Here is a 57,671-nt window from a genome sequence, read left to right as displayed (position 1 = left end):
AATCTCCAAACCGATTATGATCTGCTCACCTTCGACCCGGCCAGCCTAGGCGACATCCAACCGCTTGTCACCACATGACCGCGCCTTGAACCGTACCTCGTAGACGGTGGCGGACACGAGCATGAGGCATGAGCATGAGGCCGAACCGTTGTGAGTGTCCCGTCTGAGCATGCGGCCACTCCCTGACCTGCTGATCCACTCGTCCCCATCCACACGAACCGCCAGGGCTAGTGGAGGAGTGCGGAGGCGTGGGCGGACACCCATAGGCCGCGTCGCTGCACGCACCACATGCGCCGATCATACGAGAACACCCAATCCGATTGGGCGGCGTTCAACCGCGTCGCATATGCGCGCAGCGACTTGGCCGTCACACTCGACTTCGACGTGGCCGGAAGCACGTTGCGAAGATCATCCACCGTGGTCACGAGACGACGATCCTCGGGACAGTAGACCGCCGCCAACACCAGCAGGTCCATGAGAATCGCGCCATGCAATACGGTCAGCGCGTCGCACGGCAACGGCTTCGGGTCAAGAGACAATAGGCGCGCGAACCCGTCCGTGAACACGATACGACAGTCGGACAACGGGCGGGCGGCGTCCACATCCAACCGTGCGAACGGGGCGACCTGCCCGCCCTCACCGTCATCGAACCGTGCCGACTCATACTCGCGCAGCGCGTCGCGCAAGCCCGTCAGACCGTTGCCGCCCGAACCCAAGTGGAGCCGGGCGCGGAGCCGCGCGAACCCCCTCCCCAACGTGAGCGTGCGCGCTCCGGCATCATAGTCGTCGCTTGGCGTGTTGGCGAGCGTCATAAAGATAAGACTCAACGAGCGGGGTATCCGACCGTACATGCCGCCGCCGATGGGCCGACGATACGGGGCGGTCAACGGATAGGTGGCCGCATTCGCATAGCAGACGCGAAGATCAGGATACGACTGACCCGCATCCATGCGCGTGACCTGCAATCCCAGCATTCCGACCATGATCGCCCCCTGCGGTTGAGAAACGCCTGAAACGTCCTGGAACGCCTCGCGTGAACTCGAAACGAATGGCACCACTGTATCAACAATGCCGACATGTGCCCATGGTGCGGGGAATCCAGTGCGGGGAATCCGGCATGATGCGGCAAATCCCCCATGATGTAGTCAATTGCCCATGGTGTAGGGATCACCCATGACACGGCATCAGAAAAAACGGCTATTTTGAGCGGTTTTCACCACATCAAGGCATTGGCGATCCCTACACCATGGGCAATTGACTGCATCATGGGCCGTAGGGGCAGCCGAAGGGAAGGCCGAGGGGAAAGCCACAACTGCGACACGCCCGGATTCATGCACCCGCATACCCCCGTTGTGGACAATTTCGAGGTTCCGTCCACAGCACCCGTTTCGGCTGGACATCCGCCGCGCAGACCTGTTCAATGGCCGCATGACGATCAACACCTATAACGCGGCGACCAGGTCGCCCTACACCACCAACACCATGAACACCAGCTATGCCGCCGGCAGCTACGCCACCGGTTTCGGCAACGCCACCGGTGCCACCGGCACCACCGACGCCGGCGACTTCACCGGCCCCGCCATGGACCTCAATCTGTGCGGCGGCATGCTCGGCATGCTGGGTGCCCCCGCGCGCATATGCCAATGCCATACGGCCACCTCGAAAAGCCGCGACCTCATCCTCACCCTGCAGCGGGCGACCCAGGAGGGAGCCGCGCAGACGCTGGATGCGACCCATCGGGCGAACGCGATCGACTGGCAGGGGGCGGCGGCGGACCTGTTCCGCCAGCGCATGCGCGAATGCGTGGGCACGGCCCAATATGTGGCTCATCTCGCGGATCAGTGCACCTCGCAGGCCATCAACGGAGGTGCATGATGAGCGACAACACTACATGGCAGATCGAATCCACGATTCTCGGCGGCGTGCAACGAACCGCCGAAGCGAGCCAGATCGCGACCGTCGCCCGCGCACTGGAGGAATGCGCGGACGGCATGACCTCCGCCGCCTCCGGCTGGGCGTCGGCGTCCCTTGCGATGCAATGGCATCGATCCGGCACGTTCATGTGTCCGACGATGGCAGGCGTACCGTATGCCCCCGGCCACGCCTCATTCCCCTACCGGGCGTTGGACGAGTCCACGGCGCGAACGGCGGCGCAGGCGCAGGAACTCGGCGGCAAACTGGCGCGCATGGCATCGCTGCTGCGCAGAGCCCACTCGATCTATGACGACGCCGAATCGAGCGCACGCCGCTCCATGAACGAGTCGTTGCAGATGATGACCGGCATCATGCCGGAATACGCGGGATTGGGAGGATTGACGTTCGCGTTCGGTTCGTTCGTCGTCGGTTCGATTCGCGAGGGAAACATCAATCCGATTCACGCGATTGACGGACTGTCATGGGCGCATGAGGGTCTGATGAGCGGATTGGGGATGCTGGTCGGCGGCATCAATCCGATCGACGGTCTGCGCCGAACCGACGAGGTGAACGTCGCCGCCGGGCGTCTTGCCACGTTGAGCGCGCCGATCAAGGGGCTGGTGCAGGGCGACATACTGACCGTCACCGAGGTCAGATCGAACACCGAGGTGGTACGCGCCTCGTCCTCGGTCGCCGACTCGCTGGAGAACCTGCGCAGACTGGGCGAGAAGCGACTCGGCAAGATCGAGCTCAACAGCGGACTCGACTACGCGACGATCGCCATCCAGCGATATCGCAAGGAGGACGGGTCGTCGGCATGGCTGGTGACGATACCCGGCACCGACGGCAAATTCGATTCACCGTTCGGCTGGGCGCAGAACATCGAACTGATGAGCACGAATCCCAGTCAGCGCATGAGGGCGGACAGCGCCCGCATGGTGCTTGAGGCCATGGAGCAGGCCGGAATCCCCTCCGATGAGCCGGTCGTATTGGTGGGGCATTCGCAGGGAGGCATCGTGGCGGCAGCCATCGCATCCGACATGTCGAATCAGTATGACATCCAGCATGTGGTGACAGCCGGCTCTCCGGTGGCCAACCATCCGATTCCCGCGAAGACCTGGGTGACCAGCATCGAGATCGAGGATGAACTGGTCGCCGCTCTTGACGGCGCGCCGAATCCGACCACCGAAAACTGGCTGACCATTCGCGGGAAGGCGACTTCCATACCGGGCACCGGGCCGACGAGCGAGTCCAGCGCGTCCGCGGATGGCCAGTGCATGCCCAGCGGCACGCCATCCGACCGCAGCAGGGACTTCTCCGGCGCCGCGGTCCGGGACGCGCCCCAACGCAAGGAGATCACCCACTGGCTCAAGTATCATCAGGCCGCCTATCAGAACGCCACGGATCTGGGTTCGCCCGCAGTCGATACCCACGCCCGCCATTTCGAGGAGATCATCGACGGAGAGCTGGAACAGACCCGCTATTTTCAAGGCCGCATGAGTCATCTGCCGACCAGCACGAAGGCCACGGCACCGGCCCAACGCCATGCCATGCGCACGTTCGGCGGCTGACCGCCGGCACACCACGCCTTGCAGAGCGAGCCATGCCATGCAGACCACACCGCGCCATGCAGACCAAACCGCACAGTCAAACCGCACGGCTCCGGAAGACGTTGCAAGACCACGCCACCCGGTTCACGGCAGGAAGTACCCTTGACTACTATGAAGCTTACTGACATTTCCCCAGCAATCGCATTGACCCCGCTCGACGGCCGCTATCATGCCGCCACCGCACCGCTTGTCGAGTATCTGAGCGAACCGGCGCTCAACCGCGAGCGCATGCGCGTCGAGGTCGAGTGGATGATTCTTCTGGCCAATGGCTTCGACGGCAACGGCAACAAGCCGATCGTGGATGGCGTCAAGCCGTTCACCGAGGCCGAGAAGGCGTTCCTGCGCGCCATCCCCGAGGATTTCGGTGCCGAGGGCATCCGGCAGCACGCCGCGCACGAGGCCATCACCCATCACGACGTGAAGGCCGTGGAGTACTACATCGACGACCAGATCGACAAGGCCTCGGCCGAGCTCGGCCCCGACACCGCCATCAATGATCGGCTCAAGACGCTTGTGCATTTCGCCTGCACGTCGGAGGACATCAACAACCTGTCCATCGCCCGTTGTGTGAAGAACGCGATGAACAACGTCTGGGAGCCGGCGTTCCGCGAGATCATCGATCATCTGGCAGCCAAGGCCGATCAGTTCCGCGACCTGCCGCTGCTGAGCCTGACCCACGGCCAGCCGGCCACGCCGACCACGCTCGGCAAGGAGCTGGCCGTGTACGTCTACCGCCTCAACCGTCAGCTGAAGCGCATCGAGAATCAGGAGTATCTGGGCAAGATCAACGGTGCGACCGGCACGTTCGGCGCGCATCTGGCCGCCTGCCCCGACGTCGACTGGATCGCGGTCTCCCGTGAGTTCGTCACCAACCGCATGGGTCTGACCTGGAACCCGCTGACCACGCAGATCGAATCCCACGACTGGCAGGCCGAGCTCTACGGCACCATCGCCCATGCGAACCGCATCATGCACAACCTGTGCGTGGACGTGTGGATGTACATCTCCCGCGGCGTGTTCGCGCAGGAACCGGTCAAGGGCGCAACCGGCTCGTCCACGATGCCGCACAAGGTCAACCCGATCCGCTTCGAGAACGCGGAGGCGAACTTCGAGCTGTCCTGCTCGCTGCTCGACACGCTTTCGGCCACGCTGGTGGAGTCGCGTTGGCAGCGTGATCTGACCGATTCGACCACGCAGCGCAACATCGGCTCGGCGCTTGGATACTCCCAGCTGGCGCTGTACAACCTGATGGGCGGTCTCAAGTCCATTCATCCGAACCAGCATGTGATCGAGCGCGAGCTCGACGAGAACTGGGAGGTGCTGGGCGAGCCGATTCAGACCGCCATGCGTGCCTGCGAGCTGCGCGGTCTGCCCGACATGGACAAACCGTACGAGAAGGTCAAGGAGCTGATGCGCGGCCACACGATCGACAAGGCGCAGGTGGAGGCGTTCATCGATCAGCAGTCCTTCGACGCCGAGACCGCGGCGCGTCTCAAGGCGCTCACGCCGGCCACCTATACCGGTGTCGCAAGCCGACTGGTGGACTTCGACCGCTGAGCGGGCGAGCCGTCATCCGGCCTGGTGCCGCGCCCGGAGCATACGCGCGTCCCGGCTCGGCACCGTCAGCACGGCCGGACTGACGGCGATCTCGTCGACCACTCACGTCCGCTCAAGGCCAGCGGATCAGGAGCATCACCCGTCACCCATCCACCACTGTGCCCGTCCAATCGAGTGCGAGAGGACACGATGAACGATCATATGCATGACAGCGAAGCCGATGTCGCCGCGGCCACAGCCGACAAGGCAACGCCAACCGGCGCCGCAGCGTATGTCGACGCTGCGCCCAACGCTGCGCCCAACGCTGCGCCCAACGATGCGCCCGGCGCCCCTTCTGGCGCCGCACCAGCCAACGCCGCACCAGCCAACGCCGCGTCCGACGCAACCGCAGCCGCGGAATCGCACGGCAGCCCGATCATCGACGACGTCGCGCCACGCCGCATCCACGACGTCGGCGACCTGTTCCACGCGGCCGCAGCCATACTGCTCGCCGCCGTGGCTATGCTGTCCGCAACCTATCTCAGCGGCATAGTGATGGGCGTCGAATCCGATGCCCATACCGCGGGCCGCGCGCTTAACTGGATGGTCGACCTGCCGACCACGCTGCTTCAGCAGCTGGCATTGGTGGCCATCACGATCATGGCCATCGCACAGCTGCTCATCGGACGGGAATGGATGCAGACCGCATTCGCCGTTCTGGCGATGCTCGGCGGCTTCGCTCTGGCATGGGGGCTGTCGCTCGCGGTCGGTGCAATCGACAATGCGACGTTGACCTCCGCACTGAGCGCGCTGGGCTCCGCCCCCGGCATGAAGCTGCTCCCCGATTTCTATGCCGGTGCCGGCGCCCTGCTGACCGTGGCGGGACCGCGCCGCATTCGCTCGGCGGTCAAGTGGGGATGGCACATCCTGTACGTGGTCGCGGCGCTGCTGATCCTGCTGTCCGTCAACTCGGTGGCGGGCGTGCTCGTCTCCGCCGCCGCCGGACGTCTCGTGGGCATGCTGATCAGATTCGCCATCGGCACGAAGAATCAGGGCGCCTGGGGCGAGGCCATCATTCAGGCGGCGAACGGCATCGGACTGAACATCGTCACATTGCACCGTCGCGTCGATCCCGGTCTCGCCCACAGCACGCTGGAGGCGTCACTGGACGACGATCTGGTGGAGGGCTCCCGCCTCTACGACGCCGAGGACGACCAAGGCCGTCGCTTCGTGATCTCCGCGCTCGACAGCCAGGCGCACACCGCCGGATACTTCCGTCAGATATGGCAGTGGATACGCCTCACCGGCGTGTCGATGCGACGCGATCGCAGCCCCCGCGAAGCCACCCAGCACCATATGGCCATGATTCTGGGATTGCGCAACGCGGGTCTGCCCACACCGCAGGTCTACGGCGTCGCCGACACGGGCGAGACCTCCATACTGGTGCTGCAGGGCGCCGACTCCATGCGCGAGTGCAATCTCAACACGCTTGGCGACGATGACGCCACGGCACTCATGCGATACCTGTCCGTGGCGAATCGCCGCGGCTACACGCACCGGCGCATCACGCCGGACACTTTGGCACGACTGGAATCAGGCACGCCGATCATCGCCGGATGGCACAACGGCGACGATGCCAGCTCCGCCGCCAACACCGCCCTCGACCAGGTGCAGCTGCTCGCACTGCTGTCCGCGCTCATCGGCGTCGAAAGAACGATCGCCGCGGGCCGCAAGGTCTGGGGCGACGACAGACTCATCAGTCTTGCACCGTTCGCGCAGAAAGCCGCCATCCCCTCACGCACGCGCGCGTTGGAATCATGGGACAAGCACACGCTCGACGATCTGCGCACCGCATTGCGCGCACTCGCGCCTCAGGAGGTCGCCGAGTCGATGGCGCCGGTGACGCTGTCGCGATTCTCCCTGCGCTCCTTCATCGGCATCGCGTTGCTCATCATCGCCGTGGCGGTCGTGTTCACCCAGCTCAAGCCCGACGAGGTGTTCGCCGCGCTGCGCAACGCCAATCCGTGGATGGCACTCGCCTGTCTCGTTTTCGAGCTCATCGCCCTTGTGGGGTCGGCGATCGAACTGGGCGCGTTCATCAGCCGCGATCGACGTCACTGGTTTGGCATCTTCATGTCTCAGGTGGCGCAGGGCTTTGCGGTGGTGTCGATGCCCGCCGGCGTGGGGCCGGCCGTCATCAATCTGCAGTATCTGCGCAAAAACGGGTACAAAAACACCGCCGCGACCGCGATCATGAGCGCCGTGCTCGCCGTCTACTATGGCGGCACGGTCATCATGCTGGTCATCATCGGCCTGTTCACCGGCAGCGATGCGCTCAGCAGCATGGTACCCACGAACACGCTGGTCATCATCATCGGCATTGTGGTCATGATCGGCGCGATCGCCATGATGATCCCTCCCGTGCGCCGCTTCGCAGCGGATCGCATCATGCCGCTGATCAGACCGTTCCTGCACCAGTTGGCGAATGTGTTGACGAGTCCCAAGGAGCTGACCGGCAGCATGATCGGCATGCTGATCCTCAACGTGGCGACTGGCCTCGAATTCTGGGCGGCGCTGCTGGCCTTCGGACAGATGACCAATCCGTTCGAGACGCTGTTCATCTTCCTGCTGGCCAATGCGATCGGCTCGGCGGCGCCGACTCCCGGTGGCCTGGGCGGCGTGGAGGCCGCATTGACGGTGTCGTTCGGCGCCGCCGGCGTTCCGGCGGGCGTGGCGCTGTCGGCCACGCTGCTGTATCGCGCACTGTTCTATTGGCTGCGCATTCCGCTGGGCGCGTGGGCGATGCACTGGCTGGACAAGCGCAATCTGATCTGAGCAAGCCGGCTGAATCAGCCGAATCAACTGAACCAGCCGAACCAGCCGAACCAAGCAAACCAAGCAAACCAACTGAACCAGCCGAACCAGCTCGGGCGTTTGCCGAACCGGAGTTTTTCCCTCCATCAGATGTCTGGCAGCGGAGCGCATCGATCTCTGATGCTCGTGGCAGCATATGTCAGGGGCCGATGCAGAGCGGATGCCGGGACGGTGCGGGGGCGTATGCGGCACCTATGGGGGACTTTTCATCGAAAAAACCGCCGCAACCCTTGGAATATGCGCCAAATTGGCACCATCGTGCGCTATTATTCAGTATGAACATACGGAAGGTTCGTTTTCAAGAGCCTTCCCCCGACATAAGAAGGAATGCTTTATGACTGTCAACAAGTCCGACCTCGTCTCGAAGATCGCACAGCGCTCCAACCTGACCAAGGCTCAGGCCGAGGCCGCCGTCAACGCCTTCCAGGATGTTTTCGTCGATGCCATGCGCTCCGGCGAGGGCCTGAAGCTGACCGGCCTGTTCTCCGCCGAGCGCGTCAAGCGTGCCGCCCGTACCGGCCGCAACCCTCGTACCGGTGAGACCATCGAGATCCCGGCAACCTACGGCGTGCGTATCTCCGCCGGCTCCCTGCTGAAGAAGGCCGTCACCGAGTGACGTTCGGAGCCAAATCGTAGCCGATTAATTGGCGACTGTGTGGGGAGGACGATGACCATCGACGGTCATTGTCCTCCCCACACTGCGTTTGTACCCCATCGCGGTTGTATAGTGCACCCCGTGCACTCCTTGCCACGGAGGCCATGTCACAAAGACCCGTCACAGAAGGGGTCCGATCGATTACCGTTTGAGACCTGACAGCGTCGCGCGACTGTCACGCGGTGCGATATTCGACGATTTTGTCGTCGCGTGACAGACTGATTTGTCACGCGACGACGTTTTGCCCGTTTTTCGCGCCTCGTGACAATCGGCCTCAGCCAGCCTTATTCAGAAGCATTGAAATTCCGCCGTTTTGTGACCATACGGCATAATGACGGATAGTCGCGGATTGTCACGATCTGTCACACGGCGATGAAATCATCGTTTTTCGCGCCTCGTGACAATCCACAGGCAATCCACAGACAATCCGCATGCTAATCCGCTGGTCTTCTGCATCAGAATTTCATATACACATTAGCCGCCCCTCAGGCGACTTTACTGATGTTGGAAGCCGGGTGAATGATCCACGAACAACTGATACAGAGCGCTAGTGTGCCGCGTCAGAAATTCATTGACGAATTCACTACCCCTCAGTCCCGCTTCACGGGCCAGCTCGATCCGCAATCATAGTCGCGCTGCGCGCGCGGTCTGTTGGCTCGACTGTCGTCGAGCAACGTTGCCTACAAACAGCTCCGCTGTTTGCTTCACGGTGCTGTCCTGACAAGGGGAGCCAACAATATGATCAACGAACTTCTGACGCAGGATACTAGTGGTCTGTTACTCAAATAATTGAGGGGTGCAGCTTCTGTCTCTCCCCCAGTCAGCTTCGCTGACAGCCCCCTCATCAGAGGGGGCCAGCACCCCTCAATCAATCACGAGACAGACCGCTAGGCAAAGTCATCCCCCAAACAAGGTGATCAGCCAAACGAGTCAGCGACATCATCACCCCAGCGCCGCCATCAGCCGAGCGACATCATCGGTGGGCGTGGAACGGAACGGGTCGATCAGCACGGCGGAGGCGTGCACCGGCTCCGATACGCTCAACGTGGTCCAATCACACGAGAATCGGACTCCACGATCCAATGCGCGCGACACGAACGCGCCACGCAACGCGGCCCTCGTGTCCGCAGGCGCCGTGCGCGACGCCGCATCGATATCGCCGTCCTCGGCAAGACGCCGCATCGCTCCCCTGTCAAGCAGCGAGGCATAGACCCTGCCGGCCGCCACATCGTGATAGTCCATATCCAACTGTTCAAGACGCTGTCGCGACAACGCCACCCCACGCGCGTGCAGAGCCGCGAACAGGCGCAGCTTCGCCGCCCAGTCGACCCGATCCGCCAGCGTGGCGCATGCGCGTCTGACGGCATCATGCTCGCTCAGCGCCGCGATAGCCGCCGCACCAGCCGCACCGACCTGAACATCCGAACCAGCCGTCTCAGCCAGATCATCCGAGCCAGCCGCACCGACCAACTCACCCAGATCAGCGAGCACACCGCGCCACTGACGCAGCGTCTCATCGACCATGCCGGCCGGCAGCGACGCGCGTACCGCCTCGCCTCGCGGCGAAGCGACGAAATGCTCCACAGAATCCAGATATCGCCGCTGCATGCCCAACGCCGTGATCTCGCTGCCATCGGCGAGCGCCAGACGCGCGCGCGAACAGGTCACGTCCCTGCTGACCGCGCGGTTCGCGGCACCCGGATCGGCGAATGCGAGCCGTTCAAAGCCGGATGGCTCGCCGCGCCGCACCGCATCCTCGATGACGCACAGCACCAGATGCGTGACGGCGAGCTTCATCCATGTGGCCCACTGCGAACGGTTCGAGTCGCCGATGATGACGTGAAGCCGCCGGAATTCGTCAGGGTCCGCATGCGGCTCGTCGCGGGTGTTGACCATCGGGCGGGAGCGCGTCGTGGCCGACGAGATCGCCTCATCGAGGTAATCGGCCCGTTGCGTCAGCTCAAAGCCCTGGTCGGTGACTCGCCCGGCTCCGGTGTACAGCTGCCGCGTGATGAGGAACGGCAGCAGCTCGTGCTCCACCTGCTCCAGCGGAACGAATCTGCGCACCAGATAGTTTTCGTGACATCCGAAGGAGTGCCCGGCGGAATCGACGTTGTTTTTGAAGACGTGCACGCGGGTGCGACCGCCGAATCGTTCGCGCAGACGCGCTTCGGCACCTTGGGCGAGCTTCGCCATGATGCGCTCGCCGGCGAGGTCCTGATGCAGCGCGGTCAGCGGATCGCGAGCCTCGGCGGTGGCGTATTCGGGGTGGGAGCCCACGTCAAGGTAGAGGCGCGCGCCGTTGGTCAGGTAGGTGTTCGTGGATCGGGAGCGCGACACGATGGGCTGGAACATCATCATCGCGACCTGCCCGGCATCAACAACGGCCGGTGCGCCCACCACTGCCGATGCATCCACAGATGCCGGCGCATCCGCGCGCGCGGCACCGGTGATCGACACCCCGTACTCGGTTTCAATGCCGAAGATGCGCGCGAAACCGTCGTATTGCTCCGACCGCGCAATCGGGGCGCCGGTGCCGTGATTGCTGCTGTCGCGCAGCTGGGGCATCACTCGCCGCCCTTCTGCACGAAACTCGACACGTAGTCCTCGGCATTGGTCTCCAGCACCGAGGAGATGTCGTCAAGCACATCGTCAAGCACATCGTCGTGGGCGTTCCGGCTGGTCGTGTTGCGCGGCATGGTCTGGTCGTCCTGCTCGATCTGCGCGCTCTGCACGCTTTGCGCGGCGTTGACGCTGACTTGTGATTCCTGAGGCATGGCGTCTCCTATTCCCCTGTTTCGCTTGCTTTATCGATTATTGCTACCGATTATCGCTATCGATTATTGCTATCGATGATCGGCATGCTCTTGTTGATGTCGATTATTGATATCCCGTATTTCCTTGTACCAATGCGCACTGTACCAATGTGCACTGCGGCGCGCACTGCGACAATGGCCGCTGCTGCAATGTACAGCGCGGCGATGCACTCGGCATCGCCGCAGCGGCCGCCGTCGTTGCCGATCATACGAGATACTGCTGCAGATCGGTGTCGATCAGTCCATTCGTGGCGACGATGTTGTTTTCCCGACGCCAGTGGATCTGAGATCCGTCCCACTGACTGAGATGCCCCTGCGCCTCCCATACGACGACGGTGCCGGCGGAGATGGCCGGCACGTCCCACTTGTGCAGATGCGGCTCGAAATAGGCATCGTAGGTGCCGTCCGCCACGCGGCACAGGTCGAGCGCCGCCGGGCCGACGCGCTTGATGTCTGCGGGACGGCCCGCGAGCGAGGCGACCACGCGCAAGGCGCGACCGGCCTCCTCGGGCAGATACGACACGCCGAAGCTGACGACGGAGCCATCGAGCGAAGGGGTGATCGACGGCATGATCTTGGCGCGTTTGACGCCGATCGTCGTGCGCTGCTCTCGCACCGCCCCCTGACCGCGGGCCGCCATATAGGTGACTCCCAGCGCAGGGGCATGCACCACGCCGAGAATCGGCTGCGCGGAATTCTGCTCGTTGAACTCGAACAGCGACACCGTGACCGCCCATTCCGCCATGTTGCGCACATAGTTGATCGCGCCGTCAAGATTGCCGACGCACCAGAAGCGCTGGCCCGGATGGCATACGTCGGGGCGCTGATGCCAGAACCCGTCGAACGGGTCAAGATAGGTGAGTCGATTGCGGATGAACCGCACGAGACGATCATCCACGCCGGACGTGAAGCGAGTCTCCTCGTCCTGCCGCTTCGGGCTGCTCAGATCATGCGGGTTGAGCTGGTCGGTCAGCGCATGCCGACCGGCGTCCTGGGCCACGCGGGCCACTTCCATTGCCAATGCTCGCAGTTCCATGTCGTTTCCGTTTCCACGCCGGTCGCGCCGGCATCACTCGTCGTCCGTCATCATCGTTGCGCGGTTTCGCTCCGCCGGATCGCCCGGTCGCGCTCTGACTCATTCGTGAATCACTCGCCCGGCGATCGCATTCCTGCATCCATCATAGCGGTTGCGCATTTCTCCTGCGCGCCGCACTCGGTTGCTTGGCGCGGTCCGGTCACGCGGTGCACCCCGCGCCAAGCGAACGTCTCCTAAAATCATTGATATTCCAGCCTTTTCGGCATTCCAACCGCAGGGAGCGGGCACACAGGAATCAGGCACAGCGCGCGGCTGGACCGCGCCATGTGACCAATAGCGGCGAAGTTGCCTGACAATGCCCAGCGGCAACACTCAGCGGCAACACCCGACGGCAACACCCGACGGCGACGACCAGCGATCATATGCGATGCGACAATCGGTCGATCAGCGTCACGGCATCGCCCGCTTCGGCGAGCAGCGATTCGACTGCATCGCGACCGAACGCCAGCGGATCGGACATATCCAACCCATGCAGCGTTCCGGCAGCCGCACCAGAGGCACCCGCACCAGCCACACCGGCACCAGCACCAGCACCAGCACCAGCACCAGCGGAACCGGCCGCGCGAGACGAGCCGCGAGAGCCGAGCGAGCCGCCCAGCCCGGATTCGGCCGCGCTCGCATTGCCATAGATGCCGACCGGCAGCACCGCATCGGCAGCAAGCGCACCGGATTCGTCCACCTCGCGCACGGTCAGATGCGACCAGGATGCGGCGACCACCTGTTCGGGGAACCGATTGACGATCGCAGCGCGCAGCCATGCCCGCGTGTCCTGCGGCGCGTGACCGCAAGCGGCGGCCACCTCGTCGTCGCTCGCCACGCGTTCGGTATGCGCCCGCAGCCGCGCGAACACGCTGGCGGACGGTTCGAGCGCCGCCCAGCTCAGATCAAGCGCGGCGATGCGTGGATCATCCCATCCCGCATCGGTCTGCGCCGCATCGGTCTGCGCCGAATCGTTCTTCGCCACGGCTGACTCACCGGCAGCCACCCCAGCACCAGCCGCGACGATCCGCCGACGCATCCGCTCCAGCAGCCGCCATTTCGCGAACCATTCGACGCGGCGCGCCTCATCGGCCATGTCAAGGCGCGCATCATCGTCGGCATGGCGAATCGCCGCCGTGTCGGCAAGCGCCTGCCCCCACATCGCCATGATCGCGCGCGTCGGCCGGTCCGGCCAGTTCGGCTCGCCGTGCGTATCGGTGCCATACACCCCGGCGGCAGCCTCATAGACCGCCATGCGCAGCCGCACCTGCATCTGCCATGCGCTCGCCTCGCCGCCCTGCTCCAGCGCAAGCGGCCGAGAGAGCGTCAGATCATGGGAGACCTCGTGCATCGCGGCGACCGGATCGGCGAGCGCCAGGCCGTCGAGCAGCGCGTCGAGATCGAATCCGGCTTCGCGGGCATGCTCGGCGAGCCACAGCAGCATGCTGGTGACGCCGAGCTTGAGCACCTGCGGCACGTCCATGCGATTCGCGTCGCCGACGATCACGTGCAGCCGCCGCTGATCGGACGGGCTATGCGATTCGTCGCGCGTGTTGATGATCGGCCGGTCGAACGTGGTCTGCAGACCGACTTTCATATGGATGTAGTCGGCGCGCTGGCTGAGCTGGAATCCTGTGGTTTCGCTGTGCTCGCCGAGACCGACGCGGCCGGATCCGGTGTAGATCTGCCGACTGACGAAATGCGCGGTCATCAGCCGCGTGACCGTGTCGAACGGCACCGCGCGGCTCATCATGTAGTTTTCGTGGGTGCCCCAGCTGGACCCCTTGCCGTCCACATTGTTGCGATGCAATACGATCGGCGTTCCGGTTGCGGCGGATGCCCGGCGGGCGGCTTCGCGCATGATCTCGTCGCCGGCGTGGTCGTAGCGCGTCGCCTCGAACGGATCGGTCGTCTCGGGCGCGGAGTATTCGGGATGCGCGTGGTCGACGTAGATGCGGCCGCCGTTGGCCGCGATCACGTTGACGATGTTGAGCTGCGGCGCGTCGGTGAGCATGTCGGGCCGCGCGGCGGCACGCAGCAGTCTGCCGCCGCGCGCGTCGTTGACCGGGTCCTCCTGACGGTAGTCCCAGCGGATGCGTGCGCGCTGCTGCGCGGCATCCGCTGCGGCGGCGGATACGGAGGCAGCAGATGCAGTGGCGGCGGCAGACGCGGCGCCTGCATCGGTCGCCGCAGCCGAATCGGCCGAATCGGCTGAATCGGCCACCGATGCCGAATCCGCCGCCGATGCAGCCGCCACGTCGAACGCAGCCGCCGCCTGCTGCGCCGCAATCGACGCTGCCGCGCCGACCACGTCGAACGACAGCTGCACCGGATTGGCGTGAACGCCGTCCGCCCGCGACACCGCGTATTCGGTCTCGGTGCCCATCACTCGTTGTACGCTCATCGCACGCTCCTGATTCTTGTGATTCGCCCGGCATCCATGCCGTTGATGCGGCTCCACTGGACCGGATCGGCGTCGAGCACCGCATCGCGGGTCTCGGCGAACTCGTCGTCTACCGCCTCGCCCACCAGCACGGGTCCCAGCGCGACCGGCGAGCCGGATTCGATCGACTGCTTGACCGCCTTGGTCTTGGCCCGATCGACGATGTTCTTGAGCATCGCGCCGGACGCCACATCGGCCAGATACACGGGCGACCATACGCCATGCTCGTCGCAGGCGTCGCATAGATGCCGCCGTTCGGCGCGCGCATAGGCGTCACGCACCAGCGCCGCCGCCAGTTCGTCGGAGTCGGTGGCGGGGTCGAATGGCAGATCGTCGGTCAGATAATGCCGCACGATGGCGGCGCCCTGCCGCTCACCTGGCCGGTCGATGTGGATCTTCACGTCGAGACGCCCGGGGCGCAGCACGGCCGGATCGATCATGTCGATGCGGTTGGACGCGCCGATCACCATCACGTTGTCGAGCCGTTCGACGCCGTCGAGTTCGGCGAGGAACTGCGGCACGATCGTCGTCTCGACATCCGAGGAGACGCCGGAGCCGCGCGTGCGCAGCAGCGAGTCCATCTCGTCGATGAATACGATCACCGGGCGACCATCCTCGGCGCGCTCACGGGCGCGTTTGAAGATCTGACGAACAAGACGCTCGGACTCGCCAACGAACTTGTTGAGCAGCTCCGGGCCTTTGACCGATAGGAATACGCCACCGGCCGCGGCTGCGGGACCGACTCCGGCCGCGTTCGCGCCGCCAATCGCAGACGTACCGGAGCCGCTGCGGCCGCCATCACCGATCGGCCCCGCGGCGAGCGCGTGCGCCACCGCCTTGGCGATCAGCGTCTTGCCGTTGCCGGGAGGGCCGTACAGCAGCACGCCCTTGGGCGGGTTGAGATCGTAGCGACGATACAGGTCGCGGTGGAGGAACGGCAGCTCCACGGCGTCGCGGATGCGGCCGATCTGCTCGTCCAATCCGCCGATGTCGTCAAAGGTGACGTCGGGCGTCTCCTCCAACACCAGATCGGCGTCCGACTCCTGCGGCAGCACCTCCAACGCGAGGCGCTCGGCGGCATCCACGATCACGCGGTCGGATGGGTTGATCGACGCGTTCGCGAGCGCCCCGGCACGTCGCACGAGGCGCGGATTGCCGGATGCGTCGGCGACGATGATGCGACCGTCCGCCAGCGTCTGCCTGACCGTCCGCACCGCGCCCAGCGTGTCGGGGCCGCGCTGGGCGACCAGCACCATGTTCTCGTTGAGCGTGACGGTGTTGCCGGCGGTCAGTCGCGCCGCGTTCACGTTCGCGGCGACCGGCACGATCATGCGCCGTGTGCCGGCCAGCACTTCGGCGCTGGCATGCTGGATGCCGTCCTCATCGGTGCGAGCCTCATCGACCCTGACCATCGTGGCGAAGGTGAGCGGCGGCTGGGCGAGCTGGCTCAGCTGCGATTTCGCCTTCGTCAGCTCCTTGCCGGCGCGGGTCAGCGCCGCCGCCAGCGCATGGTTCTTCTCCATCAGCCGATCGTTGAGTTCGGCCAGCTCCCGCGCGCTGCGCTCCTCCGCCATCGTCGTGTTCATCCTTTCGCGTTGCGTTCCTTCATCATGCTACGGATTTTGTAGGCGATGAACCCGACGATGGCCACGATGAAGACGACGATGACCACGTCCTCGAACACGCCGAGCACGCCGAGAATCGAACACCAGCTGTCGCCGAGCATATAGCCGGCGGACACGAGGATCGTGTTCCAGACGGCCGAGCCGAGCAGCGTCCATCCGGAGAACTGGATGAAGTTCATGCGGTTGAATCCGGCCGGAATCGAGATCAGCGAACGCACGACCGGGATCACGCGGCCGATGAGCACCGACCAGGTGCCGTACTTGGTGAACCATTCGTTCGCCTTGTTCACATCGTGGCGGCTGACGCCCGGAATCTTGTCGGCGGCCTTGTGGATGCGATGCAGACCGACCCAGCGCGCAATGCCGTAGAGCGCCCACGCGCCGAGCAGCGAGCCGACCGTCGCCCAGATGATCGCCTCGACAAGGTTCAGCGTGCCGCGCGCGGCGGTGAATCCGGCCAGCGGGAGGATCACTTCGCTGGGAATGGGCGGGAAGATCGATTCCAAGGCGATGGCGAGCGCCACGCCGATGCCGCCGATCGTCTCCATCAGGCCGACGAGCCAGTCGGTGATGGAGCCGATGATGCCGGTCTCGCCGGTGGTGCATACGGGGATGGGTGATGCGTCGCCGCCGTTCGCGAACAGCTGTGAGGCGGCGATGGTGATGTCGTTGACTATTGCGGTAACAGGCATAGGGGCCATTGTCCCAGCGATTTCCGACAATCGTGCGTATGTGCAGCGAAACCTTGCAAGACTTTGACACGCCTACCCTGTCCCGGCCCGGCCTGCTGGTCATGGACGTCGATTCCACGCTGATCGACGAGGAGGTGATCGACCAGCTGGGCGAGGCCGCCGGCTGCGGCGAACAGATCGCGGCGGTGACCGAACGCGCGATGCGCGGCGAGCTGGAGTTCTGCGAGGCGTTGCGCGCACGCGTGGCGCTGCTCAAGGGGCTGCCGGTTTCGGTGTTCGACACCGTGCATGATTCGCTGCATTTCACGAACGGCGCGCTGGAGCTGATCGACACGCTGCACGCGCACGACTGGAAGGTCGGCGTCGTTTCGGGCGGATTCCATGAGGTGGTGGACCGGCTCGCCGAAGAGGCGCACATCGACTACTGGCTGGCGAATCGGCTGGAAGTGGCCGACGGACTGCTGACCGGCACGGTGGTCGGTGAGATCGTATGCAAGACGGTGAAGATGCACGCACTGCAGGCGTGGGCGAAGCGCGACGGCGTGCCGATGAGCCAGACGGTCGCCGTGGGTGATGGGGCGAACGACATTCCGATGATTCATGCGGCCGGACTCGGCATCGCGTTCTGTGCCAAGCCCAAGACGCAGCTCGCCGCCGATCAGGCGATCAACGAGCGCGATCTGATGCAGGTGCTGCCGCTGCTGCGCGACTGACGCGTCCATCGCGTGCATACAGCGTATGCATCGTGCGCATCATGCACATCGTGCGCATCCGTCACCTCCCCCATCACACCATCGTGTACATACAGCGTATGCTGTTGTTGCGTCGTGTGCATCCGACGTATGCAAGAAGGCTTGAAACAGGTATTTCGTGAACGTTCTATGCACACAATCATGTAGATGTACGCTCCATGCACACAATCAGCGATGTCCTATGTACGCTCCATGCACACGATCAACCATCCGAGATTCCCGTGAAAGACCATCACACGCCCATACATACATGCCATGCACACGATCGTTTCAGCGCATCAGCCGCGCGGATCAGCCATGCGGATCGGATCAGCGCAATTATCTGAGAGACGGACCACTGTGTCCCGCGCTGCAAATTCGTTTCAGGCTCAGCGATCGAAATTCGGGAATCCGGCCTTAGTGAGCATGTGCCGAAGCTCCGTATCCATCATGCAGTAACAGTTTTGTCAATGATTTCCTTCATCTAATACTTACGAGCAAGCGGACAGAAACGACCGATTTCATACTCCGGCATTGGCGTTGTTGTTGATGCCATTGTCCTCCAATTCCCCAAATTATAACCATCGAACGCACTATATGCCTTGCTGGGTGACATGCAAACAAATGGAACATATCGAAGCTGAACGAAATGAGTAGGAATCGTGCATAGGTGAATGATCGGCAATGACAGCACCCTTGCCGATGAGATATCGGCTATTTCTCAGTATGATGCATGCATGAAAGAACAATATGAGCAACGGTAAAGGACGATGTCGCGATGTCGAACGAACATAACGCCAAGCAAGCGCTCATCGATTCGGGGTCGGAGGAGAAATACGAGGATTCTCATGCCGCCATGCAGACTAACGAGATATGGACATGCCGGCGGCTTCACGTAGCGCAGCGCATCTGCTGGTGGCTTGGTCTGCTCCTAATGCAACCTGCATGGTTGGGCGTGCTCGGGAATGATGAAGCGGTGATTGGTTTTTTTCAAAACGTGCCTTATAGAGTCGATTTCTTATCCCCTGTCTGGGAATGGAGGTTTTTGTTTGTAATCTGCTGCGGATGGCTGCTTTGGTTCGCGAATATCGTGATCAGATTCATTGGCAGTTGCTATTCGGATAAATATAGGTTTGCTTTATTGCCTCAGGTTCTTGCCGGCGTGATTTCAGTACCCGTTTTTATGGCTAATGTTTTCGTTGCTTTGTATTTATCAATCGACTGGTCCACACCTGTATAAATACAAAATAAATACAGGTAAGCAGTGCGGGGATGCAACAACCTATTAGCTGTTCCATCCCCGCACCCCATGCTACCGCGATTGATACCTCATCAATGAGCAGGGGGTCGCGGCAGAACATGCAGCGCACACGCAGCCCCTCTCGGGCCGGTCAAACGAATCCGGCAGTCAGTCGCAGTAGGCGTCGGCGGCGAGGTGCGCGCCACGCGCCCAGTCGGCGGCGCGCATGGCCTTCTTGCCCTGCGCCTTGACCTCCAACAGCTCAAGCACGCCATCACCGGTCCCCAGCCACACGTTGCGTTTGCCGACGACCAGCGCGCCTGCAGCAAGTTCGGTGGGCACCTGCGCTCCCGACCTGTCCGAAACCTCGCCGCCAGCCGCCGAATCGGCAGCCACTGCGGCCACGGGCCGCGCCTTGATCACGTGCAGAGTGATCGATGCGCCGCCGGACGCACCATCGCCAAGCGCATCGCCGGACGCGCCATTCGCATGCAGCGTGAGCCACGCACCCGGATGCGGCGTGCATGCGCGGATCTGCCTGTCGATGCCAGCCGCACAAGTCTGCACGTCGATGTGCGCGTCATCCACGCGAATCTTGTCGGCGATCGGTTCGTCGGTCTGCCGCGGCTGGGGGCGCTCCACCGCGGTGCCGTCGCCGACCGCGCGCATCGCGGCCACGAGATCGGCCGCCCCCGAGACGGCCAGCCGATCGAACAGATCACCGGACGTCTCCTCGACGCCGATCGGCGAGGCGGTCTGCCGGATGATCGGCCCTGAATCCATCTGACGGGTGATGCGGAACACGGTCGTACCCGTCTGCGCGTCGCCGGCCCAGATGGACCGCTGCACGGGGGCAGCCCCGCGCCAGCGCGGCAGCAACGAGAAATGCAGGTTGTACCAGCCGCCCGGCAGCGCGTCAAGCACGTTCTGCTTGAGAATCCGCCCGTAGGCGACCACTGCGGCGGCCTGGGCGCCGGTGGCGGCAAGCTCGCTGATGAACGCCGGTTCGCCCGGATCGGATTCGATCACCGGCAACCCCAGTTCCAGCGCGGCCTGCTTGACCGGACTGGGCATGAGCCGCCGTCCGCGCCCCACCGGCGCATCCGGTCGGGTGAGCACCGCCACCACTTCGACATGCTGCGCATCGGCGGCGAGCGCCCGCAGCGAGGGAACGGCGACGTCCGGCGTACCGGCGAACAACAGTTTGAGCATAGGTGTTATGGATTCCTTTCCTTACATGGCATGCCATGACGCATGCCACAACGCATGCCGTGGCCGCATGCCGTGATGCATGCCAGCGCATGCATTGACGCATGTCACAATGCACGTCGTGGCGCATGACGCCCCGCGCATACGCGAACGGCGCGTTGCATCACTTCACGCCGGGAATGTTCACTCCCTGACCGATGAGAATGTCGCGCAGCTTGCGCGAGTCGGAGAAGCGGATGCCGCGGATGCCTACCTCGTTCGCGCCGACGATGTTCATGGCCTTGTCGTCGATGAACACGGTGGTCGACGGGTCGATGCCGAACTGCTTGATGGCCTCCTCGTAGATCTCCTTGTGCGGCTTGCGCATGTGCACGTAGCCGGAGACGACCTTGCCGTCGAGCTGCTGAAGGATGCGGCAGTCGCGTTCGGCGATGTGGAACAGCTCCTTCTCCCAGTTCGACAGTCCCCACACGCCGATGCCGGCGGCCTTGAGATCATTGACGAGCACGCGCATGCCCGGCACGACGCCGGTGAGCGAGTCCTCGAAGTTGTCGAGATAGTACTGCAGCATGTCGGCCCACTTGTCGCCGTGGGTGCGGCGCATCCACGCGACGCCCTCCTCCAGCGACAGTCCGCCGTCCATCATGTCGTTGCCGTCGTAGAAGCCGGAGATGTCGTTGTCGAGGAACTGGTCGATCGTCTCCTGACTGTAGCGGGCGACCAGCGCCGCGACCGGATTCCAGTAGATCAGCACGTTGCCGAAGTCGAAGATCACGTTGCGGATCGGCTTGCCGGCCGATTTCGCCGCCTCGCCTTCGGCCATGAGCACATCATGCTCCATGTTCGGCTCTCCCGGCCAACCCTTCATGTCGTCCTCCATTCGTTTGACATGCATCTGTTGCAGTTTCGCCGCGCAATGGCGTCGTCGACTGGCCGGCCGATCGACCGCCTGGAGGCCGAGTGCCGACTTCATCGCCTACATCATCGTCCCATGCCGCACCGACCTTGCACAGCGTCAGGGGCGAAGGGCGTTAGTGGTCCGTCTCGCAAATAATCGAAGGGCTCAGCTTCTGTCTCTCCCCCAGTCAGCTTCGCTGACAGCCCCTCATCAGGGGGCCACAACACTCGATTATTCGCGAGACGGGCCGCTAGACGAAATCCTTAGATGAGATCCTTAGATGAGATCCTTAGATGAGATCCTTGGGGTCGAGGCGGAAGCGCAGCTCGCCGTTCCCGCGCGAGGCGACATGCAGGGCGACCGCCTCATGCAGTCGTTGCGCGAGTTCGGCGCGTCGGCCGACGTTCACGCGCACCACGGCCTTGACCCGGTCGCGCGTCGCCTCCAGTTCCCGCGCATCCAATGTGGCCGGTGGCGGTATCGGCACTGGTCCGAGCATCGCCGGCATCTGTTCGCCGCCGACGTCGATCACGCCCCACTCGCCGGTCAATGTCACGCCGATCCGCTCCAGCGCCTTCATCACTGCCGGCCGCGCGCCCCATACGCAGGCGGCGGCGACGACCGGCGGCATGCCTGTTTCGGCGCGTTCCCTGATCTCATGGGCGGCCAGCATCGGAGAATTCCACAGCATCAATGATTGCGCCGCCATCGGGTCGGCCTCGCCGATCAGCAGCCCCACCCCGCCGCGCGAGCGAGGCGCGCACAGCGACATGGCCCGCATCCATGCGCTCAGCGCGTCGGGGCGCGCGTCGATGCCGGGCGCATACAGGCTCGTCCACGCATCGAGAATCGCCACCGCACGATACTCGCCGAACAATCCGGGCACTTGCTGTCCACCCGAGGATTCGGCATGCATCGCCGCGTCTCCGCCGGGCTGCACACCGTCAACCAAGGCGGGGGCAGCCACGAATCCGCCGTCGGGAATCACGCGCGGCTCCGCCCCCGGGGTGGCGATGACGATCTGCGGCCGATTCGGCACGGTCGCCACGATGCCATGCGGCTGACTCGGCGACGACAATACGACCGGAACGCCGCGGAAGAGCCCGGCGAGCTCGCGTGCGGTGCCGGCCGCGCCGACGCGCACCACCGTCATCCGCTCGCCGCCGCATCCCGGACATGTCCAGTTCACCGCGGCCGCGCCACACCATGCGCAACGCGGCGCGGCGGCACCGGTCGGCCCCGACGGCTCCCCCGTCTGCAGCGGACCGGTGCAGCGGGCGCATCGGGCCTGACGATGGCACCGCGCGCAGCTGAGCGACGCGAACACGCCATCCGAGGGAATCGACAGCAGCACCGGCCCCTCCTCCAGCGCCCCGCGGATCACGCCGACGGCGGTGTGCGGCATGCGCGAGCCGATGCTTGGGTCGGCGAGTCTGGCGAGTTCGTCACGATTCAGCCAGCGAATCCAGGGTGCCTCGTCACGCGTGACGGCCTGCAGCGCGTGCACCGGGGCGCTGAATCCGCTCACCGGGGTGTTCACAATGTCGCGCACGCCGTTCGCAGCGCCGGCGCACTCCCATTGGCTGATCGGGCTTCGCGCATACGACAGCGCCACGAACACGCCGCCGTGCCGCTGCGCGCGCAGCCGCAGCACGCCGCGCGCATTGGCGTAGGGCATCATGCCGTCCATGTTCTGATACGCGAGATCGTCGACGATCATGAACAGGGCGGCTCCCTCGACCGGCGCGTACATGGCCGCGCGCGGGCCGATCATGCACCGCACCTGACCGCTCGCCGCCGCAAGAAACGCGCGATACCGCTCCGCCGGCGGCATCGATGCGCTCAGAACGGCGAAATCGCCGTCGAATCCGCCATGCGTCGCCCCACTCGGCGCGAACGGGCGCAATCCCAGTCGACGCAGTGCCCATGCGACATCATCGACCTCGCGCATGCCCGGCAGCACCATCACCACCGGTTTGTCCGAAAGCATCGCGTCAAGCGCCGTCCATGCCGCGTCGGCAGCCCAGCGCCCGGCCCCGGCGAGCGCATCGACGACGAACGACGCGAATCCGCTGCCCTCGATGGCGGCATGCAGCCGTGGCACCGCATCGTATTCGCCGCGCATGCGCGCAAAAACCGCGTCGCGCGCCTGTTCCAGCCGCGGCCGACGCGGACCGAACGGGCCATCGTCGTCGCGCGTGGTCGCGCCGCGCGCGCCGATCAACTGCTGCTCCCGTTCGACGCGGGCGACGCGCGGCGGCACGGCAAGCCGCAGTATGTTGGCGCGCGTGCCGCCATAGGCTTCTGCGATCGCGCTGATGTCGTCGCGCAGCGAGGCTGACACCAGCGGCGGGCCGGGATAGACCCGTTCCAGGAATCTCAGCGAGGATGTGGGCGTGTCGCTGTGCGCGACGCGATCCCAGATCACGCCGTCGATGAGTCTGCCGCCGAACCGCACGCGCACCATTGCACCGGGAACCGCGGCATCGGAATGCCTCTCGTCGATCAGATAGTCGAAGGACCGCCCCAGATGGGTCGCCTGCACGTCGATCACCACCTGTGCGATCGGCAGGTGCGAAGCCGCGACGCGCGATGTGGTCTTCGTCGCGCGTCGATGCCGACGCCGGGGGGCCAGTCCCTCGAACGCCGGCTGTTCGGCTTCCATTTCACTCATGCGCCCATCATAATAGGCGCGCTGATCGGCGCCTTGATCAGTGTGTTGATCGGTTGATCGGCGCGCCACCACCGGCGGCGCCACCGGCTGCACGGCCGCTCATTGCAGCATGCGCCTACAGAGCGGCGGTCACGGCATCACAGAGCGGCGATGGCCGCCTTGAGCTCGTCCACCTTGTCGGTGCGCTCCCACGTGAAGTCGGCGTCGGTGCGGCCGAAGTGGCCGTATGCCGCGGTCTTCGCATAGATCGGACGCTTGAGGTCGAGTTCGTCGATGATCGCCGCCGGACGCAGATCGAACACCTTGCGCACCGCCTGCTGGATCTGATCGCGGGTCACGCCGCCGATCTCGGTGCCGAACGTCTCGACGTTGATGGACACCGGGTCGGCCACGCCGATCGCGTACGCCACCTGTACCTCGACGCGATGCGCAAGGCCGGCCGCCACGATGTTCTTGGCCACCCAGCGGGTCGCGTAGGCGGCGGAACGGTCCACCTTGGACGGATCCTTGCCGCTGAACGCGCCGCCGCCGTGGTGCGCCGCGCCGCCGTATGTGTCGACGATGATCTTGCGACCGGTCAGACCGGCGTCGGCGGCCGGACCGCCCAGAATGAACGAGCCGGTCGGGTTGACCAGCTGACGGTAGTCGTCGTGACGGACCTTGTCGCCAAGCACCTCGTCGAGCACCGGATCGATGACGTGCTCCTTGAGCTGGCCGCGCAGCCATTCCTGCGTGGCCTCGGGGTCGTGCTGGGTGGAGATGAGCACGGTGTCGACGCGCAGCGGATTGTTGTCTTCGTCGTATTCGATGGTGACCTGCGTCTTGCCATCCGGACGCAGATGCGCGACTTCGCCGCTCTTGCGCACTTCGGCCAGACGGTAGGCAAGGCGATGCGCCAGATGAATCGGCAGCGGCATGAGCACGTCCGTCTCGTCGGTGGCGTAGCCGAACATCACGCCCTGGTCGCCGGCTCCCTGCGCCTCGTAGCGCTCCTCGCGGCTGGCCTCGGACTCCTCCTGTCCGCTGAGGCGGGCGACGCCCTGATTGATCTCGGCGCTCTGGCCGGTGATCGCGACGATCACGCCGCACGAGTCGGCGTCGAGGCCGACCTCAGAACTGGTGTAGCCGATGCGACGCAGGGTCTGGCGCACCTTGGCCTGCACGTCCACGTATCCTTCGGACGTCACCTCGCCGAACACGAGAAACACGCCGGTCGCGGCGCTGGTTTCGACGGCGACGTGCGACTGCGGGTCCTGCCGCAGCAGATCGTCGAGGATTTCGTCGGAGATCTGGTCGCAGACCTTGTCGGGGTGGCCTTCGGTCACGGATTCGGCGGAGATGAGCTTGCGCTCCCGATTCGTCATATCATCCCTCTTTCGGACTTATCGCCCTGCGGCAGGCTCGCCGCAGGGCACAATGATACGGTTGTTCTTTATTCACTGCAGGATCGCACAGGCTATGAAAAAGGCTCGTGCCTGACCTTGCGGCCGGCGCGAGCCCTACGTTGTTGTTCGCTCCTGATTATCCAGTTGTACCCGATGCTGATGCTCGGAGCAAGCGTGTCGCCACAATTCGTTCGCTGTTTGAGCGACTGCGCCGACGGACGGCGATCAGTTGCCTTCGCTCAGATCGTCCTCGCCGAGGGTCTCCTCAAGCAGACCCTCGTTGATCTCGCGGAATGCGATGGACAGCGGCTTCTCCTGATTCTGGTATTCGACCAGCGGGCCGACGTTCTGCAGCAGACCCTCGTTGAGCTGGGTGAAGTAGGAGTTGATCTGACGGGCGCGCTTGGCGGCGAAGATCGCCAGCGCGTACTTGGAGTCGGCGTGCTCCATGAGATCGTCGATGGGCGGGTTCGCCAGACCGTCCGGAGTGGGATCGGTGCCGAACGTCTCGCTGGTCTTGACCTCGGTATCTTCTGCCATGTTCGTGTATCTCCAAACCGTGGAAAATCTATCTCAACCGCAGCAAGTATAGCGATATACGCCGACTTTAGGCGAAACTCCCCACAGCCCCGGTCAGCGCGCCATCGCCTTGAGATGCCGCATCATGGCGTCGATGACGGCCTCGCGTGGCAGTCCGGTCTGGGATCGCAGCGGATCGACGCGTCTGACGGCAGAGCGGACCGCCTTGTCGCTCATCTTCTCAGCCGACGTGTTGAGCACCCGTCCCATCTTCGCCGCGTCGATGTCGTAAGCGAGCGTGACGTGATGCAGCACCGATCCCGGACCACCAGCAACCCCGGCGAATCGGCGCTGCGCGGCCCCCGCGATCTTGCCGACCGGCGACGAGATGTCGTTGATGCCGGAGTAGACGGCATCAATGCCCAATTCATGCAGCGCGTCGATGAGCCACTGGTCGCACAGCCGATACGAGGAGACGACGTCGAGATCGGCGACGAACGACAGCGGCGCAACCAGCGAATAGGTGATCGTGTTGCCGGGTTCGATGAACATGGCTCCCCCGCCGGTGCAGCGACGGACGACCGCGATGCCCTCCCGCGCGGCCTCGGCCTCGTGCACTTCGTCGGGTATGGACTGGAACCGGCCGACCACCACGGCGGGTGCCGCCCATTCCCAGAATCGAATGGTCGCAGGCCGCCGCCCCGACGCGACCTGGCGCGCCCACTGCTCGTCGATCGCCATCTGATCCGCCGGCGTGCGCGGCCGATCATGGATGACGACCGGATTGAGGCCGGCCCACCGCGCCCGCCATCGTTCCGCTTCGCCGGCGCGACTATTGATATGGGCTTTGCCACAATCATCGGCTTGGGCAGCAACGCGAACATCGACTCGGGCAGCAGGTGCTGCGCTTTGATTGGCGACATCGAGCCCACGCTGGGATTCGGGCGCGACGTGACCGGCCACGTTTCCGTCGCCGCCGACAGCGCATTCGACACCCGTCGCCCGCGCAAACGCCGTTTCGATCGCGGCGGCACTCGCGCCGATCAGTCGCGCGTCGGCGTGGCGTGCGACCGTCCGCTCCACCGGCTCGCCGGCGATCAGCGCATGTTCGATATCCTCGATCAGCGCACGCGACGCCGCATCGTCGCCCTCGACGAAGAAGTCTCCGTCCAGACGGCAACGCACCGCCCGCCCATCCGAGGGGCGGACGGACACGTTCACTCCGACCAGCTTGCCGCCCGGCATCTTGCATTCGCCGCGCCGCACAGGCAGCGCGCCATGATCCGCTGGCTGATTCGCTGACTGGTTCACCGGCTGGTTCGTCGGCTGGCCGGCCGGTGGTTCCGCTGACCGGCTCGCCGGCCCACCTACGGATGCGCTCACCGATTGTTGCACCGATTGTTTCACGAGGTGTTTCACGCTATGCCGCCATGCGATCGACCATTGCAGAACCAGCCGCCAGACGCTCAGATGCGCGCGAGAATGTCCTCGCCGACCTGCTCGGTCGTGCGCGCAGTGGATCCGAGTTCGGCGATGTCCGCCTCGACCGCCGCATGAATGCGCTTGGCGGCATCGTCAAAGCCGAGATGCTCCAGAAGCATGGCGGCAGACAGAATGGCCGCGGTCGGATTCGCGATGCCCTTGCCGGCAATGTCGGGGGCAGAGCCGTGAATCGGCTCGAACATGGACGGATACTCATTCGACGCGTTGATGCAGCCGGACGCGGAATAGCCGACGCCGCCGACGACCGCGCCCGCCTCGTCGGTGAGGATGTCGCCGAAGAGGTTGTCGGTCAGGATCACGTCGAATCGGGACGGGTCGGATACCAGATAGATGGTCGCCGCATCGATGTGCGAATAGTCGTGCGTGACCTCGGGGTATTCCTCGCCGACGCGATCGACGATGCGCTGCCACATGTCGCCGGCGTTGACGAGCACGTTCTTCTTGTGCACGAGCGTGACATGCTTGCGACGCTTCATGGCCAGATCGAAGGCGTAGCGCACCACGCGCTCGACGCCGTACGCGGTGTTGATCGACACCTCGGTGGCGACCTCCTGCGGGGTGCCGCGGCGAACCGCGCCGCCCGCGCCGCAGTACAGGCCTTCGGTGCCTTCACGCACGACGACGAAGTCGATGTCGCCGGGGTTGGCGAGCGGCGAGGTGACGCCCTTGTACAGCTTGGAGGGGCGCAGATTCACGTACTGATCGAGCGCGAAGCGCAGCTTCAGCAGCAGCCCGCGCTCCAGGATGCCCGCCTTGATGCGCGGATCGCCGACAGCGCCGAGGAGAATCGCATCGGTCTTCTTGATGCGTTCAAGCTCGTCGTCGGGAAGAATCGCGCCGTCGCGCAGATAGCGCTCGGCACCGAGGTCGAAGGGCTCATAGGTGAAGTCGGCAACGCCCTGCGCGGCCTTTTCGAGAGCCTTGCGCGCCCACGGGGTGACTTCCTTGCCAATGCCGTCGCCGGGGATCACGGCGATCGTGTATGTCTTGCTCATAGCACGCGAGCCTACTAGCACGCCCACATGCCGTACGGCGTTCGCTCAGCTTGTGGACATGCGGACGCGCGGCGCAACGAGTCGCCGCCCCGCGCTGAGCACTGACGCTCGGCACTGGGCGCTCAACGGTCGACGCCCATCACCGACAGACACCACGCGTTCTCATACGAGACCTCCTCCCACTGCCGGTAGCGCCCGGAGGTCCCGCCATGACCGGCCTCGGTCTCCACGCGCAGCACCGCATCGATGCCCGCATGCTGAAGCGCCGCGGTCCATTTGAGCGGCTCGGTGACCAGCACTCGCGTGTCGTTCACCGACGAGGTGATGAACATCCGCGGGAATCGCGCCGCCGCCTCGGAGCCGGGCGCGGGTACGTTCTCATATGGCGTATACGACTTCATATAGCGATACACGTCGGCATCATGCAGCGGGTCCCCCCATTCGTCCCACTCGGTGACGGTCAATGGCAGCGAAGGGTCGAGAATCGAGGTGAGCGCGTCCACGAACGGCACATCCGCCTCGATCCCGGCATACAGCTCGGGTGCCATGTTCGCCACCGCCCCCATGAGCAGACCGCCCGCCGAACCGCCATTGGCGACGGTGCGGGCGGGGTCGGCGAGTCCGGCATGCTCAAGGGCGGCGGTCGCATCCACGAAATCCTCGAATGTGTGCCGCTTGGCAAGACGCCGACCCTGCTCATACCATGCGCGCCCCATCTCGCCGCCGCCGCGCACATGCGGCACGGCATACAGCACGCCGCGATCCAGCATGCTCAGCCGCGCCACCGAGAATCCAGGATCGGAGCTGATCTCGTAGGCGCCGTATCCGGTGATGAACATCGGCGCCGGGCACGACAGCCTTCCCCGACGCCACACCAGCGACACCGGAATGCGTTCGCCGTCGCGGGCGGTGATCCACACGCGACGCTCCATATAGTCGCGCGCGTCGAAATCGCCGAGCACCCTCGCCCGCTTGAGCAGCACATCCCGCCCGGTGACCGGATCGAGTTCGCGCAGTTCGCCGGGGCGAGTGAAGCTGGAGAACGAGTAGCGCATGCGCGGCGCATCATATGAGGGATTGCCCGCCGCGCCGATGCTGTACAGCCGGTGCGTCCGCCCGTCGAGTGCGCGCATGGCCGACGGTTCGTCGCGATCCGCGTCACCGCCCGGCGCATCCCAGTCGCCGTCCAACGCCGGCGGAATCATCTCGCGGAACCGCCACGGTCGGCCAGCCAGAAAATCGGCGGCCGCATCCGCCTTGCTCATGACCGCCACGCGCGGCAGCCCATCCGCGCGGTAGCCGAGCGTCACGAAATGCCGATGTATGGCCATCGATTCGATCGCCAGTCCGCGAGCGCCGTCCAGAATCCCGGGATTGCCGGTGATGTGCGCGGCATCGGATATCGGACGCGTCGCCGCTCCCGCCTGCACCGCGTCGCCGCGCTCGCATCCGCAGGGCGAGCCGGCGGCCACCCGCATGCCTTCGCCCAGCCTGAACGGCGGCCGATGCGACCGCATATCGACCACATCGATCTCGAAATTCGGATTGACCGCATTGTGGCACACCACCGCCACCGGCACGTCCTCGCCATGCTCGCCGGCGCCCTCGAAACAGGAGAAGCTCACGTCGTACTCGATGTCCTCGGCGCGGGGAATGAACGCCTCGAAACGTCCCTCGGGCGTTGCGACCGGCAGCAGCAGCACTTCGCTGGAGGTCTTCGAGCCGGTGCCGATGACCACGTTGCGCTCGTCGAAGCTCAGCCCCACGCCGACCCAGAAGCGTTCATCATGCTCGTGGAACACCTCGACGTCCGTCTCGCTCGGCGAGCCCACGCGATGCCTCCACACCGCATACGGCCGCCACGCGTCGTCCAGAGCCATATAGAACACCCATCGGCCGTCCGGAGTCAGGCATGCGCCGCCGATCGACGGCATGAGGTCGGGCAGATCCCGTCCGGTCGCAAGGTCGCGGATGCGGAAATCGTAGCGCTCGTCGCCGGTCGAATCCACGCCGTAGAGCATCCATCGGCCGTCCCGGCTGATGTCCATGCCGCCGATGCGGAAGAAGTCGTGGCCCTTGGCTTCGGCGTTCATGTCGAACACAATCTGTTCGTCCGGCATCGATCCGGGCGCCGAGCCCTGCTCGACGTGCGGCGGCTCCCAGTCGTCCTCGCCGCGTACGGGGATGCGGCATTGCACCGCGTACTGCGCGCCTTCGATCGTGCGCGTGAAGTACCAGTAGTCGTCGATGCGCGTCGGCACCGACATGTCGGTCTGCTGCACGCGCGACTTGAGCTCGTCGAACAGTGTGCGGCGCAGTCCGGCGAGCGGCTTCATGCGCTGCTCGCAGTAGGCATTCTGCGCGTCGATGAAATCGCGTGTCTGCTGCGACGTCCGGTCGCGCATCCACGCATAGGGGTCGGCGAAGACGTCGCCGTGCATGGTTCTGCGCTCGGGAATGCGTGGCGCATGCGGCGGTTCGCCGGGGGCATCGGATTCGCTGACATCGCGCAACTGCTGATCGGTCATGAGGGAGATTATACGACCCTCACGGCCCAGTGCGGCGCGCTCGTCGGTCGATGTGCCGGCGATGCATCACAGCCAAATCAATCAGTCGATCGTGCCGGCGAGATGCGCCTTGAGATACGGCAGCATGGTCTTCATCAGATTCGACCCGGTGGTTCCGGTGAACACCGGCACATCGGTGACCGGAATCGGCTGCGTCGCGGTGATGCCCGCCATCGACGACAGCGGCGAGCTTTCTCGCGGGGAAAGCTGGCGGATGCCGATCGCGAGCACTCGGCCCGGGTATCGTCTGGTGATCGTCGCGTATGTGGTCGGATCCTTCTGCCCGTCGTCGCCGATGAGAATGAAGCGCATGTCGGGGAAGTCGGCCATGAGCTGTTCAGCGAACTCGAGTTTGTGCTGCACGCCGGTCGGGATGAACGTCTTGGGGCGCGGATCGAGATCGCGCAGCAGCAGCGGTCCGGCCGGGTAGCCGTGGTCGGCGATGAAATGCCGGATCTGCCGTTCGACGTTCCACGGGGACGTGGACAGGTAGAAGAACGGCGCATCCGGGAAGAGATCCTGCAGCTTGGTGAACAGCACGCTCATGCCAGGCACGGGGGCGCGCTTTTTGGGGCTGAGGAACAGGAGGTTGTAGGCCGCCTTCCACAATGTGGGCGCCTGCGTGATCATGATCGTGTCGTCCACGTCGGAGATGATGCCCACGCGAGCGTCATCCGGCACGGTGAACAGGTCGGCGGCGACGGGTTTGCGCCCTTCGACGGCGTATGAGACGCGGTGGATGCCGGGCTCGAGTCGGTGCTCGGCGACGAGATCCAGGTATCCGCTCGTGTCGGAAGCCGCGTATTCGCTGCTGCGTTCGCGGCGGCGATCCACTCTGTCGTAGACCTCGGCGGCACCGACCTGCACGGTCTCCAACGGCATGCCGTCGATGGAGATGCGCACCCGCCGATGCGGCGCGGGAACGGCGAGCATGCCCCAGATGCCTCGGACCGGCTCGTCGGAACGCTGGTGGGCGGGCGCGTAGACGGTCCGACAGATCAGTCGGGAGTAGTCGTCGGTGCCGTATCCGACGTACGGTTCGACGCGCGGCGTCCAGTTGAGACCGCGCACGATGGTGGTGGATATCCGCAGCCACACGTCAAAGGCATGTGTGATGACGCGCCGCAGGAAGCGCACCATCAGCGGCTTGTTCTCGATGCGCTCATGCCGCGACGCGGCGTCGAACGTGGTGACGACGTGGCGCGCGGGAATCGGTACGGTCGGCATGTCGTCGTCTCCGGCATGCGCGGCTATGTCGGCTTGCCCGGATGTCAGACGGCCGGCGTCGTCACGGCCGGCGTCGTCACGGCCGGCGTCGTCGCGGCCGGTGCGGATTCGCTTCCTGAGGTTCATACCTTCACTATACGGTGGGTCGGCAACGCCCGGCAATCATCCGCAAGAATCAGATTCGCTTTCAGCTCGGCCCGGATCGGCCTCCCGTTGCAGGCCTCTCGAAACCCTCCTCGCTCTCCTCGTCGCATCCCTCGATAAATGCGGTCCCAACGCCACCGAGGCAATCGCGCGACAAGACACGCGGGTATCCGTTCATCGCAACGTTCATCGCAATGGCATGTTGGTTGCCAATCGGCAACCAACATGCCATTCGAAACTGTTCGGCAATCCGCTGTGCTCGGCAATCCGCCTTGAGATTCCAGCGAGAATCTGATTATTTGGTACGCAACGCGATTCCGCGATTCCGCCCCATTCCGACTCTCCGTACCACAACACTCCATACCACAACCCAGCCACAGCACAACCCTGAGCGCACCCACGAGCGCACCCACAAGCGCAAGGATTTCTCGCAAAGAAGGGCCATCTCGTAAAATCCTTGCGCTGGGACCGGGCTTAGCGCAAAGATTCTACGAACTCAACGCTCTTTCCGAGAAATCCTTGCGCTGAGATGCCGCTTAGCGCAAAGATTCTACGAACTCAAGGGGGATTCCGAAAGATCCTTGCGCTACGAGGCCCGTTAGCGCAAGAATCCCACGAACTCAAGGCAAATCCCGAAAAATCCTTGCGCTAAGGAAGTGCGCGAAGGAAGCACAAACGAGAGGATGCGAGAGGGACATAGGAAGAGCACCAGAGAGGGACACCACCCAGTGCAACCACCAACAGCGCTCTCCAACAGCGCAAGGATTTCTCGCAAAGAAGGGCCATTTCGTAAAATCCTTGCGCTGGGACCGGGCTTAGCGCAAAGATTCTACGAACTCAAGGATCTTTCCGAGCAATCCTTGCGCTGAGAGGCCTATTAGCGCAAGGATTTCACGAACTCAAGGCAAATCCCGAAAAATCCTTGCGCTGTTGATGACGTGCGGGGGATGAGACACTGGGGATGAGACACTGGGAGATGACGTATTGGGGATGAGGCGTTGGGGAAAGACGTGCCGGGGATGATGTATTGGGGGATGACCTGTCTGAGGCCGAGGCTCGAGGGCTTCTGCTTCAACTCCAATTCAGCTTCAACCTTCTTCGGGCACAGCATTACACTGCCCGGTCTGTTGGTTGCCGATTGGCAACCAACATGCCATTGCCAAACACACGTGACAAACACACGCCCAGTGTCCTGCGTCGCGCATGCTCGGGTGGCGCTGACCCTGCACCAAGAGGAGTCAGCGATCAAGGAACAACGAAACCGGAACACACAACGAAACCGGAACAACGAAGCCGTGACAACGAAACACTGACTGGGCGAAGAGACGGCAGTGAAGAGGCGGAAGCCGCCCTCCCGCTAACTGTCCCCCATAACAACACGCGCGAGCGAACCGCTAGTGTCCTGCGTCAGAAATTCATTGACGAATTCACTACCCCTCAGTCCCGCTTCGCGGGCCAGCTCCCCTGACAAGGGGAGCCAACAATATAATCAACGAATTTCTGACGCAGGACGCTAGCGGATGATGCGCAGGTACTCGTCGGCGCTGAGCAGTTCGGGTTCGTCGTCGTCGAGTTCGATCTTGACAATCCACCCTTCGTTATACGGATCGTTGGTGATGACGCTGGGATCGTCCGCCGCGTCGCGATTGACGTATCGGATGGTCCCGGAAACCGGGCAGATCAGCGGCTCGACGGCCTTGGAGGATTCCAGTTCGACGATCTCGTCGCCGGCCTCGACCCTGCCGCCGGGCTCGGGAAGATCGACGAACACCAGCTCGCCAAGCTTATTCGCCGCATATTCGGTGATGCCCACGATCGCCGGCGAAACCGATGCGTCCACCCAGACGTGCTCCTCCGAGTATTCCAGATGATCCGGCACATCCAGATTGAGCGGGCGGTCGTCGTCATTCATATCTGCTGCATTCATGGCACATCAGCCTATCGCAACCCCGTCACAGCCATCGGCGACCGCAACCCGCAATCCATCACCAGCACCCCATCAGCAACAATCCATCAGCAACAGCCGACGCCGCCATCCGCCAGCCGCCGCAGCAGCTCACAGCTCACAGCTCACGACCGTACCACTCCTCGATCATGTACCGCGCGATCGTGGCACGACCGGGGGCGGACATCCGTCCGGCGATCAGCTCCTGCGTGTACTCGTCGCGCGTCACCCATCGCGCCGCAACCGTCTCGTCGCCGTCGACGCGCACATCGCCGGTCAGCGCCTGCGCCTTGAACGCCATCATCAACGACGCGGGGAACGGCCAGGGCTGCGAGCCGAGGTATCGCACCTCGCCGAGCGTGATGCCGGTCTCCTCCTTCGCCTCGCGTCGGACGGCATGCTCAAGGTTCTCCCCGGCTTCGACGAATCCGGCGCTGACCGAATACAACGTGGGGTTGCGCCACGCGGCATTGTGCTGCACCAGCAGCCGATCCCGCCCGTCAACGATCGCGGTGATCACCGCCGGTTCGATGCGGGGGAAGAGTATCCGGCCATCATCCCCGGACGTGCATCGCTGCGCCCAGCCCGACAGCGCCGTGGCGACTGGCGCGCCGCAGGTCGGGCAGAACCGCTGCGACATGTGCCACATGCCAAGCGTGACCGCACTGGTGGCCTGACCGGCCTCGCGCGCGTTCGCATGCGGCGCGAATCCACGCAAATCCACCCAATCGAATTGCCTTACGGCACGCCGCAGCAGCGATTCGCGCTTCCGTGCCGGCGAATCGGCGTATTCCTGCCGATCGTCGGCATCGAATGCATCGTCGACACCGACACCCGCGGCATCCGGTACGGCATCGGCGGGATCGTCGACGGGAATCCGCGTGATGTCGATCGCGACGACGTGCTCGGCGCGCGCGCCGCCGTAGACGCCGAGGAACATCGCCACCGCCTGCGGATATCGGCCCAGCTCAGCGCCGACATAGGCTCCCGGCAGCGTGGCGAGCCGCATATGCACGTTCTCGTAGTCGACCAGACCGCCCTGCCCGCGCGGAACGGCGACCAGTCCGCCGCGCACGAGAATGACCTTGGTGGTCGCTTCCCCCAGCAGCGCGTCGATCAGTCCCTCCTCGCCGCGCCGATCGACCTGATAATCGATGTCGCCTTGGGCGAGCGGCAGAAACGGCAGCGTCTGCGTCAACGCAAGCGGCGAGAACATCAGATCACCTCCGGCGAGGCTGCGGCTGCGGCATACGCTGCGGAACCGGCGGTGGCGGCACCGGACGATGCGGCAGCGGTGCCGGACGCAGCCGCATCGTCAGCAAACGCATCGTCGGCAGCCGCATCGGTGGCGGCGACCTTTGCCATAAGATCGACCAGCGCACCGGCGACCGCATCCGGCTGCTCCACCGCGCTGAAATGACCGCAGTCGTCGATCTCGGTCCAACTGGCATGGGTGCCGCTCATGGCCTCAACGAGCGGATGCATGGCGCTTGGCGGGCTGAACGGGTCGAGCGAACCGCAGATCACGGCCGCCGGCGCGCTCACCTTCGCCAGCTGGTCGCGCAGATCCGGTCGGCCCGCTGCCATGCGCTGCCGCCACGCGACGCCCTGCGGACTCTGCTCGCGAATCCAGCGGGTGAACAGCGCCACGCCCTGGGGGGAGCGCTTGAACGTGGAATCGGTCGGCTGCGGCTGCGCGAAGTGCATCACCGGATCCACGGTGTTCCCGGCGACGCATTCGGCGGCGACGCGCAGACGATTGGCGCGGGCGGCCGGCGAATCCGCATCCGGCTTGGTGTCGCATAGCGCGAGGCCGGCGATGGCCTCGGGATGCCTGCGCTGGATGTCAAGCACGACGTATCCGCCCATCGACAATCCCGCCCAGACGGCACGCCGGTATCCGAGCGCGTGCAGCGTGGCGACATAGGCGTCGGCGACGCGATCCAGCGCCTGCTCATAGGCGCCGTCCGCAGCGACGATGCCGGTGTCGTCGGAAGGCGGAATCGTGCCGTCCGCAACGCCGGGCATGTCGGGCGCGATGATCGCGAACGGGCGCATGCCGCGCGCATCGGACAGCGCCGCCGTGCGCTCGGCGCACACGTCCCACATGCGATGGTCCACCGGAAAGGCGTGCACCAGCACCAGCGGGACGTGCGCGGCGGCGGCCGCACCGGCGGCGTTCGCGGCAACCGCGCGATATACCGTACTGTTCAGTTCAATCGACATTGCAACTCCTCATCAGCGATTCATCGACAACCATGATCAGCGATTCCCGCGCGACCATGCGACAACCAGACCATGCGACGACCAAGCTAAAGCGCGAAAGCGCGCATCGGAACACACGAAACCGAACTGCCGCATTGGCACCACAAATCAGCCGCCGATCCATCAACTGCCGATCCACGACAACGCGCGTCGCACGATGTCGCCATGCCCGTTGACCATCTGGCCGATGAAACGCTCCATGACCTCGCTGCCGGGCGCCACCCACTCGACGTCAAGCGTCTCGTCCTGCGGCTTGCAGTCGCCGGCGATCGCCACCACATAGCACAGCGCGATCGCATGCTGACGCGGATCGTAGTATTCGGACACGCCCGGCGTGGGGAAGAACTCGGCCACGGCGAACGGCTGAAGGCTCTGCGGCAGCACCGGAAGCGCCAGTTCGCCCAGATCCTTGGCCACATTGCGGGCGATGGCCTCGCGCAGCGTCTCGTGGAACAGCACACGCCCGGTGATCAGCGTCCGTTCGATCGAGCCGTCGTCCGACACACGCAGCAGAGAGCCAACCTGCGAGACCCGCCCCAGTTCGTCCACACGCACCGGCACGACCTCGACATAGGCGATGGGCATCTGGTGGCGGGCGCGATTGATGTCGGCCGCACCGAGCCAACCGGGGGGATTGCCGTGCCCGGAGCCGCGCACGAAGTCCTCGGGGGTGATGTCGTCGAACTCGCCGCGACGACGTCCCGCATCGAAATCGCCCTCGTCGGGCACTTCATCATTCATCACTGGCATGTCACCATTATCACCCAACCCGAGTCACGACGGCGCATGAATCCCGCGGTCGCGCGGTGTTTTTCCGCACATTCCACTCTGGGCGAGAATCCGGCCACGATACGGCGTGTCGCCCGCATCTTGTTGGGTGGTGATGGGAAGCTGTTAGGCAAATCAGGCAACGGCCCTCGCCCGGTTGCCGGCGGCATGCGATCGGCGATCAGCCTGATCGCGGCCAGGGAGCCGGGGCGGAGGCCACGGAAAGAGGAGGGGCGCCATGGCCACCCATGCAGTGTCTTCAGCGCAGTTCGAAAACGTGCTTACGTCCAACGAGATCGTATTCGTTGATTTCTGGGCGACCTGGTGCGGCCCGTGCCGCGCGTTCGGCCCGGTCTTCGAGAAGGCGAGCGAGGACAACGCGGACATCTACTTCGCCAAGGTCGACATCGATCAGAATCAGGATCTCGCCCAGGCGGCGGGCATTCAGGCGGTGCCCACGCTGCTGATCGCCAAGAAGGGCCAGGTCATCTTCAAGCAGGCCGGCGCGCTGCGTGCCTCCGATCTCGACGATCTGATCGGTCAGGCGCGCGCCCTCGACGTGGACGCGGCGGCCGCCGGCGCGGACGCCAACGCCGCCTGAGCCGACTGAACCAACTGGACCGGCTGAACTGCCGCGGAATCCGCCAAAGGACCCGTCACAGTACGCAGGAAACGCCTCCTCGCCCGCATGGGCTAGTATGGAGACAGTTTGTCAATGTGCCCCGGCGGGCATCGAAGGAGCGTCATGGCCAATCATCGCAGAAAACGCGCATCGATCATCTCCATGGATCGGCATGTGCTGACCCGCGTCACAGCGGTCATTGCGTCTCTGGCCGTGCTCGCCGGCGTCGGCCTTGCCTCCCGTGGTCTCTACCAGACCTCGACGCCCGAGGCGAAGCCGATCACGTCGTATTCGGCGACCGACCCGGACGCCGTGGCCGCATCCCGCGGCGAGACCCGAGATCTGCTCGGCAAGCGCGGGGCGAATGCCAATACGACGTATATCACCGTCAAGGTCAACGGCAAGTCCCGCACGATCCTCGGCACGAACTTCACCGACGTCAAATCGGTGCTTGATCAGGGTGACATCACACTGGACCCGAACGACACCGTCAGCCCGTCGCTGACCACCAAGGTGAGCGAATCCACGGTCATCACCATCGAGCGGGCCGGTACGCAGGTCGAGACCGCCGAGAAGAAGATCCCGTACAACGTCGTCAAGAAGAAGACCGACGCGCTGCCGGCCGGTCAGGAGAAGGTGCAGACCGAAGGCAAGGACGGCATCGTCGAGACGACCAGCCTGGTCACGCGCTCGGCGGGCAAGGTTGTCTCCTCCAACGTGTTCACCTCGTACGTCAAGAAGGACCCGGTCAACAAGGTCATTCTCGTGGGTACCGGCATCGCGTCGGCACCGTCGCAGTCCACCGGATCGTCGAACGGCGCATCCGATGCCGCGGCGGACCTCGGCACCACCGTGCCCGCCGGAGAAATGCAGGAGTGGGCGCACAAGTATCTGCTTGACAACGGCTACTCCGAAGCCGACTTCACCGCCACCGTGTTCATCGTCACGCACGAGTCCGGCTGGCAGGTCAACGCCACGAACCCGTATTCGGGCGCGTATGGTCTGCCGCAGGCGCTGCCCGGCAGCAAGATGGTCTCCGCGGGCGCCGACTGGGCGACCAACTACCAGACCCAGCTCAAATGGTTCTGGAGCTACTGCAACCAGCGCTACGGCTCCATTCAGAACGCCTACGCCTACTGGGTGGCCAACAAGACGTACTGACGGCGCGGCACCGGTAAGGATGCACCGCTAAGCGCACCCGTCACCGAGAACCCACCGAAAACCCACCGATAGCGCGCCCCACCCCGGAGAACCCACCGAGCCTTTCAGCACACACGCGACTTTGAGCGCTTGCTGAGGGAGCGATGATCCACACCTCGGCGTAATGTATATAGGTCATAAAAAATGATGTATATACAACAATTGCACCAATAATCGCACGCCGATGATCCGACGACACACCAGCTGCGGCACCAGTGACTCCAGTCACCCGTTGATCCCCGGATTGACCCCCTGATCGATTCGCGTGACGCCACTGCGCCATCCAAGCCCGCTGTGTCTGCCTGCGCATGACGGAGCCGATGGAAGGGAACGGGAACGCATGAACGTCACCGGCCGGCGACAACAGTCCGATACCGCACGCAACCGCACGCTGTCCAGCGAGGAAAGCTATGTGAACGGGCATCTGACGAAGGCGGCGCTCGGGTCGATCGCCATCCTCACCTTCATCACCTTCGTCGGCAACTTCACGCAGCTGCAGCTGAGCGCCGCGCTGCCGACCATCGTCTCGGAGTTCCAGATCTCGGTGACGACCGCGCAGTGGCTCACGTCGATCTTCCAGCTGGTGATGGGCGTGATGGTGCCGCTTACCGCGTTTCTGACGCGGCGATTCACCACCCGTCAGATCGTCATCACGTCGATGGCGGTCTTCACCATCGGCTCGGCCCTCGCATGGGTGGGCTCGTCGTTTCTCATGGTGCTCGCCGGCCGTCTGCTTGAGGCGATCGGCACGGGCGTGATGTGGCCGGTGCTGCAGATCACCGTGTTCTCGATCTATCCGCTGTCGCGACGCGGCGTGGCGATGGGCACGGTCGGCATGGCGATGAGCGTGGCGCCCGCGATCGGCCCGACGCTGGGCGGCATCCAGACCGATGCGAACGGTTGGCGCTCCATATTCCTGACATTGACGCTCATCGGCGTGATCTCGCTGCTGCTTGCGGTGTTCGGACTGCGTAACTTCGGTGCCAATGATCCGCATGCGCACGCCGATTTCTTCTCGGTGACGCTGTCGGTGATCGGCTTCGGCGGCCTGATGTTCGGCTTCACCAACATCGAGGCGTATCCGTTCACGCATCCGATGGTCTGGGCCGCGATGCTGATCGGCGTGCTCGGCATCATCTGGTTCGTGGCCCGTCAGATCCGCGACGGGCGCGCGTACGATGCAGCGGCGGCGACGGTGGCGACGGATGCCGGCAGCGCGGCGAATCGCCCCAATCCCCCGCTGCTCGATCTCGGCGTGCTCCGCAACCGCTACTTCATGGTGGGCACGATCTGCGCCGCGCTGAGCTTCTTCGCATTCAGCTCGATCATGGTGATCATGCCGCTTTATATCCAGGATGATCGCGGATTCTCCGCTACGATCAGCGGCTTGGTGATGATGCCCGGCGCATTCGGCATGTGCATATCGCAGTTCTTCGGCGGCAAGCTGCTCGACCGCCTCGGGGCGCGTCCGGTGGCGCTCACCGGCACGCTGATTCTGCTGTTCGGCACGATCATGATGAGTCTGATCGATCGCGATACGTGGATCTGGTGGGTGTCGATCTGGCAGTTCGTGCGCCAGATCGGCATGGGATTCATCATCATGCCGGTCACCACATGGTCGCTCAACTGCCTTGAGCCCGGCGAGGTTTCGGCCGGGTCGGCCGTGACGAACACCGTGCGCCAGATCGCCGGCGCGGTGGGTGCGCCCGTGCTGGTGATCCTCATGGAGACGCTGATTCGTCTCCACGGCGGCGAGGCGATCGACGCGAGCATCTTCGGCACGCAGTGGACGCTGCGGGTGAGCGCGTTCATCGTGTTCATTCAGGTGCTCATCGTGGTGTTCTGGGTCAAGGGCGAGGGGGCCGGCTCCGCTCGCGTGACCGCGCAACGCGCCATGGCGCGCATGAAGGCCGCCAAAGCCCGGCAGTCATGAGCGATCATGAGCGATCATCCCTACGTCCACATGACGATCGCCAGGTAGCGTCCCGGCGTGTCGAGCCAAAAACTACGAAAAATATGCAAAACTGCCGGTTTTGTCACGTAGTTATCACGGCAAGGTCTATAATTGTTAACTTTTCCAACGATCTTGGTACCGACGTGTGCTATGGTTTCTAATCAGGTACAAGGTATGCCATTGCGCGGTAGACTGATTCAGCAAGATGGGACACCAAGGACCGTTCCTAATCATTAGGAGGGAAAGATGAAGAACTTGAAGAACAAGATCGTCGCGTTGGTTTCCGCGCTGTGCGCTCTCGTTGCGTTCATTGGTTTCGCTCCGGCCGCGGCCATGGCCGATGAGACCGGCTCGTACGGCGCGAACGTCACCGTCAATGGCACGACCGCCACCGTCACCGTGAACTTCCGTGCCGATGAGATCGCCCAGTACGGCGAATATGTGTATGTTGAGGCTGATTCCAAGCTGGTTGCGCAGGTTGTTCCTGCCGCTGACATCCAGAACGCCGAGGTCTTCTACGCCGGTCACGTGACCGCCGAGAAGCCGACCGTCACGTTCACGTTCAAGCTGACCAGCGCCGCTACCTGCCAGGGTGGCAAGGTGGAGTACAACGTCTACCTCGGCAAGAACAAGGTCACCAACAACAACGAAGAGCTCACCAACGCTCAGACCGCTGAGGCTGATCTGTCGAAGGCGCTCTACAGCGGCAGCGCGAATGTCCCGGCTGTGGGCAACACCTGCGCTCCGACTTCCAACAACAACGGCACCACCGCCAACACCGGTGCCTCCGTGCTCCCCTACGGCATTGCAGTCGTGCTGCTGGCTCTCGCCGGTGCCGCTGTGCTCGCCGTTCGCAAGCAGCAGGTTCGCCGCTGAGCATTGACTCATACGCCTTTTGCAGGCGTTGACTGAATCAGTACCAATGAATGGGCAGGGATGCAATCCCTGCCCATTTGCGTATCTCACCCCAAATGATGGTCACATTGGCCGCATGCCAATCGTTTGGCGTTCGTCAGTCCATCGCATCATCAGCATTTCAGCCATTATCATCCCAACCATCGGATCGAGATCAAGAAGATCAGCCATGCATATCACCGCCATCTGCTCGGGTAATATCTGTCGTTCGCCGATGACAGAATATCTGCTGCGGCGCGAGTTCCAACGCAACCACATCAGCGGCATCACCGTGTCCAGCGCGGGCACGCTGCATCTGAGCGAACGCACGATGGAGCCGACGTGCCTTGAACTGCTCGAAGCGGACGGCATCGACGCATCAGACTTCCGCTCCACGGTCTGCGATGCCGATGTGATGCGTCACAGCGATCTGACGCTCTGCTTCACGATGAACCACATCGACGAGGTCGTGCAATACAGCCCCGCCGCCATTCGATCAACGTTTCTGCTCACCGATTTCGCCGTGCTCTGCCAGCTCGCCGTCGCGCACGGCGACATCGAAGGCGACACAGCGAGTCAGCGACTCGGATCGATCATTGACGCCGCGCCGCTCCTGCGCCCGCTGCTGCCGCCATCCCAGGAAATCGCCGACCCATATGGCAAACCGCGTGAAGCGTTCAATCTGGCTCATCTGGCCATTGCCAAGGCGGTTGCCACCATCGCGATGATCGTCGCCGCACCGGCTGCAACACCGACCGAGCGATCACAGCGGTCGAAACGACACACAACGCAGCATCTGACAGAACCGGCCCCCGCCCAACGCGTGGAAGCGCAACCATACGCCACCGAGCAGTCGCACGCCGCCGTCGACAGTACATCCACGACAGCGACGGGAACGGCATCCTCAGCTACAGCGGCACCGGCAACCGCACCGGCACCGGCAGTTGCATCACCAGTGGCGGCATCCACCACGGCAGCCACAACCATAGCAGCCGAAACCGCAGCGAACCGAACCATGCCTGACATGCCAGGCATGCCTGATCCGTTCCCCGGCCGCCGCGTGCGCCACACAAATCCCGACATCCCCTCGCTCGACCTGAGCTGAACAACCGTCAACCCACAACAGCCATGTCAAACAGCAGCAACAGCACCGTCACCAGCCCAGCCGTCACCACTACAGCCAGCAGCAGCCCAGCCGTCACCACTACAGCCAGCAACGTTCCCAGCAGCAGCATCCATACCAATGCGCTGCCAGCAGCATCCCCGGCAGCCGTCATCACTGCGCGCCACGCCTCCCCCGCCGCAGCCACCACATCAACAGCAACGCCGGCGATGCGCGACCGCAGCGATCTCCTGTGGTACGCCGCGCTCGCACTGCTGCCGGTGGACGGCACCATCCTCGGCGTGCAGATGCCGTACTATTCGCCGCTCTCCCCGCTGCTGTTCACCGCGTACGTTATCTGCAACACGCGATTCGTGCCGGCGGCCCTGCGCCGATTCCCCGCGTTGCCGCCGCTGTTCGCGCTGCTGGCTGCGACCAGCGTGTACGGCTGGGTGAGCGTGGGCGTCAACGTCACGTATCTCATCCGCACCACGCTCGCGCTGCTGTTCGGCGCGCTGACGCTGCTGTCGTTCACGATCGCCTGGTCGGCAAAGCGCCTGTCGATGCGCGCAGCAGTCACCGTGGTGGTCTGCGCGTATGGCGCCGCGTTTCTGTTCGGCGTGCTCACCTGGTTTGCGCAGCCGAATCATCTGAACATCCCACTGTGGCGCAACCAGCTGATGCAGCTGTTTCTGCGGCAGTATTTCATTGCGCGGCCGCAGTTCCTGTTCGCGGAGCCGAGCTATATTGGCATGCATCTGTTCGGCGTGCTGCTGCCGTTGTTCTGGATCAGCCGGGATCGGCGGCTGATCGCTCTGGTTGCCGTGTTCGCCGCGGGATCGCTGGCGATGGGCGCCGGCGTGCGCATTGTGCTCGACACGGTGGTGGCGGGCGCGCTGTTTGCAGCGGCGGAGATTCCGTGGGGACGGCTGTGGGCGCGTATGCTGCGGGATCGGCGTCTGTTGGCGGGGTCGGCGCTCGGTCTGGCCGCGCTCGTTTCGGCTGGTGTTGGACTGATCGCCACGCAGCCGCGTATTCAGACGCTGCTGGCGCGCGGCCTGTTCACCGGCGACGCGTCGATGTCGGCGCGGATTCTGCGCACGATCCAGCCGCTGGCGGCGGGTCTTCACGACTGGCCGCATCTGCTGTTCGGCTTTGGCGCAGGCAACCTTGCCGAGGCGATGCAGCGCGGTTTCCCGTATGCGTTTGAGTGGTATCGTTCGCACGGCGGCCTGCTGACCGAGGAGATCAGCGAGATGGAGTATCCGCTGGGGCCGACGCTCAATCGGGCGGGGAACGTGTTCACGATGGATGCCTACGCGTCGTTCATCGTCGAATTCGGTGTGCTGATGTTCGCGCTGGCGCTGGCGCTGCTGCTGTGGCATGTGACGCGCTGGCACGCGTGGAGCAGGACCACCGTATGCTGGCTGCTGCTGCTCGCGTACCTGTACGCGCAGTTCGAAGCGTACGCGTTCCCCGCGATCTGGCTGTTCATCTGGGCGTGTGCCGCGGGTGCGCGCTTCGGGCGTACTTCGGGCGCGATGCGCAAGCGCGGCGCACAGCGGAATCGGTAGGTGGATTCAGTAGACGGATTGCGGTAGGTGCTGCCCCGGCGGCGTTCGGTAGGTGGATTCAGTAACGTTTTGCAGTCTCAGCGATCGAGATTCAGGCGATTCTCGCGTAGTGACCGTATTGCCGTATATTGATAGCAGAGCCATGTCGATACCGACGTTCGACATCGGCGTTCGACATCGGCGTATTACAGGCATAGTACGGTCTCTTCATGATGGATGCGCTTCATGATGGGCTGCAGGAGGCGGCGATGGTCCCCATCGAAGACGTGTACGAGCAGATCCGAGCATTTGCGGCTGAATCAGGAGCGCGCACAGTGATTCTGTTTGGCTCCAGAGCCACGAACACGAACCGACCCAAAGCGACATCGACCTCGCAGTGAGCGGATGCCCCGATTTCGATGCTCTGGAAAGCCGTCTACGCGATGATCTGTGGTCGCTACTCGACGTGGATGTCATCAACCTCGATGAGCCGATCAGCGATGAGCCGCGCAAGGAGATCAAACGCACGGGAAAGGTGCTCTATGAAAAAGTATGAAAACTATATCGCCGCATTGCGCTCCCTGCGTCAGGCACCTTCGCAGGATCTGAGCAACGAATTCATCCAAAGCGGTATCATCGACAAATTCGAACTTCAATTTGAGCTCGGATGGAAGCTATTCACGACGTTGCTGGCATATGAAGGCGATCCGGTGTCCGCTTCCGGTTCGCCCAGAGACGTCATCAAAACCGCATACCAGTACTATGACTTCATGAACGAGTCGCTCTGGCTGCGCATGCTTCGCGACCGTAGCGATTCGGCTCATATCTATGACGAGAATCGCGCACTTCGACTCGTGCACAGCATCATCGAGGAGTACATTCCCGAATTTGAGCGTGTGGATCGAGGCCTGACCATACGCTACGGGACGCTGCTACGGGACGCTGCTCAATGAGTAGTGCTCAATGAGTAGTGCTTCGAGTGTTTTCGGGCGTTATCGTTGGCTCGGATACTGATCGAACTAGGCGCAGGTTTCTCCGCGTGCTGGCGCTAGTTTTTCTCGAAACAAACGGCTATTTCGAGATTCTCTTGCGCTACGAGGCGTCCCAGCGCAAGAGAATCTCGAACTCAACGTGAATCCCGAGAAAAACTTGCGCTAAGCAGCGGGTCTGCGCAAGGAATTCTCGAAATGGCCGATTATCCCGAGAAAAACTTGCGCCGGGACCCTAGGACGAGGGGTGTGCTGGGACGAGGCGACGCGCCGGATAGGACGCGACGCAAATTGTCGCCAATTCAAACCGGCAGCTCCCACATTGCCGTTCTCACACGAGAATTCTCACATGAACGAACCACTCACAGCCACACGCAGTGACGTGACCGATCACATCGCGTCATGCGGCAAACCCTCGCAGCCACGCGATGAAAAAACGGGGCTTTTTGCGATCGCGTGGCTGCACGATCAGCCACGACTTGTGATAGGACCGGTCACAATCGATCGCGTGGCTGCAAAAACGGGTCGATATGGTGCACGCGAGGGCGCGTGACCGGTCACATCTCGTCGCGCGGCAAGCCCCCGCAGCCACGCGATGAAAAAACGGGGCTTTTTGCGATCGCGTGGCTGCACGATCAGCCACGACTCGTGATGGGACCGGTCACATCGCGTCGCGTGGCTGTGAAAACGGGTCGATATGGCGTGCGCGAGGGCGCGTGACCGATCACATCGCGTCATGCGGCAAGCCCTCGCAGCCACGCGATGAAAAAACGGGCCGTTTTGCGATCGCGTGGCTGCACGCACCCGCCCGAACGCACCTGCGCCGGTCCGCTGGCCATCGTCGAAGCGTTTGAACCGCGGCGTCGCCAATCGGCGCACATGGTGACACGGCAGCGCCCAAGCCGACGCTCAAGTCAACGCGCGAGGTGCCCTTGAGATGTCCTCAACCGCGCCTCGCGACCATGCGTCGAAGCGCACAACGGTGCACAGCGGCACCCCCTATTCGCCGATCACAAAACCGAGCCGAGCACGGCGCATCAGTATCGTCAGCAGCCATGCGACCGTGCCGAATCCGAGGAAATTGCTCAAGCCAAACCCAAGCGAAACGTGTCCGCACTGCGCGAGATGCAACACACCATCAAAACCGTTGCGGCATAAGGCTTTTTCACCCCCCAAACCGTTTCTTCGGGGGGGGGGAGAGAGATATATTCAGAAATCTCATCGAGATTTTGCTGAAGAAGTGCTTAATAAAGGTTGTCCAAAAAGAAAACCGAGGGGGGCATTGAAGATGAGGCAAACACTCTCATGTCAAGAGTCAACTTTTCGATCTCTCTTTGTCGGCGACCCTGCTGACGCCTCATCCGACGGGCATGAGGCCGCAACATCTCCCTATGCGCTGATGTTCGCCGGGCAGGGCGGTTCCTCGTGGCGGGACGTGCTCAACGACGCCTGTCTGGATGGCGAGGTACGAACATTCGTCGATGATCTGCGCACCAGGGCCGACACCATTCTGGAGCCCATTGCTCCCGACATGCTGCCGGTGGTGGCGGGCGGAGACAACGACGTCTCCCGACTCGCCTCGGATGCGGCCGTGAGCGTGCCCGGCATCACGATCGCACAGGCCGCGGAACTGGCGTATTTCGGCAAGACCGCCGATCCGCTGTTCTCCCGTCATCTGCCGGATGCCTATCTTGGTCATTCACAGGGCGTGATCGCCGTGCATCTGGCCAAGGCGTACCTGTCCCACGACATCGATCAGGCGGCACGGTGGTATGCGATCGCCCGAATCATCGGCGCCGCGGCATCGCTGCGTTCCCGCTCACTCGGCATCACCCGTTCGCAGCAGGCCACTCCCATGCTGTCGGTGAAGGGCATCGCCGCCTCGCAGGCAGGCGGGATCGCATCGCGTATTCTTCATGCCGACATTGCGCCCGCAGTCGTCAACGCCTACGATCACGTCGCATTCTCCGGCATGCCGGCAACCATGTCGCGGCTTGCGCGGGGCCTGCGGCAGTGGGCGTCGGCGCGCCCCACGGGCAGCACGGCGGCGACGCCCATCGTGGAATTCCTCTCGGTGGGCGCCCCGTTCCACTGCGCGCTGCTGGCACCCGCAGTGGAGCAGAGCGTGCTGTGGGCGCGCCAATGCGGGCTCGACGAGGATGCGACACGCCATATCGCTCAGCTTATGCTCACTACGCCGGACGACTGGCATACTCGCATCACCAAGGCCCTTGACGACGGCATCCGCTGGTTCATTGATCTCGGTCCGGGCAATGTGCTCGGCGATATCACCCGTTCCATTATCCGCGGGTCGGGGGCGGGGGTCATCTCCGCCGGAGAACCGCGACTGTGTGACGAGATCGGCATGCCGGGATTCGCATGCAAGGCATCCGACGACTGGTCCGCATACGCACCCAAGCTGATCTCGCTTCCCGATGGGCGCACGGTTCTCGACACCGCGTTCACTCGTCTGACCGGCCGTTCCGCCATCATGCTCGGCGGCATGACGCCCACCACCGTGGATCCGGCCATCGTCGCCGCAGCGGCGAACGCCGGGCATTGGGCCGAACTCGCCGGCGGCGGGCAGACCGGCAGGAAGGTCTTCTTCGACCGTATGAGGCAGCTGCACGCGCAGCTCAAGCCAGGTGTGGCGGTGCAGTTCAATACGATGATGATGAACCCCACGCTGTGGAATCTTCAGTTCGGCAACGCCGACATCGTGGGCAAAGCTCGCCGTGCCGGCGCTCCGCTCGACGGCGTCACGCTGTCCGCCGGATTGCCGGATCCAGCCGAGGCAGGCGCGCTGTTCGACCGGCTGCATAAGGACGGATTCCCTTACATCGCGCTCAAGGTCGGCTCCATTGAGCAGATTCGACGCGCGGTGGCGATCGCCCGGGAGCATCCGAAGACGACGCTCATCCTTCAGGTGGAGGACGGTCGTGGAGGCGGGCATCATTCCTGGCAGTCGCTTGACGACATGCTGCTCGCCCAGTATGCGAACATCCGGCACCTGCGCAATCTGGTGCTTGCCGTGGGCGGCGGATTCGGCACGCCGGACAAGGCGACCCGCTATCTTACCGGCGACTGGTCGCGTCGATACGGGCTTCGGGCCATGCCGGTGGATGCCGTCTTCGTCGGGACCGTGGCCGTGACGTGCCGCGAGGCGCTCACCAATCCCGATGTCAAGCAGGCGCTTGTGGATGCCGCCGGCATCCTTGAATCCAATGAGACAAGCGAAACCGGCACAGCACACGATCCCGGCGCGGCGCGCGAATCCAGCGCAACGCGCGAATCCGGCTCGGCAACCAGCCCGGCGGATGCTGGATGGATTCGTCGCAACACGGCTCAGGGAGGCGTGGCGTCGGGCGTAAGCGCGCTGCATGCCGACCTGTATGAACTCGACAATTCGGCGGCCCGCTGCAACCGGCTGCTCAACGAGATCACGCACAGCGACGATCTCGACAAAGCCGTGGAGGAGCATCGCAACGAGATCATCGCCGCGCTTGCCGCCACGGCGAAGCCGTATTTCGGCGATGTCACCGACATGTCGTATGCCGACTGGCTACGCCGCTATGCGGCGCTCTCCTACCCGTGGGTCGACGAATCATGGAGCGAGCGCTTCGCCAGCATGATCGAGCGGTGCGAGCAGCGCCTCACGGCGACGGATCACGGCGAATTCACCCCGTTGATCAACACGGATGACGCCGCGCGCGATCCGCTCGACGCCATCAGCCTGCTCATCCAGCACTATCCGGCTGCGGAAAGCGCCCATGTGTGCGAAACCGACGCGGCATGGTTCGTCGAGCTGTGCGACAAGCCTGGCACCAAGCCCGTGCCGTTTGTCCCGGTCATCGATTCCCAAGTGGCGCATCGCTGGGGTCAGGACGCCATGTGGCAGTCCCAGGATCGCCGATACACCGCCGATCAGGTGCTGGCGCTGCCCGGACCGCTGTCGGTCGCCCATGTCGACCGCGTCGACGAGCCGGTCGGCGAACTGCTGGATCGTTTTGAAACGGCATGCGTCACTGAGCTGGAATCCCGCGGCGTGCAGCCGACTGCGGCATGGTCGCGTCTGGCCGATGCGATTACCGGCCGACCCGTGACCACTCCTGACCGACTGGCATGCTCCTCGCCGCTGATTGAGCGATGCGGGCATCTGACCGCCAACACGGCGGCCGCGAACGCCACCACTGCCGCGAACGTCGCGAACGCTGCCAATGCGGATGCGCAGCACAGCACCGCATCGCGCAGCGGCTCCCCAACTCCCGTGGAGTGCCGCCCGGTGGAGGGCAGGGCTCACACGTATGAGATGATCACCCATCTTGACAACACGTTCTGGGACGCCCACAAGCAGGGATCTTCGGCCCATGTGGTACGCGAGATGCGTTTGCCGCTGAGCGTCACGGAAAGCACGACGAACGGCGGATATCCGATCGTCGACGAAACACTGCTTCGCGATGACATGATCGCGCTGCTTGCCGATATGGCCGGCGTAGGAACCAGCGACATATGCGGCAATCGCATCACCGCTCTGCCGCAGGCCGTGCCGTCGAAACGTTCCGCGTTCGGCGAACATCATGCCAGGCTTCACATCAACGACATGCTTGGTGCCATGCATGCGACCGTCATCGGCACCGCGCAGCTGTCCGATCATCTTCATCCCGCATCGGCGATTCCGGATGCGCTGATGTGCCTGCTGTGGCCGCTGATCTACTCAAGCATAGGCAACGGCTCAACTGACGGCACCCCGTGGATCTACGCGCTGCAATCCATGATTCATCTCAGTCATGAGGTGAGGTTCACCCACGACGGCGGCATCGCGCATCTGCTGGAACGCTACCGTGGCATGAGTGCCGATGGCGAGAATCCGTATCTGGATGCGGTCGTATGGTCGGATCCCGCGATCGATTCCGTCAACGGCCGCGTTCTGAGCGGACATATCGAGATCCATCTGCGCGCCGACTCGGCGAGGCAGGCAACCGCAACAGATTCGAGCGCAGCAGACGTGACCGCTACAGCCGCAACCACCAAAACCACAACTGACGATGTCGTGGCGGTGCTGACCGAACGATTCATCATACCGACCCATGTGTATGCGGACGATCCCGCCCCGCTCAGCGTGCCCTACGGCGGCGTGCTGGAAGCGGAGCATCGCTCCGCCACCGCCACCCGCCGCCGGCTGCTGCGCCACGCGATCATCACCGCGCCGACCGACATGAACGCCTTCGAACGCGTCTCCGGGGACTACAATCCGCTGCACGTCTCGCGGACCAACGCGCGCATGGTCGGATACGACAAGCCGATCGTCAACGGCATGTGGCTGTCCGCCGCGGCTCAGCAGCTCGTCTGTTCGCTCAACGACGAGGACGAGTCCCGCTATCGTATCGAGGGATGGACGTATTCCATGTTCGTCCCGGTACCGCTCGGCGCGCATGTGGACATCTCGGTCGAACGCGCGGGCCGCACGTCCAGAGGGCGTCTGCTGCTTGATGTGACATGCCGCGTAGGCGACGGCATCGTCGCGCGGGCGACGGCCGTCGTCGAAGCCCCGGTGACCGCATACGTGTTCCCCGGCCAGGGTTCGCAGCGCAAGGGCATGGGCATGAACGATCTGTCGCAATCCGCTGCGGTACGTGAGGTGTGGGATCGAGCGGACCGTCACACCCGTGAGCGATTCGGATTCTCGATTCTCACCATCGTTCGGGACAACCCCGAGTCCATCGTGGTGCAGGGCGTCGAGTACAGGCACCCCAAGGGCGTGCTGTTTCTTTCCCAGTTCACGCAGGTGGCGCTGACAGTGCTCGGCTTCGCGCAGTATGCGAAATTCGATTCCGAGAATGTGACGGACGACGCCAACGCCTATATCGCCGGCCACTCGCTGGGCGAGTACACCGCACTGTCGGTGGTGGGCAACGCCTTCTCGCTGGAAACCGTCATCGACATGGTCTATCAGCGCGGCAACACCATGTATGAGCTTGTCGAACGCGACGAACAAGGCCGTTCCAACTATGGCATGGGTGCGCTTCGCCCGATTCAGTTCGGCGTGGACGACGATGCCGTGGACGATTACGTGAACGATGTCTCCAAGCGATGCGGCGAGTTCCTGCAGATCGTCAACTACAACGTCGCCGGCTCGCAGTACGCCGTGGTCGGCACGCTCAAGGGCCTGCGCTTCCTCAAGTCCGACGCGGAGCAGCGTGCGCGCGAGTTCGGCGGCAAACCGCCGTACATGCCGATTCCCGGCATCGATGTGCCATTCCATTCGCGCATGATGCGCCCCGGCGTGGCGAAGTATCGCGAACGCCTGGAGTCGCTGATTCCCGCAGGATGACGATCCGCGCGGTCTGATCGGCCATTATATTCCCAATCTGGTCGCCCGTCCGTTCGCGTTGACCCGCGATTTCGCCGAATCGATTCTCGCCGTGGCGCCCTCGACCAGGATTCGCCAGGCGCTTGCCAGCGAAGAATCATGGGCGTGGTGGCAGCAGCATCCCCAGAAGCTGGCCCGTATGCTGCTCATCGAGCTGCTCGCATGGCAGTTCGCATCCCCGGTGCGCTGGATCGAAACGCAGCGACTGCTCTTCACGCCTCGCGAGCGCGGCGGGCTGGGCGTCGAACGGTTCGTGGAGGTCGGTTTGGCGGCAACGCCGGTGCTGGCCAACATGGCGGCGAAGACCCTGAAACAACCCGAATTCGAGGATGCTCACGTACAGGTGCTGAACGCCGAGCGAGACGCGGACCGTGTACTCGGCAACGACACCGATCCCGCTCCGGGAACGCAAGTCGATGCCTCGGATGCGGGCACTCGCAATGCGGTTGCGGATGCGGATGCCGCTGCAGCTGTGAACGACGATGCCGAATCGGATGCCGCAGACGTCGCATCCGCCTCCGTGCAGTCCCAGCCAGTGCAGTCCCAGCCGGCACAACCCCAATCAGCGCAATCCAAGCCAACGCAGGGCGCGTCGCAATCGCGGCACGCATCGACCGCCGCTGCCATCGCCACGGCTACCACGGCTACCACGCAGGCAGCCGCGCAGTCGACCCCGGCCACGCAACTGCGTTTCACCGCCACGGATGCGGTGCGCATGCTGCTGGCGTTGGAGAACAAGATCCGACTTGATCAGATCGGCTCGTCGGACACCTTGGAGACGCTTACCAATGGCGTCTCGTCGAAGCGCAACCAGCAACTGGTCGACATCGCCGCGGAGATCTCCGTGCCGTCATTGGATGGCGCGGCGGAGGCCACGATGAGCAAGCTCGCCGATATGGTGGATCACGCGGCCGGCGGATACAAGCCGTTCGGCTCGGTGCTCGACAAGGCGGTGAAGAGCCGCATTCACGAACTGTTCGGCGTGGCCCGCATCCCGCAATCACATGTGGCGCAACGGCTTGACCAGCATTGGACTCTGGGCGGCGACTGGGTGTACTGGACGCTTGCGCAGCTTCTGATCGGCACCCGCGAGGGGACGTCCCTGCGCGGCGACGCGTTGCGGACGTTGCCGAACGTGACCGTCAAGACGCGCGCCGACGCCGATCGGCTCATCGATGCCGCCATCAACGCCGTGGCGGCAAGCCATCATATCGCGATCTCCCCGGTCGTCGATGCCGCACAAGGCGGCGCGGCCGTCGATTCCAAAGCCTTGGACGCCTTCAAGGCGACGGTCACCGGCCCGGATGGCATCCTCGCGGCGACGGCACGCGATGTGCTGCAGCGACTGGGCATAGCGCCGACACCCGATTCGGCTGCCGATGGCGGCGAATCAGAGGCTGCGGCCAACGAGCGCGTCGTCGCTTTGGTGGAACGCGAGCTCGGCTCCGACTGGGCGCAAAGCGTGCGGCCCGCATTCGACGCGCGCAAGGCGGTGCTGTTCGACGACCGTTGGGCCAGCGCACGCGAGGATCTCGCCCGCCTGTATCTTTCCGGCTCGCTGCCGACCGATCCCATGTTCGGCGGCGAGGCGAGCTTCGTCGGCCTCGGTCGTGCCGTCGGCGCACAGGCGGCATGGTGGGCCGACAAGTGCGATGCGGAGGGCAAGGCCGATCTTGCCAGGCGGTTCCGCGGCATCGCGCAGGACGCCGAAGCGGACGAGGAGACGATCGCCCGGCGACTGCCCTATCACGGCAAGGTCGCGCTGATCACCGGCGCCACCCCGCATTCGATCGCCGGCGCGGTCACGTCGCGGTTCCTTGCAGGGGGCGCGACGGTGATCATCACCGCGTCGCACATCGACTGGCGGCGCGAGCAGTTCGCCCGTGACGTCTATCGTCGTCATGCCGCCGGCGATGCCAGGCTATGGCTGGTCCCAGCCAATCTCGCGGCGTACGGCGACGTGGATGCGCTCATCGCATGGGTGACCACCGAAAGCCGGCGGACCGTCGGCGCGAGCAGCATCCTGCTCAAGCCCGCGCTCATGCCGGACTTCTTCTTCCCGTTCGCCGCGCCGCGCGTCTCCGGCACCTTGGATCAGGTCGGGCCGAACGCCGAACGACAGATGCGCCTGCTGCTGTGGAGCGTGGAACGCGGCATCGCCGATCTGACGCGCGCCCGGCAGGATGTGGATGTCGCGCATCGCACGCTCGTCGTGCTGCCGGGCTCCGGCAATCGCGGCGTGTTCGGCGGCGACGGCGCCTACGGCGAGGCCAAGAACGCGTTTGACGCCATCGAGCGCAAGTGGAGGAGCGAGCCGGGATGGCATGATCGCATTCTTCTCGCCCAGCCGACGATCGGATGGGTGCGCGGCACCGGTCTGATGGCGCACAACGACCCGCTGGTCGCCGCCGTCGAGGCCAAGGGCGTACGCACGTATTCCACCGGCGAGATCGCCGACGAACTGATGAAGCTGTGCACGCCGGCCTCGATCGAAGCGGCGACCCATGCTCCGGTGCACGCCAATCTGACCGGCGGAGTCGGCGAGGTCGATGTCGATCTGGCGCAGGTCGGCAGCGAGTTCATCGCCGAATTCCGCAGGCAGCAGGCGCAGGAGCGCGAGCGGGCGGCGCGCGAATCCGCGGGCGCAGTGCAAAACGCTCCGCGCACGCTCAAGGCGCTGCCTTCGATCGCGGCCGCCTCCCCTGATGCGGCCGCCTCGACCGATGTCAGCGCGGATGCCATACGGCGCGAGGTGCTCACGGCCGAACAGTGGGGCGATGTGCGCACCGATCTCGACGATATGGCCGTGATCGTGGGCGTCGGCCTGATCGGCCCGTGGGGCTCCGGTCGCACCGCCGTCGAAGCGGAGCTGGGCATTCGCTACGATGGCATGGCCGATATGACGGCGAACGGCGTGATCGAGCTCGCGTGGTCGATGCATCTGATCACCTGGCAGGATGCGCCTCATCCCGGTTGGGCGGATGTCCGTTCCGGCGAACTGGTCGATGAAGCGGACATCTACGATCGCTACCACGACGAGGTCGTGGCCCGATGCGGCATACGAGAGCTGGAGGATGACGGCGAGATCGCTCCGGACGGCGATGAGATCATCCCGTCCGTGTATCTCAACGAGGATGTGTCGTTCAATGTGCCCGATCGCGAACAGGCCGAGGCATACAAGGCGGCGGACACGCAGAACACCGTCATTGCGCCGAACGGGCAGACCGGCGAGTGGACGGTCACCCGCAAGGCCGGCTCCATGGTGCGCGTGCCTCGTCGCAGGGCGCTGCTGCGTCACGTCGGCGCGCAGATCCCCAAGGGCTTCGATCCGGCCGTATGGGGTCTGCCGGCATCCATGCTGGAAAGTCTGGATGAGGTGTCCCTGTGGAGCATGTTCACCACTGTGGATGCCTTCCTCGCATCCGGGTTCACGCCAAGCGAGATCCTGCGCGCCATCCATCCGGCCGATTTCGCGTCCACGCAGAGCACCGGCATCGGCGGTGCCCGTTCGTCGCTGACGATGTTCCAGGAGTATGTCGCCGGGCATGACATCGCACCGGATCTGTTCGCCGAGGTCATGCCGAACATCATCGGCGGCCATGTCATGCAGTCCTATCTGGGCGGCTACGGCGAGATCAACACGCCCATCGGCGCCTGTGCGACCGCCGCCGTGAGCCTTGAGGAGGGCATCGACAAGATTCTGCTGCACAAGGCGGATTTCGTGGTCACCGGCGGTTCCGACGACATGTCGCAGGGGTCGGTGTTCGGCTTCGGCAACATGAACGCCACCGCCGACGACGCGATGCTGCATAAGGAGGGCATCGGCACCCGGTTCATGTCACGGCCCGACGATCGTCGTCGCGCCGGCTTCATCGAGGCGCAGGGCGGCGGCACCGTTCTGGTGGCCCGCGCGTCGCTCGCGCTGCGGCTCGGGCTGCCGGTGCTCGGCGTGGTCGGCTATGCGCGGACCTTCGCCGATGGCGCGCACGCCTCCATCCCCGCCCCCGGTCTCGGCGCCCTTGCCGCAGGCCGTGGCGGGCGTCGTTCCGCGCTGGCCCGTCAGCTCGCCGATCTGGGATTGACCGCCGACGACATCACCGTGGTGTGCAAGCACGACACCTCCACGAACGCGAACGACGCGAACGAATCGGAGATCCACCATCGTCTCGCGCGCGCGATCGGGCGCACCGCCGGCAATCCGCTGTACGTCTTCTCCCCCAAGGCGATCACCGGGCATGCGAAGGGCGGATCGTTCGTGTTCCAGACATCGGACATCATGCACATGTTCCGCTCCGGCAAGGTGCCCGCGAACATGTCGCTCGACTGCGTCGATCCGTCGATGCGCGAGCACGACGAACTGGTCTGGGTGCGCAATGCGCCGCTGGATCTGGCGAGCGCCGGCATCACCGTGAAATCGGTGATCGCCTCGTCGCTGGGATTCGGCCACGTCTCCTCGGTGGTGGTCTTCGTCAACCCGATCGCCTTCGAGGCCGCGGTGCTTTCCGGCGCAGGCACGCCGCAGGAGGGTCGCGAGCTGCTGGATCGCTGGCTGGCACGTTCTCGGACGCGTCTTGCCGCAGGCATGCAGCGGCTCGACGCCGGCATGCACGGTCATGCGGCGCTGTTCGAGCCGATCGAGCATCGTCATTTCGATCCTTCAGACGACGTGCATGACGTCGAAGCGGCGATGCTGCTCGACGACGACGCCCGGCTTGGCGCGGACGGCTGCTATCGGTCCGGCACGCAAGACACGCACGATACGCGAGGCACACAAGAGGAAGGGGCCGCTTCGGAGCAGCGATCATGACACGCACGACACGCACGCGCTCAGCGAAAACCCCGGCAGCGCAGTCGGCGAACGTATGGATCAACATACGCGCCGTACTTGCGCTGCTGGTCATCATCTACCATTCGACGATGATCTACAGCGATCCCGACGGCATGTATCCGACCAGCCGACGGCTCGAATTCAGCGGTCCGGGCTCTCCCCTCGCCACGGTGATCGGCGTCGGGTTCATCTCGATGATGCCGTTGTTCTTCGGCCTCGCCGGCTCCAGCATGGTGTATACCCTGCGCAAATCCACCAGTTATGCGGTGCTGATGCGCAAGAAGCTGTACCGTCTGGTCATTCCCTGGCTGTTCATCGGATTGTGCTGGTCCATTCCGCTGCGTTTCGCCACGCATAATCCGCAGTTTCAGGGCCTGACGTTCGGGCGCATTCTGTGGGAGACGTTCGTCACCGGCAATTTTTCGGATAATCTGTGGTTTCTTCAGGTGCTGTTCCTGATGTTCGTCGTGACCGGGCTGCCGTATCAGCTGTTCCGGCTGACCGATCGCGCCGACGTGGCGGTTGCGGTATGGTCCGTGTTCGTGTTCTTCGCCTCCGTGGCGGGCAATCATGTGCTTGAATCCCAGGGCATGACGTCGAAGGCGGTGTCGTCGTTCATCGCGAATCTGCCGTTCTTCGTCGCCGGTCTTCTGGCGCATCGCCAGTGGGCCCGGATTCGCAGGGTGCTGTTCGCGCCTCGGGTGCGCATCATCTCGATCGCGTTGCTGGTCGTGGCCTATGCGCTGATGTTCCTCATCGCCATGCGCGTCAGCGACGGGCTTGTGCACATGTATGCGATGCAGATCACCGCCATGCCGGTGCCGCTTGCCATCGCGGCGGTCATGCCGC

39 protein-coding genes, 2 pseudogenes and 1 riboswitch (1 of these 42 cut by a window edge) are annotated in these 57,671 nt (G+C 64.0%); of the genes and pseudogenes, 19 read left to right on the top strand and 22 right to left on the bottom strand.

What is annotated here, in order from left to right; translation table 11 throughout:
• Window positions 1–78, top strand: the 3' portion of a protein-coding gene (locus EHS19_RS04440) for a HigA family addiction module antitoxin (protein WP_151916583.1). The gene continues 228 nt to the left of window position 1, outside the view; 78 of the gene's 306 nt are visible here — the last part of the coding sequence; the start codon falls outside the window, past its left edge; the stop codon is at window positions 76–78.
• Window positions 79–227: 149 nt separating this feature from the next.
• Here EHS19_RS04440 and EHS19_RS04435 read toward each other — a convergent pair whose 3' ends face one another.
• Window positions 228–983 (bottom strand): hypothetical protein, encoded by a 756-nt coding sequence (locus EHS19_RS04435; protein ID WP_151916582.1) that lies wholly within the window; start codon window positions 981–983, stop codon window positions 228–230.
• A gap of 445 nt (window positions 984–1,428) precedes the next feature.
• On the opposite strand from EHS19_RS04435, the gene EHS19_RS04430 reads away from it, so the two are divergent.
• The 5 genes from EHS19_RS04430 to EHS19_RS04410 all read left to right on the top strand — a co-directional run bounded on the left by EHS19_RS04430 (window position 1,429) and on the right by EHS19_RS04410 (window position 8,550).
• A complete protein-coding gene (locus tag EHS19_RS04430; RefSeq protein WP_151916581.1) occupies window positions 1,429–1,875 on the top strand; it encodes a hypothetical protein in 447 nt (148 codons plus the stop codon).
• A complete protein-coding gene (locus tag EHS19_RS04425; RefSeq protein WP_421745237.1) occupies window positions 1,875–3,485 on the top strand; it encodes an alpha/beta hydrolase in 1,611 nt (536 codons plus the stop codon). Before EHS19_RS04430 ends, EHS19_RS04425 begins: the two co-directional genes overlap by 1 nt.
• Before the next feature lie 150 nt (window positions 3,486–3,635).
• On the top strand, window positions 3,636–5,081 hold the full coding sequence (purB, locus tag EHS19_RS04420; RefSeq protein ID WP_151916594.1) for an adenylosuccinate lyase: 1,446 nt from the start codon (window positions 3,636–3,638) through the stop codon (window positions 5,079–5,081).
• Window positions 5,082–5,282: 201 nt separating this feature from the next.
• Window positions 5,283–7,895, top strand: coding sequence for a lysylphosphatidylglycerol synthase transmembrane domain-containing protein (locus EHS19_RS04415; protein WP_151916593.1), 2,613 nt, complete (start codon window positions 5,283–5,285; stop codon window positions 7,893–7,895).
• Between the two features lie 373 nt (window positions 7,896–8,268).
• Window positions 8,269–8,550 carry an HU family DNA-binding protein gene (locus EHS19_RS04410; protein WP_151916579.1) on the top strand — a complete coding sequence of 94 codons (282 nt, stop codon included), beginning with the start codon at window positions 8,269–8,271 and terminating at the stop codon, window positions 8,548–8,550.
• A gap of 981 nt (window positions 8,551–9,531) precedes the next feature.
• Here the strand turns inward: EHS19_RS04410 and EHS19_RS04405 are convergent.
• The 7 genes and pseudogenes from EHS19_RS04405 to EHS19_RS04375 form a co-directional block, all read right to left on the bottom strand.
• Window positions 9,532–11,157 carry a proteasome accessory factor PafA2 family protein gene (locus tag EHS19_RS04405; RefSeq protein WP_151916578.1) on the bottom strand — a complete coding sequence of 542 codons (1,626 nt, stop codon included), beginning with the start codon at window positions 11,155–11,157 and terminating at the stop codon, window positions 9,532–9,534.
• Window positions 11,157–11,366: a ubiquitin-like protein Pup gene (locus EHS19_RS04400; protein WP_151916577.1), complete on the bottom strand. Its 210-nt coding sequence runs from the start codon at window positions 11,364–11,366 to the stop codon at window positions 11,157–11,159. The genes EHS19_RS04405 and EHS19_RS04400 overlap by 1 nt, the downstream gene beginning before the upstream one ends.
• A gap of 56 nt (window positions 11,367–11,422) precedes the next feature.
• On the bottom strand, window positions 11,423–11,614 hold the full coding sequence (locus EHS19_RS04395; RefSeq protein WP_151916576.1) for a hypothetical protein: 192 nt from the start codon (window positions 11,612–11,614) through the stop codon (window positions 11,423–11,425).
• The gene (locus EHS19_RS04390) at window positions 11,611–12,441 is read right to left on the bottom strand and encodes an inositol monophosphatase family protein (protein ID WP_151916575.1); all 831 of its coding nucleotides are present in this window, start codon (window positions 12,439–12,441) and stop codon (window positions 11,611–11,613) included. The genes EHS19_RS04395 and EHS19_RS04390 overlap by 4 nt, the downstream gene beginning before the upstream one ends.
• 661 nt (window positions 12,442–13,102) lie before the next feature.
• A pseudogene (dop, locus tag EHS19_RS04385) lies at window positions 13,103–14,884 on the bottom strand (depupylase/deamidase Dop); the annotation flags it as partial.
• Window positions 14,881–16,509 (bottom strand): proteasome ATPase, encoded by a 1,629-nt coding sequence (gene arc, locus EHS19_RS04380; protein WP_151916574.1) that lies wholly within the window; start codon window positions 16,507–16,509, stop codon window positions 14,881–14,883. The pseudogene dop and the gene arc, both read right to left, overlap by 4 nt.
• Window positions 16,506–17,240, bottom strand: coding sequence for a DedA family protein (locus tag EHS19_RS04375; RefSeq protein WP_151916573.1), 735 nt, complete (start codon window positions 17,238–17,240; stop codon window positions 16,506–16,508). The genes arc and EHS19_RS04375 overlap by 4 nt, the downstream gene beginning before the upstream one ends.
• 38 nt (window positions 17,241–17,278) lie before the next feature.
• On the opposite strand from EHS19_RS04375, the gene serB reads away from it, so the two are divergent.
• Both serB and EHS19_RS04365 read left to right on the top strand, forming a co-directional pair.
• Window positions 17,279–17,953, top strand: coding sequence for a phosphoserine phosphatase SerB (gene serB, locus EHS19_RS04370; protein ID WP_151916572.1), 675 nt, complete (start codon window positions 17,279–17,281; stop codon window positions 17,951–17,953).
• A gap of 796 nt (window positions 17,954–18,749) precedes the next feature.
• Window positions 18,750–19,211, top strand: coding sequence for a hypothetical protein (locus tag EHS19_RS04365; RefSeq protein ID WP_151916571.1), 462 nt, complete (start codon window positions 18,750–18,752; stop codon window positions 19,209–19,211).
• A gap of 168 nt (window positions 19,212–19,379) precedes the next feature.
• Here EHS19_RS04365 and fmt read toward each other — a convergent pair whose 3' ends face one another.
• The 13 genes from fmt to EHS19_RS04300 form a co-directional block, all read right to left on the bottom strand.
• Window positions 19,380–20,423: a methionyl-tRNA formyltransferase gene (gene fmt, locus EHS19_RS04360; protein WP_151916570.1), complete on the bottom strand. Its 1,044-nt coding sequence runs from the start codon at window positions 20,421–20,423 to the stop codon at window positions 19,380–19,382.
• A 160-nt stretch (window positions 20,424–20,583) separates the two neighbouring features.
• Entirely contained in the window at window positions 20,584–21,288 is a 705-nt protein-coding gene (locus EHS19_RS04355) for an HAD family hydrolase (RefSeq protein WP_151916569.1), read from the bottom strand.
• A gap of 319 nt (window positions 21,289–21,607) precedes the next feature.
• Entirely contained in the window at window positions 21,608–23,992 is a 2,385-nt protein-coding gene (locus EHS19_RS04350; RefSeq protein ID WP_151916568.1) for a primosomal protein N', read from the bottom strand.
• A gap of 137 nt (window positions 23,993–24,129) precedes the next feature.
• Complete coding sequence (gene metK, locus EHS19_RS04345) at window positions 24,130–25,356, bottom strand: methionine adenosyltransferase (RefSeq protein ID WP_151916567.1); 1,227 nt, start codon at window positions 25,354–25,356, stop codon at window positions 24,130–24,132.
• Window positions 25,352–25,416: riboswitch (SAM riboswitch) on the bottom strand. Its footprint overlaps the gene before it by 5 nt.
• A 186-nt stretch (window positions 25,417–25,602) precedes the next feature.
• Window positions 25,603–25,917 carry a DNA-directed RNA polymerase subunit omega gene (rpoZ, locus tag EHS19_RS04340; protein ID WP_151916566.1) on the bottom strand — a complete coding sequence of 105 codons (315 nt, stop codon included), beginning with the start codon at window positions 25,915–25,917 and terminating at the stop codon, window positions 25,603–25,605.
• Between the two features lie 93 nt (window positions 25,918–26,010).
• Entirely contained in the window at window positions 26,011–27,141 is a 1,131-nt protein-coding gene (locus EHS19_RS04335) for a lipoate--protein ligase family protein (protein ID WP_151916592.1), read from the bottom strand.
• A 221-nt stretch (window positions 27,142–27,362) separates the two neighbouring features.
• The gene (locus tag EHS19_RS04330) at window positions 27,363–28,394 is read right to left on the bottom strand and encodes a 3-isopropylmalate dehydrogenase (RefSeq protein ID WP_151916565.1); all 1,032 of its coding nucleotides are present in this window, start codon (window positions 28,392–28,394) and stop codon (window positions 27,363–27,365) included.
• A 122-nt stretch (window positions 28,395–28,516) separates the two neighbouring features.
• Window positions 28,517–30,922: a S9 family peptidase gene (locus tag EHS19_RS04325; RefSeq protein ID WP_151916564.1), complete on the bottom strand. Its 2,406-nt coding sequence runs from the start codon at window positions 30,920–30,922 to the stop codon at window positions 28,517–28,519.
• 81 nt (window positions 30,923–31,003) lie between these two features.
• Window positions 31,004–32,296: an App1 family protein gene (locus tag EHS19_RS04320; RefSeq protein WP_421745235.1), complete on the bottom strand. Its 1,293-nt coding sequence runs from the start codon at window positions 32,294–32,296 to the stop codon at window positions 31,004–31,006.
• Window positions 32,297–33,845: 1,549 nt separating this feature from the next.
• The gene (gene gcvH, locus EHS19_RS04315; RefSeq protein WP_421745225.1) at window positions 33,846–34,244 is read right to left on the bottom strand and encodes a glycine cleavage system protein GcvH; all 399 of its coding nucleotides are present in this window, start codon (window positions 34,242–34,244) and stop codon (window positions 33,846–33,848) included.
• 151 nt (window positions 34,245–34,395) lie between these two features.
• On the bottom strand, window positions 34,396–35,493 hold the full coding sequence (gene nudC / locus EHS19_RS04310; RefSeq protein ID WP_151916561.1) for an NAD(+) diphosphatase: 1,098 nt from the start codon (window positions 35,491–35,493) through the stop codon (window positions 34,396–34,398).
• Window positions 35,493–36,503, bottom strand: coding sequence for an alpha/beta fold hydrolase (locus EHS19_RS04305; RefSeq protein ID WP_151916560.1), 1,011 nt, complete (start codon window positions 36,501–36,503; stop codon window positions 35,493–35,495). The genes nudC and EHS19_RS04305 overlap by 1 nt, the downstream gene beginning before the upstream one ends.
• 162 nt (window positions 36,504–36,665) lie before the next feature.
• On the bottom strand, window positions 36,666–37,283 hold the full coding sequence (locus tag EHS19_RS04300) for an NUDIX hydrolase family protein (protein WP_175578299.1): 618 nt from the start codon (window positions 37,281–37,283) through the stop codon (window positions 36,666–36,668).
• 265 nt (window positions 37,284–37,548) lie between these two features.
• Here EHS19_RS04300 and trxA point away from each other — a divergent pair, with 265 nt between their 5' ends.
• From trxA to EHS19_RS04260, 8 genes and pseudogenes are all read left to right on the top strand, one after another.
• The gene (gene trxA / locus EHS19_RS04295; protein ID WP_151916558.1) at window positions 37,549–37,911 is read left to right on the top strand and encodes a thioredoxin; all 363 of its coding nucleotides are present in this window, start codon (window positions 37,549–37,551) and stop codon (window positions 37,909–37,911) included.
• A gap of 144 nt (window positions 37,912–38,055) precedes the next feature.
• Entirely contained in the window at window positions 38,056–39,093 is a 1,038-nt protein-coding gene (locus tag EHS19_RS04290) for an aggregation-promoting factor C-terminal-like domain-containing protein (RefSeq protein WP_151916557.1), read from the top strand.
• A 379-nt stretch (window positions 39,094–39,472) separates the two neighbouring features.
• Window positions 39,473–41,065, top strand: coding sequence for an MDR family MFS transporter (locus tag EHS19_RS04285; protein ID WP_151916556.1), 1,593 nt, complete (start codon window positions 39,473–39,475; stop codon window positions 41,063–41,065).
• Window positions 41,066–41,332: 267 nt separating this feature from the next.
• A complete protein-coding gene (locus EHS19_RS04280; RefSeq protein WP_151916555.1) occupies window positions 41,333–41,962 on the top strand; it encodes a hypothetical protein in 630 nt (209 codons plus the stop codon).
• Between the two features lie 208 nt (window positions 41,963–42,170).
• On the top strand, window positions 42,171–43,085 hold the full coding sequence (locus tag EHS19_RS04275) for an arsenate reductase/protein-tyrosine-phosphatase family protein (protein ID WP_175578297.1): 915 nt from the start codon (window positions 42,171–42,173) through the stop codon (window positions 43,083–43,085).
• A 23-nt stretch (window positions 43,086–43,108) separates the two neighbouring features.
• The gene (locus EHS19_RS04270; protein ID WP_151916553.1) at window positions 43,109–44,656 is read left to right on the top strand and encodes a hypothetical protein; all 1,548 of its coding nucleotides are present in this window, start codon (window positions 43,109–43,111) and stop codon (window positions 44,654–44,656) included.
• A 248-nt stretch (window positions 44,657–44,904) separates the two neighbouring features.
• Window positions 44,905–45,191: pseudogene (locus EHS19_RS04265) on the top strand (nucleotidyltransferase family protein).
• Window positions 45,178–45,588, top strand: a complete 411-nt coding sequence (locus EHS19_RS04260) for an HI0074 family nucleotidyltransferase substrate-binding subunit (protein ID WP_151916552.1) — start codon at window positions 45,178–45,180, stop codon at window positions 45,586–45,588. Before EHS19_RS04265 ends, EHS19_RS04260 begins: the two are co-directional and overlap by 14 nt.
• 1,035 nt (window positions 45,589–46,623) lie before the next feature.
• On the opposite strand, the gene EHS19_RS10710 is transcribed toward EHS19_RS04260, so the two are convergent.
• A complete protein-coding gene (locus EHS19_RS10710) occupies window positions 46,624–46,800 on the bottom strand; it encodes a hypothetical protein (protein WP_175578296.1) in 177 nt (58 codons plus the stop codon).
• Window positions 46,801–47,023: 223 nt separating this feature from the next.
• Between EHS19_RS10710 and EHS19_RS04255 the strand changes: the two genes are divergently transcribed.
• From EHS19_RS04255 to EHS19_RS04245, 3 genes are all read left to right on the top strand, one after another.
• The gene (locus EHS19_RS04255) at window positions 47,024–51,955 is read left to right on the top strand and encodes a fatty acid synthase subunit beta domain-containing protein (protein WP_175578295.1); all 4,932 of its coding nucleotides are present in this window, start codon (window positions 47,024–47,026) and stop codon (window positions 51,953–51,955) included.
• A gap of 91 nt (window positions 51,956–52,046) precedes the next feature.
• On the top strand, window positions 52,047–56,801 hold the full coding sequence (locus tag EHS19_RS04250; RefSeq protein WP_151916550.1) for a beta-ketoacyl synthase N-terminal-like domain-containing protein: 4,755 nt from the start codon (window positions 52,047–52,049) through the stop codon (window positions 56,799–56,801).
• Window positions 56,798–57,671 (top strand): acyltransferase family protein (locus tag EHS19_RS04245; protein WP_151916591.1); only part of this gene is annotated, 874 nt, incomplete at its 3' end. The genes EHS19_RS04250 and EHS19_RS04245, both read left to right, overlap by 4 nt.

This window comes from Bifidobacterium jacchi, assembly GCF_009078285.1.
Lineage (GTDB): Bacteria > Actinomycetota > Actinomycetes > Actinomycetales > Bifidobacteriaceae > Bifidobacterium > Bifidobacterium jacchi.
Note: the sequence above shows the minus strand (reverse complement) of the source record. Positions and strands in the feature narration are given on the sequence as shown.

What these genes read in the sequence shown, in the direction of transcription:
- EHS19_RS04350 (WP_151916568.1), bottom strand. Translation starts at nt 23,992, where the DNA reads ATGAGTGAAATGGAAGCCGAACAGCCGGCGTTCGAGGGACTGGCCCCC.
- EHS19_RS04305 (WP_151916560.1), bottom strand. Translation starts at nt 36,503, where the DNA reads ATGTCGATTGAACTGAACAGTACGGTATATCGCGCGGTTGCCGCGAAC.
- serB (WP_151916572.1), top strand. Translation starts at nt 17,279, where the DNA reads ATGTGCAGCGAAACCTTGCAAGACTTTGACACGCCTACCCTGTCCCGG.
- fmt (WP_151916570.1), bottom strand. Translation starts at nt 20,423, where the DNA reads ATGCTCAAACTGTTGTTCGCCGGTACGCCGGACGTCGCCGTTCCCTCG.
- EHS19_RS04275 (WP_175578297.1), top strand. Translation starts at nt 42,171, where the DNA reads ATGCATATCACCGCCATCTGCTCGGGTAATATCTGTCGTTCGCCGATG.
- nudC (WP_151916561.1), bottom strand. Translation starts at nt 35,493, where the DNA reads ATGTTCTCGCCGCTTGCGTTGACGCAGACGCTGCCGTTTCTGCCGCTC.
- EHS19_RS04400 (WP_151916577.1), bottom strand. Translation starts at nt 11,366, where the DNA reads ATGCCTCAGGAATCACAAGTCAGCGTCAACGCCGCGCAAAGCGTGCAG.
- EHS19_RS04325 (WP_151916564.1), bottom strand. Translation starts at nt 30,922, where the DNA reads ATGACCGATCAGCAGTTGCGCGATGTCAGCGAATCCGATGCCCCCGGC.
- EHS19_RS04255 (WP_175578295.1), top strand. Translation starts at nt 47,024, where the DNA reads ATGTTCGCCGGGCAGGGCGGTTCCTCGTGGCGGGACGTGCTCAACGAC.
- rpoZ (WP_151916566.1), bottom strand. Translation starts at nt 25,917, where the DNA reads ATGGCAGAAGATACCGAGGTCAAGACCAGCGAGACGTTCGGCACCGAT.
- trxA (WP_151916558.1), top strand. Translation starts at nt 37,549, where the DNA reads ATGGCCACCCATGCAGTGTCTTCAGCGCAGTTCGAAAACGTGCTTACG.
- EHS19_RS04390 (WP_151916575.1), bottom strand. Translation starts at nt 12,441, where the DNA reads ATGGAACTGCGAGCATTGGCAATGGAAGTGGCCCGCGTGGCCCAGGAC.
- EHS19_RS04415 (WP_151916593.1), top strand. Translation starts at nt 5,283, where the DNA reads ATGCATGACAGCGAAGCCGATGTCGCCGCGGCCACAGCCGACAAGGCA.
- purB (WP_151916594.1), top strand. Translation starts at nt 3,636, where the DNA reads ATGAAGCTTACTGACATTTCCCCAGCAATCGCATTGACCCCGCTCGAC.
- EHS19_RS04435 (WP_151916582.1), bottom strand. Translation starts at nt 983, where the DNA reads ATGGTCGGAATGCTGGGATTGCAGGTCACGCGCATGGATGCGGGTCAG.
- EHS19_RS04300 (WP_175578299.1), bottom strand. Translation starts at nt 37,283, where the DNA reads ATGAATGATGAAGTGCCCGACGAGGGCGATTTCGATGCGGGACGTCGT.
- EHS19_RS04375 (WP_151916573.1), bottom strand. Translation starts at nt 17,240, where the DNA reads ATGCCTGTTACCGCAATAGTCAACGACATCACCATCGCCGCCTCACAG.
- EHS19_RS04410 (WP_151916579.1), top strand. Translation starts at nt 8,269, where the DNA reads ATGACTGTCAACAAGTCCGACCTCGTCTCGAAGATCGCACAGCGCTCC.
- EHS19_RS04280 (WP_151916555.1), top strand. Translation starts at nt 41,333, where the DNA reads ATGAAGAACTTGAAGAACAAGATCGTCGCGTTGGTTTCCGCGCTGTGC.
- EHS19_RS04355 (WP_151916569.1), bottom strand. Translation starts at nt 21,288, where the DNA reads ATGAAGGGTTGGCCGGGAGAGCCGAACATGGAGCATGATGTGCTCATG.
- EHS19_RS04405 (WP_151916578.1), bottom strand. Translation starts at nt 11,157, where the DNA reads ATGCCCCAGCTGCGCGACAGCAGCAATCACGGCACCGGCGCCCCGATT.
- gcvH (WP_421745225.1), bottom strand. Translation starts at nt 34,244, where the DNA reads ATGAATGACGACGACCGCCCGCTCAATCTGGATGTGCCGGATCATCTG.
- EHS19_RS04425 (WP_421745237.1), top strand. Translation starts at nt 1,875, where the DNA reads ATGAGCGACAACACTACATGGCAGATCGAATCCACGATTCTCGGCGGC.
- EHS19_RS04285 (WP_151916556.1), top strand. Translation starts at nt 39,473, where the DNA reads ATGAACGTCACCGGCCGGCGACAACAGTCCGATACCGCACGCAACCGC.
- EHS19_RS04395 (WP_151916576.1), bottom strand. Translation starts at nt 11,614, where the DNA reads ATGATCGGCAACGACGGCGGCCGCTGCGGCGATGCCGAGTGCATCGCC.
- metK (WP_151916567.1), bottom strand. Translation starts at nt 25,356, where the DNA reads ATGACGAATCGGGAGCGCAAGCTCATCTCCGCCGAATCCGTGACCGAA.
- EHS19_RS04430 (WP_151916581.1), top strand. Translation starts at nt 1,429, where the DNA reads ATGACGATCAACACCTATAACGCGGCGACCAGGTCGCCCTACACCACC.
- EHS19_RS04290 (WP_151916557.1), top strand. Translation starts at nt 38,056, where the DNA reads ATGGCCAATCATCGCAGAAAACGCGCATCGATCATCTCCATGGATCGG.
- EHS19_RS04365 (WP_151916571.1), top strand. Translation starts at nt 18,750, where the DNA reads ATGTCGAACGAACATAACGCCAAGCAAGCGCTCATCGATTCGGGGTCG.
- arc (WP_151916574.1), bottom strand. Translation starts at nt 16,509, where the DNA reads ATGAACACGACGATGGCGGAGGAGCGCAGCGCGCGGGAGCTGGCCGAA.
- EHS19_RS04270 (WP_151916553.1), top strand. Translation starts at nt 43,109, where the DNA reads ATGTCAAACAGCAGCAACAGCACCGTCACCAGCCCAGCCGTCACCACT.
- EHS19_RS04260 (WP_151916552.1), top strand. Translation starts at nt 45,178, where the DNA reads ATGAAAAAGTATGAAAACTATATCGCCGCATTGCGCTCCCTGCGTCAG.
- EHS19_RS04330 (WP_151916565.1), bottom strand. Translation starts at nt 28,394, where the DNA reads ATGAGCAAGACATACACGATCGCCGTGATCCCCGGCGACGGCATTGGC.
- EHS19_RS04335 (WP_151916592.1), bottom strand. Translation starts at nt 27,141, where the DNA reads ATGCCGGGCGGCAAGCTGGTCGGAGTGAACGTGTCCGTCCGCCCCTCG.